Origin of the sequence: Micromonospora cabrerizensis (assembly GCF_022230955.1) — a bacterium.
GTDB lineage: Bacteria > Actinomycetota > Actinomycetes > Mycobacteriales > Micromonosporaceae > Micromonospora > Micromonospora cabrerizensis.
Window position 1 is genome coordinate 1 of sequence record NZ_JAKKFI010000042.1, and the last position, 54,199, is coordinate 54,199.

Sequence of the window (54,199 nt, forward strand, 5' to 3'; positions counted from 1 at the left end):
CCGGGGCCGGGGCCGGGGCCGGCCGAGCCGAGCCGGGGCGGGGCGGGGCGGGGCGGGGCGGGGCCGGGCAGGCAAGGGCAGGGGCAGGGGCGGCGTTGGGGGCAGGTCAGGAGAGGGTGGTCAGGGCGGCGCTCAGTTCGTCCGGTGAGTCGAACTGGTCCGCCGGCAACGCCTGCAACATCTGCAACATCGCCGTGCTGGCCCCGTTCTCCTGGCCCCAGCGGATCAGGTCCTCCCGGGAGACCGGGTAGTCGAGCCCGGCCAGGTACTCCTGCAACTGAACGCCGGTGACGGTCATGCCGTCCGGCTACCCGCTCGCTGTGGCCGTACACCGGCTCGGTTGGCACGCCCGGCGGCCCGGCGGCCGGCGTGTCGGCCCACGGCGCGCCCACGGTTTGCCGCAACGGCGGCGGGGTAGCCGCTGGCATGCTGGTTCAGCGGCTCGGCGCGCCGAGCGACTTCGACCCGTTGCTGGAGCGCGTTCGGGACGCCCGGGTGGTGATGATCGGAGAGTCCACCCACGGCAGTTACGACTACTACCGGCTGCGTGAGCAGCTCACCCGCCGGTTGATCGCGGAGTGCGGGTTCTCCTTCGTGGCGGTGGAGGGTGACTGGCCGGACTGCGACCGGGTGCACCGCTCGGTGACCGCCTCGCCGGGTGGCGCCCTCGAACCGCAGCTCGCATTGGAGCAGTTCGAGCGGTGGCCGACCTGGATGTGGGCCAACGCCGAGGTGGCCCGGTTCGCCAGTTGGCTGCGGGCCTGGAACGTGGAGCGGCCGGAGGATCAACGGGCCGGGTTCCACGGGCTCGACGTGTACAGCCTCTGGGAGTCGATGCAGGCGATCTTCGACTACCTGGGGGAGGAGGACCCGACGTCGCTGGAGGCGGCGCAGGACGCGTACCGCTGTTTCGAGCCGTACGGCAAGAGGGTCGAGGAGTATGGCGCGGCCAGCCGGTTCGTCTCCGCCCGTTGCGAGGAGGAGGTGGTCCGGCTGCTCGCCCGGACCCGCGAACACGCCCTCTCCGATGGTCCGGATCGCTTCTCGGCCTGGCAGAACGCGGAGGTGGTGGCCGGCGCGGAGCGGTACTACCGGGCGATGGTGGCCGGCGGGCCGGACTCGTGGAACATCCGCGACACCCACATGCAGGACACTCTGGACCGGCTGCTGGACCGGTACGGGCCGGACGCCCGGGGGGTCGTCTGGGCCCACAACACGCACGTCGGGGATGCCCGGGCCACCGACATGGCCGCCGACGGGATGGTCAACATCGGTCAGTTGGCCCGGGAACGGCACGGCGACGACGCGGTGGCCCTGATCGGCTTCGGCAGCTATCGGGGCACGGTGATCGCCGCTCCCCGCTGGGGTTCGCCCGCCGAGGCGATGGTGGTGCCTCCGGCGCGGGAAGGGTCGGTCGAGCGGCGGCTGCACGAGCTGATGCCGGAGCGGGCGGTCCTGATCTTCGGCGGGGACGACCAGCCGGGCTGGGTCACCGACACGGTGGACCACCGGGCGATCGGGGTCGTCTACGACCCGTCCTTCGAGTCCTGGGGCAACTACGTGCCGACGCGGCTCGGCGACCGGTACGACGCCTTCATCTGGTGCGACGAGACGACGGCCCTGCACCCGCTGCCGGTCCCGGCCGCCCCCGGCGAGATGGAAACGTACCCGGCCGGGGTCTGACCCGGCCCGGTCTCGCCGATCCTGGAGTTGTGGTGCCGGACCAAGGCCCCGGACCGGGGCAAGGCAGGCACCACAACTCCATGATCGACCGGGTGGGCGTCAGACCCTGGCGGGGGTACGGTCCTCCAGGTGCTCGCGGAGGCCCTCGCCCTCGATGTCCACGTTGGGCAGGGCGCGGTTGAGCCAGCGGGGGAGCCACCAGGCGCGGTCGCCGAGCAGGGACATGACCGCCGGCACGATGGTCATCCGGACCACGAACGCGTCGATGGCCACGCCGATGGCGAGCGCGAAGCCCATCGACTTGATGATCGGGTCGTCGAGGAACACGAAGCCGCCGAAGACGGACATCATGATCAGCGCGGCGGCGGTGACCACCCGGGCACCGTGGCCCATGCCGCTGATCGTGGCCTCACGTGCGGTGTCGCCGTGCACGAAGTCCTCCCGCATCCGGGAGACCAGGAACACCTCGTAGTCCATGGCCAGCCCGAACAGGATGCCGATCAGCAGGATGGGCAGGAAGCTGACCAGCGGTGCCGGCGTGTCCAGACCGACCAGGTCGGCGAGGTGGCCCTGCTGGAAGATCGCCACCGTGATGCCGAACGTGGCGGCCACCGTGAGCAGGAAGCCCAGCGCCGCCTTGAGCGGCACGAGCAGCGAGCGGAACACCAGCATCAGCAGCAGCACCGAGAGCCCGACGACCAGCAGCAGGTAGATCGGCAGCGCGTCGGACAGCTTCTCCGAGACGTCGATCCCAATCGCGGTGGCACCGGTGAGCAGCACCTCGGCGCCCTGGACCCCGCCGACCGCGTCGCGGACGTCGTGCACCAGGGTCTCGGTGGCCTCGTCGGTCGGGCCGGTCTTCGGCACCACGCCGAGCAGCGCGGTCCGGCCGTCCGGGCTCAGCTGAGGCGGCGCCACCGCGAGGACGTTCTCGGTGCGCTGGATCATCGCGGTCACCTGCGGCACCGCAGCAGCGGTCGCCTGCGCGTCGTCGCCCGCCACGACCACTGCCAGCCGGCCGGTGAAGCCCGGGCCGAAGCCCTCGGTGGTCAGGTCACTCGCCACCCGGGCCGGTGAGCCCACCGTCGCCGTGCTGGCGTCCGGCAGGGCCAGCCGCATGTCCGGCGTGGGCAGCGCGAGCAGGCCCAGGCCGAGCAGCGAGACCAGGATGACCGGCACCCGGAAGCGGATGACGAACCGCGCCCAGCGGAAGCCGAATCCGGAGCGGTCCTCGGCCGGCACCGTCTCTTCGCCCACCGGCTCGCTCGGTGCGGCGGCGTCGACCGTCGAGCGCAGGCGGCGCGGGAGAACCCGGTTGCCGGCGAAGCCGAGCAGTGCGGGCTGGAGGGTGATCGCCACGAGCACGGCGATGGTGACCGTGCCGGCGGCGGCGAGACCCATCACGGTGAGGAACGGGATGTTCACCACGGCCAGGCCGGCGAGGGCGATGACCACTGTGGCGCCCGCGAAGACCACGGCGGAGCCGGCGGTGCCCACCGCCCGGCCGACCGCCTCCTCCGGGGAGAGGCCTTCGAGCAGGTTCTGTCGATGCCGGGAGGTGATGAACAACGAGTAGTCGATACCGACGGCGAGGCCGAGCATCAGCGCCAGGATCGGCGCGGTGCTGGTCAACTCGATGACGCCGCTCAGCGCGAACAGGCCGGCCATGCCGACGCCCACGCCGATCAGCGCGTTGAGCATGGTCATTCCGGCGGCGACCAGTGAACCGAAGGTGATGATCAGGACGATCGCGGCGACCAGTACGCCGAGCGCCTCGGTGGAGCCGATCTCCGGCTCACCACCCAGCACCTCGCCACCCGGGGCGACCTGCCAGCCCTTGGCCTCGGCGGCAGCGCCGACCTCCTCGTACGCGGTGCGCTGCTCGTCGGTCACCTCGTCGCCGCCGCTGGCGAACTGGACCTGGACCAGCGCGTACCGGCCGTTGGGTGAGACCGCGCCGACCTGGAGCGGGTTGACCGCCCCGACCACGCCGGGCAGTGTCGAGGCCTCCTGGACCAGCTCCTGCACCACGGCCTGGCCCTCGGGGGTGGCCAGTTGGCCGTCGGCCGGTGCCTTGACCGCGATGGTGCCGGTCGCGCCGCTGGCCGCGGGGAACTGCGCGCTGAGCAGGTCGAGTGCGCGCTGGCTCTCGGTGCCGGGCATGGTGAAGTTGCTCGCCGTCGGGCCGCGCAGGGTCGCCGCGGCCAGGCCGGCGACGACGAGTACGACGAGCCAGAGCGCGACGACGAGCCGTCGCCGGCGCAACGCGCCCCGGCCGAGCCGGTAGAGCAGGGTGGCCATCAGGAGTCCTTGTCCTCGGTCGTGGGTGGTTGGGGCAGGGGTGCGTCGACGGGTTCGACGGCCCGCCGGACGAGGGTGAGCAGGGCGGAGCGCAGGTCGTCGTCGGTGATGTCGGCGAACTCGCCGCACGCCTCGGAGATTCCGGCGAGCAGCACCAGCGCGGCGATCCGCGCCGCGGGCCGCTCGGAGTGCCCGGCCAGCGCGTCCCGCAGCCGGTCGGAGATCTGCTGGATGTGTGCGAAGGCCGGCTGGCACAGCAGCTCCGGGAACTCGCCGCGTAGCACCGCGATCTCCCGCCGGAACCGGACCGCGAGGTCGACGAAGCCCTGTGCGGCGAACTCCTGCGCTGCCGCTCCGGTCAGGCCGGTGAGTCGGTCGTCGAGGTCCCGCAGCACGCCGATCGCCGGAGCCATCAGCTCGGCCAGCAGGGCTTCCTTGTTGGCGAAGTGGTAGAGCACGGTGGCCTTGGAGCAGCCGACCTCTCGGGCGATGTCCTGCAGGGAGGTGCCCCGGTAGCCGGTCACCGTGAACTGCCGCGCCGCTGCGGCGAGGATCTCGCCGTGCGTGTCGGACACCGCTCTGACCATGGTCGGCCCACCTCCCGTAAACCAGGATGCCTGACCGATCGGTCAGACCCTGACCGATCGGTCAGAGAGAAGCGGTGGCGTTCACCACACCTGGGTCGGGTTTATCCGGCGTGCTCGGCGTCGTACCTGGTCCGCGCCTCGGCGATGGCCCGGCGGTGCCGCTCGGCCCAGCTGGTGAGCGCCACCAGCGACTCGTAGAGCTCCAACGCCATCGGGGTCGCCTTGTACTCGACCTTGGGTGGGACGGTCGGATAGACCGTGCGGTGCAGCAGGCCGTCACGTTCCAGGTTGCGCAGGGTCAGTGTGAGCATCCGCCGGCTGATCCCCTCGACGTGCCGCTCCAACTCGGTGAAGCGCACCGGGCCGTGTGAGGCGGACACCAGGATGCTGATGCTCCACTTGCCGCCGACCCGGTCCAGCACCTCGCGGACGGTGCACGCGCGGGCCTGCCCCTCGGTGAACGGAACGTTCCCTGGCGCGCAGGTCACCTCGGCCTCCACCTGCGCGGACACATCGCTGTTCCTCTGGGACACAACAGTGCCTCCTTCCGCTCCGGCTCATGGTCACAGACGATGACCTCGGTAACAAACGGTGCACCAAGGAGGGTCCCATGGACCGTGTCGTCCCGTCCCGCTGGCCAGCGCTGCTGGTGCTCTGCGCCGGCAGCCTGATGATCATCCTGGACGGCAGCGTGGTCGCGGTGGCACTGCCCGCTGTGCAACGCGACCTGGGCTTCACCGCCGCCGGCCTGGCGTGGGTGGTCAACGCGTACCTGGTCGCGTTCGGTGGGCTGCTCCTGCTGGCCGGCCGCCTCGGCGACCTGCTCGGCCGGCGGCGGGTCTTCCTGGCCGGCGTCGCGCTGTTCACCCTGGCCTCGCTGGCCTGCGCGGTCGCCACCGGGCCGGCGTTGCTGGTCGCCGCGCGCTTCGGTCAGGGCGTCGGCGGTGCGCTGGCCATGGCGGTCAGCCTCGGCATGATCGTCCGGCTCTATCCCGAGGCGGCCGAGCGGGCCCGTGCGATCGCCGTGTTCAGCTTCACCGGCGCGGCCGGCGCGTCGATCGGTACGGTCGCCGGCGGGGTGCTCACCGAGGCTGCCGGCTGGCGCTCGATCTTCCTGGTCAACCTGCCGATCGGGGCGGTCATCCTGCTTGCCGCCGTCCGCCGCCTCCCCGCCGAACGGGGCATCGGCCTGCGATCCGGCCTCGACCTGCCCGGCGCGCTGCTTGCCACCGGCGGCCTGATGGTCGCCGTGCTGGGCATCGTGGGCACCGCCGAGCACGGCTGGACCAGCCCACGCACCCTCGGTACGGCGGTGCTCGCGGTGCTGCTGCTCGGCGCTTTCGCCGTACGCCAGCGGGTGGCGACCGTCCCGCTGCTGCCGGCCCGGGTGCTGCGCGTACCGGGCCTGGTCGCGGCGAACACGGTGCAGTTCCTCATGGTCGCCGCGTACTTCGGCTTCCAGTTCCTGCTGGCCGTGGAGCTGCAACTGGTGCTCGGGCTGGACGCGTCGGCCACCGGCTGGGCGTTCCTGCCCACCCCGGTGGTGATCGCGGTGGTGTCGCTCGGTGTCGCCGGTCGGCTGATCGCCCGCTGGGGCGCCCGGAGCGTGCTCCTGGCCGGGCTCGGTCTGGCGACCGTCGGCTTCCTGCTGCTCGCCCGGCTGCCCGCCGACGGTGGCTACGCCGCGGACATACTCCCCGCCATGCTCGTCTTCGGGGTGGCGGGTGGCCTGACGCTTCCCGCGGTCACCACCCTGGCGATGGCCGGCGCGACCGACACGGACGCCGGGCTCGCCTCCGGCCTCGCCAACACCACCCAGCAGGTCGGCGGGGCGGTCGGCCTGGCCGTGCTGGCCACCCTGGCCGCCGCTCGCAGCGACGGTCTGCGGGCTTCCGGCTGGGCCGAGACGGCCGCGCTCGCCGGCGGCTACCGGACCGCGTTCGCCGTGGCCGCCGGTCTGGTGGTCGCCGCGCTGCTGGTCGCGGTCATGACGCTGCCCCGACAGCCGGCCGGCGTGGTGCCCGACGCCGGTCCGTCGGGCCCGGTCCGGGCGGGGGCCGGAAATGATCCGCACCGAAGCGCCGCGTCCGGTTGACCGACGGCACTCAGGCCGGGAGGGTGGTCCGGTGAGCGAGGCTGACGAGACCCGGGACGGCGTGGCCCTGACCAACCTGGACCAGCCGTTGTCCGACCGCGACGACGCGACCAAGCGCGACCTGGTCGACTATCTCGACGCCGTCCACGACCAGATCCTCGCGCAACTGCGGGGTCGACCGCTGTCGGTGATCAGGGTCCGCCCCGGCCAGCCACCGTTCATGCAGAAGAACCTGCCCCGCTACACGCCGGACTGGGTCCGCCGGGTGCCGGTCTGGGCGGAGGCGTCGCACCGGGAGATCTCGTACGCCCTCTGCGACGACCGCCGCACGCTGCTCTGGTTCGCCAACCAGCGGGCGGTGGAATACCACCCGACGCTGGCCACCGCGGCGGACCCGCACCGCCCGACCCACCTGGTGCTCGACCTGGACCCGCCGGAGGGCGACGGGTTCCGCGCGGCGGTCGCCGCCGCCCTGCTGGTCCGCCAGGCGCTCGGCGACGCCGGTCTCGCCGGTGCGGTCAAGACCAGCGGGGCCAAGGGCGTGCACGTGTTCGTCCCGGTGGCCGGTGAACCCACGGCGGAGGAGTTGGCTGCCGCCACCCGGGCGCTCGCCGTCCGCGCCGAGCGGCTCGACCCGGCGCTGGCGACCACGGCGTACATCAAGGAGGACCGGGGTGGCCGGGTCTTCGTGGACGCCACCCGCGCGGGCGGGGCCACCGTGGCCGCCGCGTTCAGCCCTCGACTGCGACCCGGGATGCCGGTCTCCTTCCCGGTCGACTGGGCCGATCTGACCGAGGTGACTCCGGCCGACTTCACCATCCGGACGGTGCCGTCGCTGGTCGCCGACGGCGACCCCTGGGCCGCGCTGATGCCGGCCCCGCAGCCGCTCCCCGCCGACCTGGTCGCCGAGGGCCGGACCATCCCGGTGGCCCGGGTGCAGGCCATGCACGAGGGCAAGCGCCGGGCCCGCGCCCGCCGCGACGCCGGCTGACCTGGCCCGTAGGCCCCCGCTGACGCCCGGCGACCGGCCGGGCTCGTTGCCCCGGCTCGCGCCCGGCGATCGGCTGATTGTCGGTGGGTTGTGGCACGATTTCCCAGGTGAGCAGCAAACCCGACGCGACCCAGCGACTGGGCGACCTGGCGCGGCTGCGCCGGGTCCGCGACCGGATCGACCGGGAGTACGCGTCTCCGCTGGACGTCGAGGCGCTCGCCCGTGGCGCGCACATGTCGGCGGGGCACCTGAGTCGGGAGTTCCGGCTCGCCTATGGCGAATCGCCATACAGCTACCTCATGACGCGACGCATCGAGCGGGCCATGGCGTTGCTGCGTCGTGGCGACCTCAGCGTCACCGATGTCTGTTTCACGGTCGGCTGTTCGTCGCTGGGCACCTTCAGCACCCGCTTCACCGAGCTGGTGGGCGTGCCGCCCAGCGTCTACCGGCGTCAGGCGGCGCAGGCGACGGCGGGGATGCCGTCGTGCGTGGCCAAGCAGGTGACCAGACCGATCAGGAATCGAGAAGCGCGGGTCGCGGAGCCGCAACTAGCGTGACGGCCATGGACATCACCATTCATTCCAGCTTCCTTCCGCACACCGACCCGGACGCGTCCCTGGCCTTCTACCGCGACACCCTCGGCTTCGAGGTCCGCCTCGACGTCGGCTACGAGGGGATGCGCTGGATCACGGTCGGGCCGGTCGGCCAGCCGAGCACCGCCATCGTCCTGCACCCTCCGGCCGCCAACCCGGGCATCACCGACGCCGAGCGGCAGACGATCCTTGAGCTGATGGCCAAGGGCAGTTACTTCGGTGTCAACCTCGCCACCCCCGATCTGGACGCCACCTTCGCGAAGCTGGAAGCCAGCGACGCCGAGGTCGTCCAGGAACCGACCGAGCAGCCGTACGGCGTACGCGACTGCGCCTTCCGGGACCCCGCGGGCAATATGATCCGCATCCAGGAAGTGCGCTGAGTCGTCCAGCCCGACAGATGGAGACCCGATGAGCACGGCCAGCCAGCCGTCCGCGCCGCACGTTGCCGACAGCCACGACCTGATCCGGGTGCAGGGTGCGCGCGTCAACAACCTCAGGGACGTCAGCGTCGAGATTCCGAAGCGGCGGCTGACGGTGTTCACGGGGGTCTCCGGCTCCGGCAAGAGCTCGTTGGTGTTCGGCACCATCGCCGCCGAGTCGCAGCGGATGATCAACGAGACGTACAGCGCCTTCGTGCAGGGTTTCATGCCGACGTTGGCGCGTCCCGAGGTCGACCTGCTGGACGGCCTGACCACGGCGATCATCGTGGACCAGGAGCGGATGGGCGCCAACTCCCGGTCCACGGTCGGCACCGCCACCGACGCCAACGCGATGCTGCGCATCCTGTTCAGTCGGCTCGGGCAGCCGCAGATTGGCTCGCCCAACGCGTACTCCTTCAACGTCCCCTCGGTGAAGGCGACCGGGGCGATCACCGTCGATCGCGGGGCCGGCAAGACGAAGACCGAGAAGGCGACCTTCACCCGACTGGGCGGCATGTGCCCGCGCTGCGAGGGCATGGGCGCGGTCACCGACATCGACCTGTCGGCGTTGTACGACGACAGCCTCTCGCTCAACGAGGGTGCGATCACGATCCCGGGTTACAGCATGGAGGGCTGGTACGGCCGGATCTTCCGGGGCTGCGGCTACTTCGATCCGGACAAGCCGATCGGCAAGTACACCAAGCGGGAACAGCACGACCTGCTCCACCGGGAGCCGACCAAGATCAAAATCGACGGCATCAACCTGACGTACGCGGGCCTGATCCCGTCGATCCAGAAGTCCTTCCTCTCCAAGGACATCGACGCGTTGCAGCCGCACATCCGTGCCTTCGTGGAGCGGGCGGTGACCTTCACGACCTGCCCCGACTGTGCCGGCACGCGGCTCAGCAAGGAGGCCCTGTCGTCGAAGATCAAGGGCAAGAACATCGCCGACGCCTGCGCGATGCAGATCAGTGACCTGGCCGCCTGGGTACGCGGGATCAGGGAGCCGTCGGTGACCCCGCTGCTGGCGGGGCTGCAACACCTCCTCGACTCCTTCGAGGAGATCGGCCTGGGTTACCTCTCGCTCGACCGGCCGTCGGGCACCCTCTCCGGTGGCGAGGCGCAGCGCACCAAGATGATCCGCCACCTGGGGTCCTCGCTCACCGACGTCACGTACGTCTTCGACGAGCCGACGATCGGGCTGCACCCGCACGACATCCAGCGGATGAACGAGCTGCTGCTCCAACTGCGCGACAAGGGCAACACCGTGCTGGTCGTCGAGCACAAGCCGGAGGCCATCGCCATCGCCGACCACGTCGTCGATCTCGGTCCCGGCGCTGGCACGGATGGCGGGACCGTCTGCTACGAGGGCACCCTGGAGGGCCTGCGCGCCAGCGGCACCATCACCGGTCGCCACCTCGACGACCGGGCGACCCTCAAGGAGACGGTCCGCACGCCCACGGGCAAGCTGGAGATCCGTGGCGCGACGGCCAACAACCTGCGCGACGTCGACGTCGACGTGCCGCTCGGCGTGCTCGTCGTCGTGACCGGCGTCGCCGGCTCCGGCAAGAGTTCCCTGGTGCACGCGTCGATTCCCGCCGGGGCGGGCGTGGTGTCGATCGACCAGGGCGCGATCCGTGGCTCACGGCGGAGCAACCCGGCCACGTACACCGGTCTGTTGGACCCGATCCGTAAGGCGTTCGCGAAGGCCAACGGTGTGAAGCCGGCGCTGTTCAGCGCCAACTCCGAGGGTGCCTGCCCGAGCTGCAACGGTGCCGGTGTCATCTACACCGACCTGGGGATGATGGCCGGTGTCGCCGCCCCCTGCGAGGACTGCGAGGGCAAGCGGTTCCAGGCGTCGGTGCTGGAATACCGTTTCGGCGGTCGCGACATCAGCGAGGTGCTGGCGATGTCGGTGACCGAGGCCGAGAAGTTCTTCGGCGCAGGCGAGGCGCGTACGCCCGCCGCGCACGCCATCCTCGACCGGCTCGCCGACGTCGGGCTCGGCTACCTCAGCCTGGGGCAGCCGCTCACCACCCTGTCCGGCGGCGAGCGGCAGCGCCTCAAGCTGGCCACCCACATGGCCGAGAAGGGCGGCGTCTACGTCCTCGACGAGCCGACCACCGGCCTGCACCTGGCCGACGTCGAGCAGTTGCTCGGCCTGCTCGACCGCCTGGTCGACTCCGGCAAGTCGGTGATCGTCATCGAACACCACCAGGCCGTCATGGCACACGCCGACTGGATCATCGACCTCGGTCCCGGCGCCGGCCACGATGGTGGCCGGATCGTCTTCGAGGGCACCCCGACCGACCTCGTCGCCGGCCGCTCCACCCTCACCGGCGAGCACCTGGCGGCGTACGTCGGCAGGTGAGCACCGGCCGCCTGCGGTCAGCCCGGCCGCGCGGCCTGCGGTCGGACCGGCTGCGTGGCCTGCGGTAGGACCCGCCACGTGGCCTGCGGTCGGACCGGCTGCGCAGCCTGCGGTCGGACCCGCCACGTGGCCTGCGGTCGGTCCGGCTACGTGGCCTGCGGTCGGTCCGGCTGCTTGGCCGGCGGTCGGGCGGGCCGTGCCTTCGTGGCGGCGAGGATTCCGCAGGCAGTGGTGATCAGCCCGAGGACGATCGTGCTCGGGTTGACGTACCCCGGCACCGACGAGGTGACATACGTGCCGCCACCGCTGAGGCGGCACTCGAAGCGGACCGGGAGATAGCTGACGTCGTACCCGATGACCTGGCTTGCCCGTTGCGGCCCGGCCTCGCGACAGGGTTCGATCGGGAAGGAGCCGGCACCGCCGTCCTCCGCCCGCAGCACCGCGTAGCCGACGTGGAGCAGGCCCCACGCGTACACGGCGATTGTCCCCGCGCCGGCGAGGAGTGCTGCGGCCCGCAGCCAACCCTCGCGTCTCGCGAGCACCGCGGAGAGCCCGCGAACGGCGAGGACCGTCGCGGTGACCGCCCCGCCCAGCGCGGCGAGCAGCAACACGAGAAACAGCATGAGCGACATTGTTGATCTCGTGTGGTGGCAGACGCAAAACCGGGCGCGGGGAGCCAACAAGCTCCTGCGCCCGGCGTGAGATCAGATTTCTGGTGCCCCCGGCAGGATTCGAACCTGCGCCCCCGCCTCCGGAGGGCGGTGCTCTATCCCCTGAGCTACGGGGGCTCAGCGACTGGAGAAGACTAGCAAACCTCCTCCGTGTACGCCGAATCGGTATCGGGTGAGCCGATCGTGTCGGCGACCGGCCCACCCGGCGCTCAGGCCGCGATCGCCCGCCCGCAACTGGGCAGTGGATGCAGGACGATCCGTCGAGGGAGCCGCCGCGGCCACTCGTTACGTGGCCAGGAGCCGTCCACGATCAGGTGCACGGTGCGCTGCTCCTCGCCGCTGAGCCGCAACACGAAGTCACGGGGGAGCGGCGGGTCGACCGTCGGCGTAGTGATCATGAAGCGCACCCGGCCGCGGGACGAGACCGCGGAGATCACGTCCGCTGCCGGCATCGTGCCGCGCAGCCGGACCCGGCCGATCCAGTAGACCTCCGCGAGGTGCTCCTGGGCGGCCCGGGTGATCGCCGGGTACTCGCTGCGGACCCAGCGCTCCACCGCGCTGACGCAGAGCCCACAGGCGCGCTCGCGCGGCTCGCGCGGACCCAACCCCCAGGCTCGCAGGTACGCCCCGACCGCGCCAGCGTCCAACGGCAGGTCGAAGCGCCGCTGGATGAGCGTGGTGAGGCTCTGCCTCGTCCACAGCTCCTCGTCCAGGCCGAACTCGTCGGGGTGGACGCCCCGCAGCATGTCGATCAGTTCGAGTTCTTGTTCGCGGCTGAGCATTCCCGGCTCGCCCTGCCGCTGTCCGCGACGGACGGCTGCCACCGCCCCGTCACCACCGATGGTGTGGCGTCGGCACCAACTGGTGACCGAGCGCCGTGCGTCTCTGAGTGCAACCCCCACGTCTTGGGCAACGAGCCCGAATCGCAACTGGTCACGATATGTGCGGAGAAAACTCTCTAAGCAACGTAATCGCCCGTGCCTCGCGATTGCCCCACAAGCGACAAGCGCGGACATAAGCGCCTCAACCCGACAGGCCGCCGCCTTGATCGACTCGGGTTCCTGAAAGTCGGGGTGTCCTGCTCGGGTCGAAAGCGCGCCTTCCTGAAACCCGAGTCGATCATCCGCGAGGCGGGGTGGCTCAAGGCCGAGGGCTGGGCGGAACTGGTGGCCGGGAAGGGCGCAAGCGACGGACGCTCGCCTTGATCGACTCGGGTTCCTGAAAGTCGGGGTGTCCCGGTCGCGTTGAGACCCCGGTTTCCTTGAACCCGAGTTGATCATGCCGGGACGGCCCGGGGGGTTCCTTGAACTCGAGTTGATCATGCCGGGACGGCCCGGGTTGGCCGGCCCGCCGTCCGTCTGGCCGGGGGTGACCGGGTGGCCGGGGCTGCGGATGCCGCGCGGGGTCGGGGCTGGGGTGGCATGAGACAGGCCCGCGCCCCGCCACGGCGGAGTGCGGGCCTGTTGTGCCCTTCGGTCGGTCAGCCCTTGGCCTGCGCCTGGAGCTGCCGGAGGTTGTTCAGCTCGGTCTGTTGGGTGGCCTTCATCGTGCGGGCCACCCGCAGCACCTCGGCGTTGTCGGTCTCGCCGAGGGCCGCGTCGATCATGTGGATGCCGCCGAGGTGGTGGGCGTACATCAGGGTCAGGAACTGCCGATCGACCTCGATGCCCTTGGCGTCGCGCAGGGCGGCCATCTGCTGCGGGTTGGCCATCCCCGGCATCAGCCCGTTCTTGACCGTGGCGCCGTCGGACATCCACGACATCGGCGGCTGTGACCCGGTGGGGCTCAGGTCCCATTCACGCAGCCAGGTCTGCATGGCGCCGATCTCGCCCTGCTGGCCGGTGGCGATGTCGACGGCGATCTGCCGCACCTCGGGGAGGGTGGCCGACCGGTACGCGACCAGGCTCATCTCCACCGCCTGCGCGTGGTGGGTCGTCATGTCCCGGGCGAAGCCCGCCTCGACGGAGGCGTCACCGGGTCGGGTGAGCCGTGGGGTGAGCAGACCGCCCGCGTACCCGAGGAGCAACCCCACCACCACCATGACGGCGAGCGCCAGCACGCCGTAGCGCGACGCCGGGGCCCGGCCGTCCTCGTCCGGGACGGCCGGGATGTCGTCGTACTCGTTGTCGGTGGTGGCGGGGGCAGTCATCGCGTTCCTTACTGGGTGGGGGGCTGCTGCTGCTGCGGGAGCTCACGCGGCGTGGTGCCGGTGGCGGTGATGCCCGTGTTGCACAGCGCCGTCGGGCCCTCGACGGAGGCGTTCACCCGCAGGTCCTTGATGAACTCGTCGATCCGCGAGTCGTCGGCGTTGTCGACCTTGAGCTGGTAGCCCCAGGCCTGCAGGGAGATCGGCTTGTCCAGGCCCTCGTACGGGCTCATCAGCGTCTTCTCGACGCCGCGTACCTTGCCGGCGAGCTTGTCGACCTGGTCCTGGGGCAGGCCGGGCCGGTAGGTGATCCACACGGCGCCGTGCTCCAGGCTGTGCACCGCGTGCTCGCTGGCGATCGGGGCGTCGTAGACGTCGCCCATGCAGTTCTGCCAGGCGGCGTTGTGTGCCCCACCCACCGGCGGCGAGTATTTCCAGGTCAGCGGGCCCGACTTGTGCGACTCGTAGTCGAGGCTCGTCTTGTCGGTCTTGCGGATGTTGACGATGCCCTCGATGGCGTTGGCCCGCTTGTCCCACGGCTTGGAGCCCTGGAACGACGCCCAGGCGCCGTATCCGATGATGCCGGCCGCGAGCACGCCCACCGCGACGAAGAGCGCGATGGGGCCCCAGGCGCGGCCCTGGCTCACCTTGACCGGGGTGACCGGCTTGCGAGGGCCCTTGCCACCTGCCCGGGGGGAGCCCGCCGGCTTGCCCGTCGGCTTGCCGGAACCGGCCTTTGCGCCGGCTGCGGGCCGGCCGGCGGCCGGCTTCTTGCCGGTGCTGACCACGGTCGGGCGGCGCTCAGGGCCACCCGGGGTGCTGATGCTCATCGTGCCTCGTCAAGTCGGTCGGTCAGGGGAGTGGCGGGCCGGTAGGACGCGCAGGGGAGCCGCCGAGTGCCCGAGTCTACCCCCGATAACATGGTTGGGTGACTCCTGCAGAACTAGCCTCGGTCGTCCTTGCCGCCGCCCACGCCGTCTTCGAGCAGCGTGGGCTCGACCGCGGCGCGCTGCCGGGGAGCACGGTGGTGGAGCGACCGCGCAGCCCCGAGCACGGCGACTACGCGTCGACGCTCGCTCTGCAGTTGAGCAAGAAGGTGGGCGTCCCGCCCCGGGAGCTGGCGGCGGCCCTGGCCGACGAGCTGAGCCGGGCAGCGGGTGTCAAATCGGTCGAGATCGCCGGGCCGGGCTTCCTGAACATCCGGCTCGACGCGGCGGCGGCCGGTCAGCTCGCCCGGGTGATCGTGGAGGCCGGCGCGGAGTACGGCCGCAGCGAGCGGCTGGCCGGCGAGAAGATCAACCTGGAGTTCGTCTCGGCCAACCCGACCGGGCCGGTGCACATCGGCGGGGTCCGCTGGGCGGCCGTCGGTGACGCGTTGAGCCGGTTGCTGCGGGCCACCGGCGCCGACGTCGGCACGGAGTACTACTTCAACGACGCGGGTTCGCAGATCGACCGGTTCGCCAGGTCGCTGCTCGCCGCCGCCAAGGGTGAGCCGGCGCCGGAGGACGGCTACGGCGGGGCGTACATCGCGGAGATCGCCAGCGAGGTGCAGGCCCGCCGGCCGGAGGTGCGCACGCTCGACGACGCCGCCGCCCAGGAGGTCTTCCGGGTCGAGGGCGTCGCGCTGATGTTCGACGAGATCCGCTCCTCGCTGCGTGACTTCGGGGTGGAGTTCGACACCTACTTCAACGAGAAGGACCTGCACGACCGGGGTGAGCTGGACCTCGCACTGAACCGGCTGCGTCAGCAGGGGCACCTCTACGAGTCCGAGGGCGCGACCTGGCTGCGCACCACCGACTTCGGTGACGACAAGGACCGGGTGCTGCGCAAGTCCAACGGCGAGTGGACGTACTTCGCCGCGGACTGCGCCTACTACCTGGACAAGCGCGAGCGCGGCTTCGAGCGGGTCGTGATCATGCTGGGCGCCGACCACCACGGCTACATCGGCCGGATGAAGGCGATGGCGGCCTGCTTCGGCGACGACCCGGAGCGCAACCTGGAGATCCTCATCGGGCAGCTGGTCAACCTGCTGCGCGACGGCGCCCCGATGCGGATGAGCAAGCGGGCCGGCACCGTGATCACGTTGGAGGACCTGGTCGAGGCGATCGGCGTCGACGCCTCCCGGTACGCGTTGGCCCGCTACTCCAGCGACTCCCCGATCGACATCGACATCGAGTTGTGGACCCGGGCGACCCGCGACAACCCGGTCTACTACGTGCAGTACGTGGCGGCCCGGACCGCGGGCGTGGCCCGCAACGCCGCCGAGGTGGGGCTGGTCCCGGGCGACGGGGACGCGTTCCGTCCCGAGCTGCTCGACCACGAGAAGGAGAACGAGCTACTCAAGGCGCTCGCCGAGTTTCCCGCGGTGGTGGCCACGGCCGCCGAGCTGCGCGAGCCGCACCGGGTGGCCCGCTACCTGGAGGAGAGCGTCGCCGCCTCCTACCACCGGTTCTACGACAACTGCCGGGTGCTGCCGTTGGGCGACGAGGAGGTCACCGACCTGCACCGCGCCCGGTTGTGGCTCAACAACGCCACCCGCACGGTGATCGCCAACGGCCTGCACCTGCTCGGCGTCTCCGCTCCCGAGAGGATGTGACATGCGGGCTCATGAGGCTGGTGCGCTGCACGCGGACATCAGCAAGCAGGGACCGGCCTGGCTGCGTACCCCGGAGGACGTCAACGCCCTGATGCCGGCCCTGTGGCCGCGCAGCGTGACGCGGGAGGCCGACGGCGCGGTCGCCGTCGCGGGCCTGAGCGTCCGCGACATCGCGGCCGAGTTCGGCACCCCGGTGTACGTCCTGGACGAAGCCGACCTGCGCTCGCGCTGCCGCGACTTCCGGGCGGCCTTCCCGACCGAGGACGTCTTCTACGCGGGCAAGGCGTTCCTCTGCCGGGCGGTGGTCCGGATGATCGCCGAGGAGGGCCTGCACCTGGACGTCTGCACCGGGGGTGAGCTGGCCACCGCGTTGTCGGCCGGAATGCCGCCGGAGCGGATCGGCTTCCACGGCAACAACAAGTCGGTCGCCGAGCTGTCCCGGGCGCTGGACGCCGGGGTGGGCCGGATCATCGTCGACTCGTTCACCGAGATCGACCGGCTCACGGCGCTGGCCCGCGAGCGGGGGGTCCGGCCGCGGGTGCTGGTGCGGGTCACGGTCGGCGTCGAGGCGCACACCCACGAGTTCATCGCCACCGCCCACGAGGACCAGAAGTTCGGCTTCTCGCTGGCCGGTGGTGCCGCCGCGAACGCCGCGTTCAAGATCCTCGACGAGGGCGTGCTGGAGCTGCGCGGTCTGCACTCGCACATCGGCTCGCAGATCTTCGACGCCAGCGGCTTCGAGGTCTCGGCCCGCCGGGTGCTCGCCCTCCAGGCGCAGATCCGTGACGCGCGCGGGGTGGAGCTGCCCGAGCTGGACCTCGGCGGCGGCTTCGGCATCGCGTACACCTCCCAGGACGACCCGGCGACACCGCAGGACCTGGCCAAGCGCCTCCGCAAGATCGTCGACTCGGAGTGCGCGGCGGAGAACCTGGCCGTGCCGCACCTGTCGATCGAGCCGGGGCGGGCCATCGTCGGGCCGGCCGTGTTCACCCTCTACGAGGTCGGCACGGTCAAGGACCTCGACGGCCTGCGGACGTACGTCAGCGTCGACGGCGGGATGAGCGACAACATCCGTACCGCCCTCTACGACGCGTCCTACTCGGCGACTCTGGCCTCGCGGGCCTCCACCGCGCAGCCGTTGCTCGCCCGCGTGGTGGGAAAGCACTGTGAGTCCGGGGACATCGTGGTGAAGGATGAATTCCTGCCCGCCGACGTGCAGCCCGGAGATCTTGTCGCGGTGCCCGGCACCGGTGCCTACTGCCGGAGCATGGCCAGCAACTACAACCACGTGCCCCGGCCCCCGGTGGTCGCGGTACGCGACGGCCAGGCGCGCCTGATCGTCCGGCGGGAAACCGAAGAGGACCTGCTCGCATTGGATGTTGGATGACGTCACCTGTGCGCTTGGCGCTGCTCGGCTGCGGCACTGTCGGCCAGGAGGTGGTCCGCCTGCTGCACGAGCAGTCGGCCGACCTGGCCGCGCGGATCGGCGCTCCGCTGGAGATCGCCGGCATCGCCGTCCGTCGGCTCGGTCGTGACCGGGGTGACCTGCCGGTCGACGACGACCTGTTCACCACCGACGCGCTCGGCCTGATCAAGCGCGACGACGTGGACGTGGTGATCGAGGTGGTCGGCGGCATCGAGCCGGCCCGAGGCTGGCTGGTCGAGGCGCTGCGCGCCGGCAAGAGCGTGGTCACCGCCAACAAGGCGCTGCTCGCCGAGGACGGCGTCGCTCTGCACGAGGCGGCGGCCGAGGGCGGCGGCGACCTCTACTACGAGGCGTCCGTGGCCGGGGCCATCCCGCTGCTGCGCCCCCTGCGGGAGTCGCTGCACGGTGACCGGATCAACCGGGTCACCGGCATCGTCAACGGCACCACCAACTTCATCCTCTCCGCCATGGACGCGACCGGCGCCGGCTTCGCCGAGGCCCTGGAAGAGGCCACCGCCCTGGGGTACGCGGAGGCCGACCCGACCGCCGACGTCGAGGGCTTCGACGCGGCGGCGAAGGCGGCCATCCTCGCCTCGCTGGCGTTCCACACCCGGGTCGGCGCCGCCGACGTACACCGCGAGGGCATCACCGAGGTGACCGCGGCGGACATGGCCAGCGCCCAGGCGATGGGCTGCACGATCAAGCTGCTCTGCATCGCCGCGCGGGGCGTCGACGCCACCGGTCGGGAGACCGTCAGCGTCCGCGTGCACCCGGCGATGATCCCGCGCAGCCATCCTCTGGCCAGCGTCGGTGACGCGTTCAACGCGGTCTTCGTCGAGGCGGACGCGGCCGGGCAGCTGATGTTCTACGGCCGGGGCGCCGGGGGTGCGCCGACCGCGAGCGCCGTGCTCGGTGACGTGGTCGCGGTGTCCCGCAACCGGCTCGCCGGGGTGCGCGCGGCCAGCGAGAGCGCGTACGCGGACCTGGCGGTCCGGCCGATGGGCGAGGCGTTGACCCGCTACCACGTCAGCCTCGACGTGGCCGACCGCCCGGGTGTGCTGGCCTCGGTGGCGAGTGTGTTCGCCCGGCACGACGTGTCGATCGCGACCGTGCGGCAGGGCTCGGCGGGCGGGCCCCCGGGCCGGGACGGCGATGCCGAGCTGGTCATCGTCACGCACGTCGCACCGGACGCCGCGCTCGCCGCGACCGTCGGCGAGCTGCGCGGCCTGGACATCGTCCGGTCGGTGACCAGCGTGCTGCGGGTCGAGGGCGGTGCCTGAGTCGTTGGACCATCGACGGGACGACTCGCGCGTCCCGTCAGGTGGGTAAGCCGGGGTGTGCCATCGACGGGTCGGGCAGGCTGGTCCAAGGTGGCCCTGATGCCGGGTCGGCCCGGCGGTAGAGGCGAGGAGAACGACATGTGGCGGGGTCTGATCGAGGCGTACCGGGATCGGCTGCCGGTCACCGCGGCCACGCCGGTCGTCACGCTGCACGAGGGGAACACCCCGCTGTTGCCGGCGCCGGTGCTGTCCGCCCGCATCGGCTGCGACGTGCACCTCAAGGTCGAGGGCGCCAACCCGACCGGCTCGTTCAAGGACCGGGGGATGACCCTCGCGGTGTCCAAGGCGGTCGAGGCCGGCAACAAGGCCATCATCTGCGCGTCCACCGGCAACACCAGTGCCTCCGCCGCGGCGTACGCGGCCCGCGCCGGGTTGACCTGCGCGGTGCTGGTGCCGCAGGGCAAGATCGCGTTGGGCAAGCTGGCCCAGGCGTTGGTGCACGGCGCGAAGCTCCTCCAGGTGAGCGGCAACTTCGACGACTGCCTGTCGCTGGCCGCGAAGCTGGCCCAGGACCACCCGGTCGCGCTGGTCAACTCGGTCAACATCGATCGGCTGCACGGTCAGAAGACCGCCGCCTTCGAGATCGTCGAGGCGCTCGGTGACGCGCCCGACATCCACTGCCTGCCGGTCGGCAACGCCGGCAACATCTCCGCCTACTGGATGGGCTACGCGGAGGAGCGGGACGCCGGCACCACCACCCGCACGCCGAAGATGTACGGCTTCCAGGCCGCCGGGGCGGCCCCGATCGTGACCGGCCAGGTCGTGCCGGAGCCGTCGACGATCGCCACGGCGATCCGGATCGGCAACCCGGCGAGCTGGACCAAGGCGCTGGACGCCCGGGACACCTCCGGTGGCCTGATCGCCGCGGTGACCGACAGGGAGATCCTCTCCGCGTACCGGCTGCTCGCCCGCGAGGTGGGGGTCTTCGTCGAGCTGGGCAGCGCGGCCAGCGTGGCCGGCCTGCTCCAGCAGGCCGCGGCGGGCAAGGTGCCGCCCGGGTCGACGGTGGTCTGCACGGTGACCGGCCACGGTCTGAAGGACCCGGAGTGGGCGATCTCCACCGCGCCGGCGCCGCTGACCATCGCGAACGACCCGATGGCCGCGGCCCGCGCTCTCGACCTGGCCTGAGGGCGCCACCGCCCGCTGGTGACGGGCGGGGGCCGGCCGGTCCTCGGGACGGGCGTGGGGGTGGCGGGGGTTCTGGTGATCGTGTCCGGCACACTTTCACGTATCCCCGCCCGCATTCTCGTTCAGGAGTGAACCAGGCCGATGTCGCTGCTCGCCAGATTCAGCCTCGCCAACCGAGGGCTGATTGCCCTCATCGCGGTGGTGACCACGGTGTTCGGAGCGTTCGCCGTGCCGTCGCTGAAGCAGCAACTGCTGCCGTCGCTCGAGTTCCCGGCCGCGTTCATCGTGGCCCCCTACCCCGGTGCCGGCCCCGAGATCGTCGAGTCGCAGGTCACCGAGCCGATCGAGAACGCCCTCCAGGGCATCCCGGGGCTGGACAAGGTCACCTCCACGTCCCGCGAGGGCTCGGCCACCGTCCAGGTGATGTACGAGTTCGGCACCGACCTCGACGACGTGGTCAACAAGATGCAGACCGCGCTGAGCCGGATCGACGCCCAGCTGCCGGAGGGCGTCGACCCGCAGGTCATCGCGGGTAGCACCGACGACCTGCCGGCGGTGGTGCTGGCCGCGGCCGGCACCGCGGACGAGCGGGCGCTCGCCGAGAAGCTGCGCGCGACGGTGGTGCCCGAGCTTGAGGGCATCGAGGGAGTACGCACGGTCGAGGTGACCGGCACCCGCGACGACGTCGTGGTGGTCACCCCGGACCCGGCGAAGCTGGCTGCGGCCCAGGTCCAGCCGACGGCCATCGGCACCGCACTGAAGACCAACGGCGTGGCGGTTCCGGCCGGCGCGGTGACCGACGGGGCGCTGGCCCTCCCGGTGCAGGTCGGCACGCCGATCGCCACCCTGGAGGACCTGCGTGGCATCGTGGTCGCGGCGGGTGCCGCGCCCGTTCGCCTCGCCGACGTGGCGACGGTCGAGCAGCAGCTCGCCCCGGCCAGTGCGATCACCCGGACCAACGGCAAGGACAGCCTCGGCATCGCGGTCACCGCCGCGCCCGACGGCAACGCCGTGCAGATCTCGCACGAGATCCGCGACCGGCTCGCCGACCTGAAGGACGCCTCCGGCGCGGAGCTGACCGTGGTCTTCGACCAGGCGCCGTTCGTCGAGAAGTCGATCGAGTCGTTGACCACCGAGGGCCTGCTGGGCCTGGTGATGGCGGTCATCGTCATCCTGGTCTTCCTGCTGTCGGTGCGCTCGACGGTGGTCACCGCGGTCTCCATCCCGCTCTCGGTGCTGGTGGCGCTGATCGCACTGTGGATCGGCGACTACTCGCTCAACCTGCTCACCCTCGGCGCGCTGACCATCGCGGTGGGCCGGGTGGTGGACGACTCGATCGTGGTCCTGGAGAACATCAAACGACATCTGGAGTACGGCGAGGAGAAGCGGCACGCCATCATCACCGGCGTCCGCGAGGTGGCCGGCGCGGTGACCGCGTCCACCCTCACCACGGTGGCGGTGTTCGCGCCGATCGCGCTGGTCGGCGGCTTCGTGGGCCAGCTCTTCGCGCCGTTCGCGATCACCGTGACGGTGGCCCTGCTCGCCTCGCTGCTGGTCTCGTTGACCGTGATCCCGGTGCTCGCGTACTGGTTCCTCAAGCCGCGCGGCGGCACCGCGGACGACGAGGCGGTGCGGCGTGACGCGGAGGAGAAGGAGCTGCGCAGCCCGTTGCAGCGCGCGTACCTGCCGGTGATCGGGTTCGCCACCCGCAAGCGGTCGACCCGCTGGATCACCGTCGGGCTGGGTCTGCTGGTGCTCTTCGGCACCTTCGGCCTGGCGCAGAAGTTGGAGACCAACTTCCTGGACGACTCCGGCCAGGACACCCTGAACATGAGCCAGGAGCTGCCGGCCGGCAGTGGCCTGGTGGCCACCGACGCGGCGGCCAAGCAGGTCGAGTCGGTGCTGTCGCGCACCAAGGGCGTCGAGACGTACCAGGTGACCGCGGGCGCTGGGGACAACCCGTGGGCGGGCGGCGGCGGCAACAACGTCGCGAGCTGGTCGCTGGCGCTCGACGGTGACACCGACGCCAAGCAGATGCGCGAGGTGCTGCGCAAGGAGTTCGACAAGCTCGGCAGCGGCGTGGGCGAGATCAGCTTCGGTGGCGGGCAGGAGGCGTCGACCAGCCAGCTGGAGGTGATCGTCCAGGCCAGCGACCCGGAGGTGCTGACCCGGGCCGCCGAGGAGGCGCGGGCGGCGATGGCCGGCGTGCCGGACGTCGAGGACGTGTCCACCAGCCTGGCCGAGCGGGTGCCGAGGGTCGACGTGACCGTCGACCGGGTCGCCGCTGGTCGGGCGGGGCTCACCGAGGCCGCCGTGGGGCAGTTGGTGTCGCAGGCGTTCCGGGGGGCGCCGTTGGGCCAGGTCGCGCTCGACGGTCAGCAGCAGAACGTCGTGCTGCGGCTGGGGACGCAGCCTCCGATGACGGTGGAGGAGCTGCGGGCTCTGCCGGTGGGTGCGGTCAAGCTGGACGACATCGCGGACGTCACGCAGGGCGAGGGGCCGCAGCAGGTCACCCGGATCGACGGTGAGCGCAGCGTGTCGGTGACCGGCGCGGCGACCGGATCCAACCTGGGCGCGACCAGCACGGAGTTGCAGGAGCGGCTGGACGCCATCAACGTGCCGGGTGCCAGCTTCACCATCGGTGGCGTCAGCGCGGATCAGGCGGACGCCTTCGGTGACCTGGGTCTGGCGGTGCTGGCCGCGATCGCGATCGTCTTCCTGATCATGGTGGCCACGTTCCGCAGCCTCACCCAGTCGCTGATCCTGCTGATCTCCATCCCGTTCGCGTCGACCGGCGCGATCGGCCTGCTGCTGATCACCGGGACGCCGCTCGGCGTGCCGGCGCTGATCGGTGTGCTGATGCTGGTCGGCATCGTGGTGACCAACGCGATCGTGCTGCTCGATCTGATCAACCAGTACCGTGCGCAGGGCATGGGGGTTCGGGAGGCGGTGGTCGAGGGTGGCCGGCGCCGGTTGCGCCCCATCCTGATGACCGCGGTGGCGACCATCTTCGCGTTGCTGCCGATGGCGCTCGGGTTGACCGGCGAGGGCGGCTTCATCTCCCAGCCGCTGGCGGTCGTGGTGATCGGTGGTCTGCTCAGCTCGACGCTGCTCACGTTGATCCTGGTGCCGACGCTGTACACGATGGTGGAGCACACCAAGGAGTCGCTGCGGGATCGGCGTCGTCGGCGGCGCTCCGGCGAGCCGGCGGTGGCCGGGTCGGAGCCCGACGAGTCGGCTGCCCCGAACCAGGTCGCGGTGCCGAGCGCCGCGCCCGTCCCGGCGCAGGCCGGGGGTGCGCAGCCGGCCGGGCGTCCCGCCCCGTCGGGCGCGCTGGTGGAGGGCACGGACCAGTTCGAGGTGCTGCGGCTGCCCCGTAGCCGTACCTCGCCGCTGCCTCCGTCGGAGCCGACCGAGTAGGTCGGACCGCATCTGGAACGCCCCCGGCAGGGTTCTGCCGGGGGCGTTTCCCGTTGACCGGGCGAAACACTCCGATCCGACCCGCTCTGCACTGCGTGTCGCTTCTTGCATACCCCAGGTAGGCGAGTGGTCCGACCGGGAACGATCGTGCTCGGTCACGACGTGGGAGCGCGCCGGCGGCTGGTCGCGTTGCGCGGCCTGACCGACATGATCAACGGGCTTCGGTCGCGCGGCTACACATTCGTCACCGTCTCCGCGCTGTTGGGAGCAGGTGTAGCGCCCATACCGAACAGGTAGGGTCGCGCTCCGTGGCGTCCACCCTCTCGGTCCTGACCGGCAATCGGAGCTTCCGCAACCTCTTCCTCGCCGAGTTGGTGGTCTTCGGCGCCGACTGGTTCGTCATGGTGCCCCTGCTGGTGCTGCTGCCCCACCTGACCGGCAGCGGGGTCTGGGGAGCGCTGGTGCTGGCCGTGGACACCGGCATCGTGGCGCTGCTGCTGCCGTACACGGGCACGATCGCCGACCGCTTCGACCGGCGGAAGATCATGATCGCGGCGAACGTGGCCGCGCTCGCGGGCGTGTTGCTGCTGCTCGGGGTTCGGGGCGCGAGTACGGCGTGGTTGGCGCTGGTCGCGATCGGCGTGGTGGCGGTCGCCAAGGCGTTCTACTCACCGGCCGCCCAGGCCGCGCTGCCCAACGTGCTGGAACCGCACGAGCTGGCGGCCGGCAACGCCGTGGCCGGCTCCGCCTGGGGCACCATGACCGTGGTCGGTGCCTCGCTCGGCGGTGTCCTCAGCACCGTCGCCGGCCCGTACGTCTGCTTCTGGGTGGCGGCGGTGGGCCTGGCGCTGGCCGCGGGCCTGGCGACCCGGATCCGCCGCCCTCTGCAGGCGCCCCGGGACACCACCCGACCGGCCCAGCGGACCTGGGCGGCGGTCCGCGAGGCGCTCGGCTACATCGGGCACCGACCTCGGGTGCTCGCCCTGGTCACGGTCAAGTCGGCGGTCGGCCTGGGCAACGGCGTGCTGACCGTGTTCCCGTTGCTGGCCGGCGTGTACGGCGTCGGCCCGCTCGGTGCCGGTCTGCTCTTCGCGGTGCGGGGGGCCGGGGCGCTGGTGGGGCCGATCCTGATGCGTCGGGTGCTGACCAACCGAGCCTGGCTGCTGCCCGCGCTCGCGCTGTCCATGTCGCTCTACGGCCTGTCCTATCTGGGCGCATCGGTGGTCCGGTGGTTTCCGTTGGTGTTGCTGCTGGTCTTCGTGGCGCACTTCGCGGGCGGCAGCAACTGGGTGATATCGAACTTCGCCCTCCAGGGTGAAGTCCCCGACCACCTGCGGGGGCGTGTCTTCGCCACCGACATGATGCTCGCCACGCTGGCGATCTCGGTGAGCCAACTGGCGGTGGCCATGGTGGTGGACGTGGTGGACGAACGGGTCGTGCTCGCCGGCTGCGGGCTGATCACCGTCGTGTACGCGGTGGGCTGGCGGATCGCCACCCGTCGACTCTCGCTCACCGACGCGGCTGCCGAGCCGGTCGGCTGAGGCGGGCGGTCCCAGGCTGCGGACGGGGGACCGGACCGTCGCTGTCGGGCCCGAGGGCCTGCTTCATAAGAACTGGCCGGCCTGCGGCGCGCCCGGACGACGACCGGCGGCGTTGCGGTTTCGTTCGGATACAACACCGGTATCCGAACGAAACCGCGCCTTGCCGGATCGCCGCCCGGACTCCGCCTCGGCTCGACCGCCCTTATGAAGCAGGCCCTAGCATGAGCGCGTGCCGACGAACTTCACCGCCGGGCCGGTTCGCGTCCGGGTCCCCGCGACCAGCGCCAACCTGGGCCCTGGCTTCGACGCGTTGGGTCTCGCCCTCGGGCTCTACGACGACCTGGCCGCCGAGGTCTCGTCGGGTGGCGTCCGGGTGACGGTGACCGGGCAGGGTGCCGGGGAGCTGCCCGACGATGACCGGCACCTCGTGGTGCGGGCCATGCGCGCCGCCTTCGACCTGCTCGGCGCCCATCCCGAGGGGTTGAGCGTGGAGTGCGTCAACCGGATCCCCCAGGCGCGGGGGCTCGGGTCGTCGTCCGCCGCGATCGTCGCCGGGGTGTTGCTGGCCCGCGCCCTGGTCACCGACGGGGAGCACCGGCTGGACCAGGCAGGTGTGCTCCGGTTGGCCGCCGAGATCGAGGGCCATCCGGACAACGTCGCGCCCTGCCTGCTCGGCGGCTTCACGGTGGCCTGGTCCGAGCCGGCCGGCGCCCGGGCGGTGTCCCTGCCGGTCGCCGACGGGGTGCGGCCCGTTGTTTTCGTGCCGGCGGAACGCGGACTGACCGCCACCGCCCGGGCCGCGTTGCCGGCCACCGTGCCGCACGGCGACGCCGCGTTGACCGCCGGGCGGGCCGCTCTGCTGGTGCACGCGCTCACCGCCGACCCGACCCTGCTGCTGCCGGCCACCGTCGACCGGCTCCACCAGGGTTACCGCGCAGCCGGGATGCCGGCGACATCTGCCCTGGTCAACGCGTTGCGAGCGGCGGGTGTGGCGGCTGTGGTCAGTGGGGCGGGGCCGACTGTGCTGGCGCTCAGCGAGCCTCCGGCCAGCTTCCCAGCGGGAACAGACTGGCAGATCTGGCAGTTACCGATAGACGTCAGCGGCGCGCGGGTTGCCCGGGGTAGACTTGGACACGCCGAGCGGGACCCTGTTGCCGCAGGTCGGAAGAGTTGATTACGCTCTAGACCTAGCACAGCCGCGAAGCACGCGATCTCCTGCGGGGCGGCGCACCCCCGAAGCTCTCGGCGGTCAGCCCGTCTACCCCTGCCAAAGGCCCACGCCGCACCGCAGTTTCCACAGGTCGCCGCAGACGGCGAGACCTGCTCACCGACGTTGGTGAGTCGGGATACCGACCGGCTGCTGTGTCACAGACTCCCGCGACGCGTCCTTGCGAGGCGGGTGCACCGAGGCCGCCCGGCCACCTGAGCTCCGACTCCGGGCAGCCCCGGCCTTATCGAGGGAAGGAATCCATTGAGCGACACCACCGACGTGACGTCGGATGTTTCCAACGTCGCTGGCGATGCCACCGCCGCCGCTCCCGCCCGTCGTCGGCGTAGCGGCACCGGTCTGTCGGCGATGCTGCTGCCAGAGCTGCAGAGCCTGGCTGCGTCGCTCGGCATCTCCGGCACGGCTCGCATGCGCAAGGGCGAGCTGATCGCCGCGATTTCCGAGCGGCAGGGCGGCAACGCCGCCGGGACCCCTCGACCACGGGCCGAGGTCGCGGCCGCGGCCGCTCCGACCCGTGAGGGGGTGCGCGCCGAGGTGCGGGAGACCGCCGACCGGCCGGCGGCCGAGGGGCGCAGCGCCGAGCAGGCGCCCGCCGAGCCGGCCGCCGAGACCGAAGGTCGCACTCGCACCCGGCGGAGCCGGACCGCAGCAGCGGAAACCCGTCCGACCGAGGCGCGTCCCGCTGAGGCGCGTCCGACCGAGGCCCGCACCGAAGAGGCGCGTACCGAAGAGGCTGGCGCCGGCGAGCGGACCGACCGCGGCGAGAATCGCCGGGACCGGGCTGAGCGTCCGGAGCGTGCCGACCGGGGCGAGCGTGCCGAGCGGAGCGACCGGGGCGAGCGTGCCGAGCGGAGCGACCGGGGCGAGCGTGCCGACCGGGGCGAGCGTTCCGAGCGTTCCGACCGGGGCGAGCGCAACGACCGGGGCGAGCGTGCCGAGCGGGGCGAGCGCAACGACCGGGGCGACCGTGCCGACCGGGGCGAGCGCAACGACCGCGCGGAGCGTTCCGAGCGGGGCGAGCGTGCCGAGCGCAACGATCGTCCGGAGCGCAACGAGCGCGCCGACCGCAACGACCGCGGTGACCGCAACGACCGTGGTCAGCGTGTCGAGCGGGTCGAGCGGGACAGCGACGACGACGACGGCGAGGGTGGCGGCCGGCGCGGCCGGCGCAGCCGTTTCCGGGACCGTCGTCGCGGGCGTGGTGAGCGCACCGAGACCGGTGCCGACACCGGTGGGCGCGAGCCGCAGGTCAGCGAGGACGACGTTCTCGTCCCGGTGGCCGGCATCATCGACGTGCTCGACAACTACGCGTTCGTGCGGACCACCGGCTACCTGGCCGGCCCGAACGACGTCTACGTCTCGATGTCCCAGATCAAGAAGTACGGCCTGCGCCGCGGTGACGCGATCACCGGTGCGGTGCGGGCGGCCCGCGAGGGCGGCAACAGCGGTGACCAGCGGCGCGACAAGTACAACCCGCTGATGCGGCTGGACACGATCAACGGGATGGAGCCCGAGGAGGCCCGGCGTCGACCGGAGTTCTACAAGCTCACCCCGCTCTACCCCCAGGAGCGCCTGCGCCTGGAGACCGAGCCGCACATCCTGACCACTCGGGTCATCGACCTGGTCATGCCGATCGGCAAGGGCCAGCGGGCACTCATCCAGTCGCCGCCCAAGGCGGGTAAGACGATGGTGCTGCAGGCGATCGCGAACGCGATCACCCGCAACAACCCGGAGTGCCACCTGATGGTGGTGCTGGTGGACGAGCGGCCTGAAGAGGTCACCGACATGCAGCGGTCGATCAAGGGCGAGGTCATCGCGGCCACGTTCGACCGTCCGCCGCAGGACCACACCACGGTGGCCGAGCTGGCCATCGAGCGGGCCAAGCGTCTGGTCGAGCTTGGACACGACGTGGTCGTGCTGCTCGACTCGGTGACCCGGCTCGGTCGGTCGTACAACCTGGCTGCTCCGGCCAGTGGCCGGATCATGTCGGGTGGTATCGACTCCACCGCCCTGTACCCGCCGAAGCGCTTCCTCGGCGCGGCCCGCAACATCGAGAACGGCGGGTCGTTGACCATCATCGCCACGGCGCTGGTGGAGACCGGTTCCATGGCGGACACGGTCATCTTCGAGGAGTTCAAGGGCACCGGTAACGCGGAGCTGAAGCTGGACCGGAAGATCGCCGACAAGCGGACCTTCCCGGCCATCGACATCAACCCGTCCGGTACGCGTAAGGAAGAGGTCCTGCTCGCACCCGAAGAGCTGGCCATCATCCACAAGCTCCGGAAGGTGCTGCACTCGCTGGACTCGCAGGCGGCGATGGATCTCCTGCTGGACCGGCTCAAGCAGTCCCGCACCAACATCGAGTTCCTGATGCAGATCGCGAAGTCGACGCCGGGGGAGTAACCATCCCCGGGTGAGACGAGGGGGCACGACCACACCGGTCGTGCCCCTTCGTCATGTCCCCGGGACCGCAGTTGGTGGAATTTTCCTTCGGTTCAGTCGACAGGTATTGAAACTTCTATTCATAGCCGGGTTGACTGTCGTCCATGCGTACCCGCAGACGATCCGCCCGCCGCACCGGCGTCCTGCTGCTGACGCCGCTGCTCGCCCTGGCCCTGTCGCCACCGGCCACTGCCGCACCCACCAGCGCACCGCCCGCCGTCGCCGCACCCTCCGTGGCCTCGCCCACCATCGCGGAGGACGCGCCTCCCGCGTCCTCCCGCCCGGCCGGCTCGGTCAGCCTGGCCGCCGCCCCGACAGCCGCGACCGCCGGCGCTGGTGGTCTGGAGCCGGCCGGCGGGCTGGAGACCACGAAGGCCACCCGGCCGGTCGCCCCGGGCGTGCAACTGACGTCCTTCGACCGGTACGACGCCGAGGGCTGGCTGCGCGCCGACGCGCTCACCACCGACCTCGCCGGCGGCTCCACCGTCGACTACGTCAACTCCGGCGCGGTCAGCCGGGCCGAGCCGCTGCGGAAGGCGGTGGACCAGTCGCACGCGGTGGCCGCGGTCAACGGCGACTTCTTCGACATCAACAACTCCGGTGCCGCCCAGGGCGTCGGCATCCGGGACGGCGAGCTGATCCAGTCGGGGGTCAGCGGTCACCGCAACGCGGTGGCGGTCACCACGAACGGGCTCGGCCGGGTGATCGAGGTGAACTTCGACGGCAGCGCCACCCTGCCCACCGGGCCGGTCCCGCTGACCCAGTTCAACAACCTGGTGCAGGCCGACGGCATCGGTGCCTTCACCGAGCTGTGGGGGACGTACTCCCGGGAGCGTGCCGTGGAGGGCGCGGCCCGGGTGGTCGAGGTGACCGTCACCGGCGGTCGGGTGGCCGCGGTGGGCAGTGTGGCCGGTAGCGGCCCGATCGTCGCAGGCAGCACCGTGCTGCTCGGCCGCGACCTCGGCGCGGACGCGCTGGCCGGCCTGCGCCCCGGTGACCCGGTGGCGGTGGCCTGGCGACCGAAACCCTCCGACGGCAGCGCCCTGCACGCGGCGATCGGAGGCAGCAACGTCCTGGTCCGCGACGGCGTCGTGCAGAGCATCGCCGATCCGACCCTCGCTCCCCGCACCGCGGTCGGGTTCAGTGCCGACGGGCAAAAAATGATCATGCTGACGGTGGACGGCCGCCAGGTCGACAGCCGCGGCGTGACGCAGACCGAGATGGGCCGGATGATGGCCGAGCTGGGTGCCCACCACGCGCTCAACCTGGACGGCGGCGGATCGTCCACGCTGCTGGCCCGCGAACCGGGCGCGCCCGCCGTGCAACTGGAGAACGGCCCCTCCGACGGCAGCGAACGGGCCGTGCCCAACGGCCTGGCCATCTACGCGCCGAAGGGCAGCGGGCGACTCACCGGCTACTGGGTCGAGACGGCCAGCGATCCCACCGCCGCCCCGGGCGTCTCACCGGTGCGGGGTGGGCGGCCCGACCGGGTCTTCCCGGGGCTCACCCGGACCCTCACCGCATCCGGCTACGACGAGACGTACGGCCCGGCGGCCGGCGCCCCCACCTGGCGGGCGACCCCGGCGGCACGCGGCCGGGTCGACCGTGACGGCGTGTTCCACGCCGGCGCGCCGGGGGCCAGCACGGTCACCGCCGCACGGGGCCGGGTCGCGGGCTCGCTGAACCTCACCGTGCTCGGCCCGCTGGCCCGGATCGGCACCACCGCGCCGCGGGTCGGACTGACCGGACGGGACGGTAACGCCCTGGTCGGCGTGGTCGGTTACGACGCCGAAGGCAACACCGCGCCGATCGAGCCGGCCGACCTCACCCTCGACTACGACCGGGACCTGCTGCGGATCACCCCCACCGGGGACGGCAACCTGTCCGTCGCCGCGCTGCGGGACACCGGCTCGGCCCTGGTGACCGTTCACGTCGGACGCACGAGCGCGGTCCTGCCGGTCACCGTCGGGCTGACCGACGTGCCGGTCGCCGGCTTCGACGACGCCGCGTCCTGGCGCTTCAGCCAGGCCCGCGCCAGCGGGTCGGTCGCGCCGGCGCCGGGCCACACCGGCACCGGCCTGCGCATGTCGTACGACTTCGGCCAGTCCACCGGCACGCGGGCCGCGTACGCCGACCCGCCCGCCTGGATCGAGGTGCCCGGTCAGCCGCAGGCCTTCGGGATGTGGATCCACGGCAACGGCACCGGGGAGTGGCCCAGCCTGCACCTGCACGACGCCCAGGACACCCAGCACGTGCTGCGTGGCCCGCTGATCACCTGGACCGGCTGGCGGTACGTGGAGTTCGCGGTGCCGGCCGGGGTGCAGTACCCGGTGCGGGTACGCCGCTTCTACGTGGCCGAGACCAACGCCGCGGCGCAGTACACCAGCGAGGTGATCATCGACGACCTGGTGGCGAAGGTGCCCCCGACGGTCGACGTGCCGGAGGTGGCCCCGCGTACCGATCGGGTGGTGGTCCGCGACGGCACGGTGGACGGCGCGCCGTGGCGGTTCGCGGTGCTCTCCGACGCCCAGTTCGTCGCGGCCGACCCGGACAGCGACCTGGTCGCCCAGGCCCGGCGGACGTTGCGCGAGGTGCGGGCGGCCCGGCCGGACTTCCTGCTGATCAACGGCGACTTCGTGGACACCGCCTACCCGGCCGACTTCGCGCTGGCCCGGCGGATCCTCGACGAGGAGCTGGGCGACGCCCTGCCCTGGTACTACGTGCCCGGCAACCACGAGATCATGGGTGCCCCGATCAGCAACTTCGCGGCCGCGTTCGGTGCCACCTCCCGGGTGTTCGACCACAACGGCACCCGGTTCGTCACCCTGAACTCGTCCACCGGGACGCTGCGCGGCGGCGGCTTCGACCAGGTGCGGATGCTCCGCGAGACGCTGGACGCGGCGGCCACCGACCGGCGTGTGGGTTCCGTCGTCGTCCTGCACCACCACCCGCCGCGCGACCCCAGCCCGGCGCAGGCCAGCCAGCTCGGCGAGCGCAAGGAGGCCGCGCTGCTGGAGCAGTGGCTGGCCGACTTCCAGCACCGCACCGGCAAGGGCGCGCTGTTCGTCGGCGGGCACGTCGGCACCTTCCACGCCGACCGGGTCGACGGGGTGCCGTACGTGATCAACGGCAACGCGGGCAAGACGCCGTCGACCCCCGCCGACCAGGGCGGCTTCACCGGCTGGACGGAGTTCGGCGTGGACCCGGTGACCCCGGCCGAAGCGGACCGGGCCCGCCGTGACCCGCTCGCCGAGGGCCCGAGGTGGGTGGACGCGGAGTTCCACGCGCACACCGACCGGCTCACGGTGGCCGCCCCGTCCAGCGTCGCGGTCGGCGCCCCCGCGGCGGTCACCGCCACGGTGACCCAGCCCGGCGGGCGTACGGTCCCGGTGGCCGCCCCGGTCAGCGCCGACTGGTCGGCCTCGCCCGGGGTGCACGTCGGCTCGGCGGCCGGGGTGCGCCCGTGGCACACCGCCCGATTCGACCCGGCCACCGGAACGCTGACGGCACTGCGGCCCGGCGCACCGATCCGACTGACGGTCGAGGTCAACGGCGCCCGCGCCGAGGCCACCATCACCGTCACCGGGTGAACCGTCCGGACGGGCCCCCACGCGCGGGGCCCGTCCGGACACACCTCAGAAGTCGCCGTCGGCCACCTGGAAGACGGTCAGGCCGAGGGCCCGCCACATCTGGACCACCTGGACACGGTCGTCGAAGACGCCGGCCACCCGGTAACGGTCCCGGATCTCCCGGTCGTAGATCTCCCGCTTCACGATCGAGTCCTTCCGGGAGTCGCCGACGGCACGCAGGTGCAGGCCGAGGTAGGGGACCCGGACGTGGCGGGCCAGCCACGCCTCGGTGGCCGCGCGGGCGGAGGCGTCCCTCCCGGAGCAGAACACCACCCCGTACCCGGCCGCGTGCATCGCCCGGACCGCCGCGATCACCGCCGTGTTCGGCTCGTCCTCGCCCACCCGGGTCATGTCGTACGGGCTGCGGGACACGGCCAGCGCGACGGTGCCGTCGATGTCCACCAGGACGATCTCCGGTGGCTCGGCCGACGGTGGGTGCACCGCGGCGGGGCGTCCGGTGCGGGCCTGCGGCACCGGCAACGGCAGGGTCCGCCCCTCCAGGTACCGCTCGTGCAGTCGACGGATCGCCTCGGCCCCGACCTGTTCGGCCTCCGGGCGGGCGGCGTCGCGGCGCAGGCACTCGTCCAGCGGCACGTCGGTGAAGTCGTGCACCTCGAAGTCCGCGCCGTGACGGGCGGCCAGCTCCGCCCAGTCACGCAGCGTCCGCGAGCGCAGGTTGGTGTCGTCCACGCAGACGTCCGCCCGGGCCCGCAGCAACGCCTCGACCTGGGCCCGCTGCACGACGGTCACCTGGGCCTCGGCCCACTGCGTGAAGAGCCGCTCGCCGTGCAGCATCCGGCGCAGGTCGTCCCGGTTGACCCGGACGACGGACGGCTGGAGCGTGCGGGCGAACGTCGTCTTGCCCGAGGCGGGCAGTCCCCGGGTGGCGATCAGGCGGGTCATCGGCGTCGCACCTCCGGCTCGGCGGGCGTACCCCCGGCGGGGTACCCGGCGGCGGCCCGCCGGGTCGGCGAATGCCCCGTCGGGCGGCGGGAATGCGGATGGGGAGACACGTGTTGACGATGCCGGACGAGGTGTGTGGCCCGACTACCGGGTCGGCTCAGGCCCATGGCACACTGGTCAATCGGCCACCGGTTCCGGTTCACGCCCGAGCCCGTCGTGTACGGCGCGACGAGCGATGACGGCGACCCGGCGACCACCAACGAGAGGACCGAGGCGATGAAGGCAAACATCCACCCGGAGTACGTGACCACCGAGGTCAGCTGCTCCTGTGGCAACACGTTCACGACCCGCAGCACCGCCAAGGGCGGGGCGATCCACGCCGAGACCTGCAGCGCCTGCCACCCGTTCTACACCGGTAAGCAGCGCGTTCTCGACACCGCCGGCCGGGTCGCGAAGTTCCAGCAGAAGTACGCCAAGGTTCAGGCCAAGAAGGCCAAGTAGTTCCACGTTCGGCGCCCGCGTCCGGTTTTCGACCGGACGCGGGCGCCGTCCGCGTTTTCCCCCGTTTCCGCCCGGCCGCCGGCCTCCCGGCTCTCCCGGCGCGCACCGTCGAAGGAGCATCCGCAGCATGAGCAGCGAGCGTCTGGCCGGCCTCCTCGACGAGTACGCGGAGCTGGAGAAGCGGCTGGCCGACCCAGCCATCCACGCCGACCAGGCGACCGCGCGCAGGGTCGGCCGCCGGTACGCCGAGCTGGTGCCGCTGCACAAGGCCGCCGACGAGCTGGAACAGGCCCGTGCCGACCTGGTGGCGGCCCGCGAGCTGGCCGCCGAGGACCCGTCCTTCGCCAGCGAGGCCGAGTCGATCGCCGCGACCCTGCCGGCGCTGGAGGAACGCCTCGCCGAGCTGCTCATCCCGCGCGACCCGCACGACGCCAAGGACGTGATCGTCGAGATCAAGGCCGGCGAGGGTGGTGAGGAGTCGGCGCTGTTCGCCGGCGATCTGCTGCGGATGTACACCCGCTACGCCGAGCGGCACGGCTGGGTCACCGAGGTGATCGACGCGCAGGACTCCGACCTCGGCGGGGTCAAGGACGTCTCGCTCGCCATCAAGACCAAGGGTGTGCCGGAGGGCGGGAGCGGCGTCTGGTCGCGGCTCAAGTGGGAGGGTGGCGTGCACCGCGTGCAGCGGGTCCCGGTCACCGAGTCGCAGGGCCGGATCCACACCTCCGCCGCCGGGGTGCTGGTGCTGCCGGAGGCCGAGGACGTCGACGTCACCATCGACGCGAACGACCTGCGTATCGACGTGTTCCGCTCGTCCGGCCCGGGTGGCCAGTCGGTCAACACCACCGACTCGGCGGTGCGGATCACCCACCTGCCGACCGGCATCGTCGTCTCCTGCCAGAACGAGAAGTCCCAGTTGCAGAACCGGGAGCAGGCGATGCGGATCATGCGGGCCCGGCTGCTGGCCGCCGCCCAGGAACAGGCCGACGCCGCTGCCTCGGACGCCCGGAAGGCCCAGGTGCGCACCGTGGACCGCTCGGAGCGGATCCGCACCTACAACTACCCGCAGAACCGGATCACCGATCACCGGATCGGCTACACGGCGTACAACCTGGACCTGGCGCTCGCCGGCGAGCTGGACGGGGTGCTGGACGCCCTCACCGAGGCCGACCGCGCCGCCCGACTGGCCGGCGACACCGAACTGACCCGCCGCTGAACGCCGCGCCCCGGGTCAGCTTGCGCGGGGGCGGGACTTGGCGCGCAGCATCTCCCGGTCGGCCAGCTCGAAGGCGACGCTGAGCGCGTCGCGCAACCCGCTGCCGCCGGAGACCTCCGCGAAGCCGATGCTCACCCCGACCGGCGTGCCCGGGACCAGCGACTCCCAGTCTTCGAGCCGGACGGCGGCCTCGATCCGGCGGGCCACCTCGGCGGCCTCGGCCATGCCGGTGTCCGGCAGCACCACGACGAACTCGTCACCGCCGTAGCGGGCCACGAAGTCGCCCCGGCGCATCACCCGGTTGATCACCCCGGCGATGCGTTGGAGCACCAGGTCGCCGGAGTGGTGCCCGTGCCGGGTGTTGACCGCCTTGAAGCCGTCCAGGTCGCAGACGCCGATCACCACCCGCTCGCCCCTAGTGACCACGGCGGTGATGTACCGCTCCAGCCGCCGTCGGTTGGGCAGCCCGGTGAGCGGGTCGGTCAACGCCTCGCCCTCGAACCGCGCCGCCTCGCGGCGCATCTCCTCGTGGTCGATGCGGGCGGCGATGCCGTCGATGTAGACGTCCCGCAGCCGGTCGTTGCGTTGGGCGGCGAGCCGGAACGCCAACCGGTCGGCCCGGTGCGCCGCCAGGTGGTCTCCGGCACGGGTCAGCGCGATGCTGCGCAGGCGGGCCGGCTCGGCCGCCCCGAGCGTCTCGTTGGACACCTGGACGGTGTCCAACCGGGTGACCGCCTCGATCGGCCGTCCGGCGGCAACGGCGAGGCACACCTGCCCGAGCTGTCGCATGTCGCGGGCGCGGGCACTGTCGCCGCCGTGGCTGATCAACCGGGCCGGCTCGGCGTCCCCGGCTGTCTCCACCTGGTCGCCGAGCGCGGCCTGCCGGGCCGCCGCGTAGCCGTACGCGGCGAGGCTGCTCGGGCGGAGCTGGCCGGCCCGACCGGTGCGCACGAAGCGGGCCAGGTCGGCGGCCACGTCCCGGAGCACCCGCAGGCAGCCGTCGCTGTCGCCGTTGTGGTCCAGTGCCACCGCGTTGCGCAGCCGGATGCCCGGCGCGGCGAACGTCTCCTCGGGGATGCCGGCGGTCAGCCCGAGCTGCCGGGCCCGCTCGATGGCGCCGAGGGCGTAACCGTGGAAGCTGAGGTAGCTGTAGGCCATCGCCAGGTCGTGCCAGCCCCAGGCGGTGTCCCGGTCCGGGTCCTCCACCGCGCCCAGGGCGCGGGCGGCTCGGACGAGGTGCATGACGCAGCGGTCCAGTGCGCCCTGGTGGTGGGCGGCGAGCGCGGCCAGCGCGTTGAGGTGCCCGTGCAGGTACGGCTCGGCGAGGTCGCGGACCGCCGCCGACGCCTCCTCGATGGCCCGGGTGAACTCCGCCGTCCGACCGAGATTGATCAGCGCGGAGAGGCGCTGCACCAGCGCGTCCGCTCGGGCGGCCGGGTCGGTCGTGGTGCGGATCACACGTTCCAGCAGGACGTACGACTCCGCGGAACGGCTGGCCTCCTGCAGTGCCCGGGCGTGCGTGAGGACATCAACCTGGTCATCGACCCGGTCGAGCCAGCCCACCCGCCAACCTCCTGCCGTGCGCCTGGGCGCACCTGTTCGTCACGTCGCCCGCGACGCTTCATGATTATGTCGTGAGTACTCTGCCGCAACACCCCCCCGAAGGGACAGGCCCCCTCCGTCCGTCCGCCGCGGTCGCCCGATCGGCCCGTGTGCTCGCCGCCGCGGGGGTTGGTTCGGCCCGGGTGGAGGCCGAGGTGCTGGCGGCGTACGTGCTCGGGGTGCCCCGGGGTCGGTTGGCGCTCGCCGACGACCTCAGCGACGACCAGCTCGGGCGGCTCGACGAGCTGACGCGTCGTCGCGCCGGGCGGGAGCCGTTGCAGCACCTGACCGGTCGGGCCGGGTTCCGGCACCTGGAGCTGCTGGTCGGCCCGGGTGTCTTCGTGCCCCGGCCGGAGACCGAGTTGCTGGCCGGGTGGGGCGTCGAGCAGGCCCAGGGCCGGCGCGACCCGGTGGTGGTCGACCTGTGCAGCGGCTCGGGCGCGATCGCCCTGGCGGTGGCCCAGGAGCTGCCGGGGGCGCGGGTGATCGCGGTGGAGCGGTCCCCGGCGGCGCTGGCCTGGTTGCGGCGCAACGCGGCGGAGCGGGCCGCGGCGGGGGACCGGCCGATCGAGGTGGTGGAGGCCGACGTGACCGCGCCGGATCTGCTGGCGGATCTGGTGGGCCGGGTGGACGTGCTGCTCTGCAACCCGCCGTACGTGCCGGACGACGTCGTGGTCCCGCCGGAGGTGGCCGGGCACGACCCGGCGGAGGCGGTCTTCGGCGGCGCGGACGGTCTGGCGGTGATCCGGCCGGTCGTCGGCCGGGCGGCGGCGCTGCTGCGCCCCGGCGGCGCGTTCGGGGTCGAGCACGACGACACGCACGGCGCGGCGGTGCCCGGGCTGCTCGCCGGGCAGGGCGGGTTCGACGCTGTCACGGAGCATCGGGACCTCGCCGGACGCCCCCGCTTCGCCACCGCGTCCCGACGGGCGGACGGCCAGCACGCCCCGATCGGGGCGGCGTGGCAGACTGACTCCCCGTGATGCTCTACGACTGCCGGTCGCCCGCCGATCGGGACCGCGGCATCGCTGCGGCGATCGAGGCGGTCAAGAACGGCGAGCTGGTCGTCCTTCCGACGGACACCGTGTACGGGATCGGCGCGGACGCGTTCACCCCGTACGCGGTCAAGGCGCTGCTCGATGCCAAGGGCCGGGGTCGGCAGATGCCGCCGCCGGTGCTGATCGGCTCGCGGCACACCCTGGACGGGTTGGTGTTCTCGCTGCCCACCGCCGCACGGGATCTCGTGGAGGCGTTCTGGCCGGGTGCCCTGACGATCGTCATCGAGCACTCGCCGAGCCTCCAGTGGGATCTGGGCGACAAGACGGGCACGGTGGCGGTGCGGATGCCACTGCACCCGGTGGCGCTGGAGGTGCTGCGTGAGACCGGCCCGATGGCGGTCTCGTCGGCCAACAAGACCGGCCAGCCCGCGGCGGTGACCGCCGAGGAGGCGCGTGACCAGCTCAGCTACTCGGTGCGGGCCTACCTGGAGGCCGGGCCCTGCCCGGACCCGGTGCCCAGCACGATCGTGGACCTGACCGGTGAGGTGCCGCAGCTGCTGCGGGCGGGGGCGATCCCGTTGGAGAAGCTGCGCGACGTCGTACCGGACCTCATCGACGGTCGGGCGGTCTGAGTGCCCCCGTTCACGGTTCTGCACGTCTGCATGGGCAACATCTGTCGCTCGCCGATGGCGGAGCGGCTGCTCGCCCTGGCGGTGCGGGAGCGGTTGACGCGGCGTGCGGAGGAGCCGGCCCTGGCCGAGGAGCTGGTGCACAGCCACAGCGCCGGGACGGGTGGTTGGCACGCGGGCGAGGAGATGAACCCGCCGGCGGCGCGGCAGGTGACCGGCCGGGGCGGGGACGTCGAGGGGTTCGCCGCCCGCAAGCTGCGCTCGGACCACATCGACGCCGCCGACCTGGTCCTGACCGCCACGGCAGACCAGCAGGAGTACGTGGTGGCGCTTCGCCCGGACGCGGCGGCTCGCACGTTCGTGCTGGGTGAGTTCGGCCGCCTGCTGGCCGCGGTGGACGCCACCGTGCTGCCGCCGGGTGATGCCAGCCCGGAGGCCGTGTACGCCCGGGGTGTGGCTCTGGTGGCGGCGGCCCACGACGCCCGGTTGGGCGCCTCGGCGTTGCCCACCGATGATCTGGACGACCCGTGGGGTCGTGGTGACCAGTGCTTCAGCCGGGTCGCCGACGAGATCGAGGAGACGGTGCACCCGCTGGCGGGCGCGCTGCTGCCCTGAGCCCTGGTGCGAGTTTCCTCCGGGTTTGGGGAAAAGCAGGGGCGAAAGGGGCATTCCGGGTCATCCTGAACGGGTCCTAGCGTGACCGGCTCCTGCGGGGAGAGCTGATGATCCGGGCCCATCTCGACAAACTGCTGACCGTGGTGATCGCCGGAGTGCTGGCCGGGTTGGTGCTGGCCGCAGCCGCCCTGCCGGCGGCCCTGGCGTTCGGGATCGGCTTCAGCAACCTGTCCACGCCGTACTCGGAGCTGCCGAACACACTCCGGACGCCACCGACCGCCCAACGCTCCAACCTCTACGCCAACGACGGCACCACCCTGATCACCTCCTTCTACCAGGAGGACCGGGTGGACGTGCCGCTGCACGAGGTGGCACCGGTGATGCGCCAGGCGATCGTGGCCGCCGAGGACGTCCGGTTCTACCAGCACAGCGGCGTGGACCTGCGCGGCGTGGCGCGCGCGTTCACCGTCAACAAGCGGGACGGGCGGACCCGGCAGGGCGCCTCCACGCTGACCATGCAGTACGTCCGCAACGTGCTCAGCAGCGACCCCCGGCTGACCGAGGCGCAGCGGGTGGCCGCCACCGAGGTCACCACGGTGCGCAAGCTCCAGGAGATGCGGTACGCGCTCGCGCTCGAACGGGAGCTCGACAAGGAGCAGATCCTCACCCGCTACCTCAACATCGCCTACTTCGGCGCCGGGGCGTACGGCATCGCGGCGGCCAGCAAGCGTTACTTCTCCCGGTCTCCGGCCGACCTGACCCTGGCCCAGGCGGCTCTGCTGGCCGGTCTGGTCCGCTCGCCGGACAGCGACGACCCGATCAACGGTGACGCGGACAGCGCGCTGGCCCGACGCTCGTACGTGTTGGAGCGGCTGGTGGAGTCGGGGCAGGTGCCGGCGGACGTGGCGGCGGCGGCCCGGGCCGAACCGTTGCAGCTGGAGCCCAGCGAGACCCCGAACGACTGCACCGGGGTGCCCGAGGCGCACAGCGACTGGGGCTTCTTCTGCGACTGGTTCACCCGCTGGTGGAGCAGCCACTCCGCGTTCGGCGCGACGGCCGACGAGCGGCAGCGCACGCTGCGCCGGGGCGGGTTCTCCATCGTGTCGTCGTTGGACCCGGCGGTGCAGCGGGCCACCACCGAGCAGGTGCTGAAGATCTATCGACCGACGGACGCCGAGGCGGTGCCGACCGCCGTGGTGCAGCCGGGCACCGGGCGGGTGCTGGCGATGTCGGTGAACCGTGCCTACAGCGTGAAGGACAACCCGGTCGGGCAGAAGAACCGCCCCAACACGGTCAACCAGCTCGTCGCCGGCGGTGGGGCGATCGAGGGGTACCAGGGTGGCTCGACGTTCAAGCTCTTCACCATGCTGGCCGCGCTGGAGTCCGGCCTTCCGCTGTCGACCGACTTCGTGGCGCCGACCCAGTTGCTCACCCGCTTCCCGGTCACCGGGGAGGCGAGCTGCGACGGTCACTGGTGCCCGACGAACGCCAGCCCCTCGGCGATGGACGGCCCCCGCACCATGTGGAGCGCGTTCGGCCGCTCGGTGAACACGTACTTCGCCTGGCTCACCGAGAAGGTGGGCGCCGACCGGGTGGTGGAGATGGCCGAGCGGCTCGGCATCGTGCTGCGGGCCGACTCCGACGCCAATCTGGCCCGCTACGGCGCGAAGAACTGGGGCCCGTTCACCCTGGGCGTGGCCGCGACGACACCGCTGGACCTGGCCACCGCATACGCCACGGTGGCGGCCGAGGGCACCTGGTGCGCACCGCTGCCGGTGGTCTCGATCACCGACTCGGGCGGCCGGCCGGTCGACGCCGCCAAGCCGGACTGCCGGCAGGTGCTCGACCCCGACGTGGCCCGGGCGGCCACCGATGCGGCGCGCTGCCCGGTCGGCGACCAGTCGATGTACGGGCGCTGCGACGGTGCCACCGCACCCGGGCTGCGCGCGAAGCTCGGCCGACCCGTGGCGGGTAAGACCGGCAGCTCGGAGCGGTACGAGACGGAGACCGTCGTGGCGTTCACGCCGCAGTTGGCGGTCGCCTCGATGGCGGCGAACCCGGACGATCCCCGGGACGCGGTCGGTCAGGCGGTGCAGGCCCGGATGGTGGACGCGGTCGGCGAGGTGCTCAGCGTCGCCCTGCGCGACCAGCCGGTACGCGACTTCGTCCCGCCCAGCGAACGAACCGCCCTCCAGCTCACCGGAGCCCGCACCGGCAACTGAGACCGGCGTGGGTCAGCGGGTCTGTTCGGCGTTGCGCGCGATGTTGCGGGCCATGCCGCCGAAGACCACCGCGTGGAAGGGTGCCACCGATCCCCAGTAGGCGTGGCCGCTCAGCCCGCGCGGCAGGAAGACGGCGCGTTGCTGGTAGCGGCTGCGGCCGTCGTCGGCCGGCAGCACCCGCATCTCCAGCCAGGCCCGGCCGGGCAGCCGCATCTCGGCGCGCAGCCGGAGCAACTCGCCCGGGACGATCTCCTCGACCCGCCAGAAGTCCAGCGCCTCGCCGACCTGGAGGCGGTGCGGGTCGCGCCGGCCCCGCCGCAGCCCGACCCCGCCGACCAGCCGGTCCAGCCAGCCCCGGACCGACCAGGCGAGCGGGAACGAGTACCAGCCGTGTTCGCCGCCGACGCCCTCCACGACCCGCCACAGCGCTGCCGGTGGGGCGTCCACCGACCTCTCGCGTACGTCGGTGTAGACGGTGCCGCCGGACCACTCCGGGTCGGTGGGCAACGGCTCGGCGGGCGCGTCCGGGCCGCTCGCGGTGGACCAGCGGGTCTCCACCTGGGCGTCGCGCACCTTGGCCAGCGCCAGCGCCACCGCCTCGTCGAAGCCGGTCAGCCCGCCGGGTGGGTCCGGCACGTACCGGGCGATGTCGTGCTCGTGCGCGACCGCCTCGTGGATCAGGCTCTCCACCAGGGGGCGGGCGATGGCATTCGGCACGGGGGTGATCAGGCCGACCCAGTGCGACGAGAGCGACGGGGTGAGCGGGCGGACCGGCACGATGATCCGTCGGCGCAGCCCGGCCACCCGGGCGTAGCGCTGCATCATGTCGAGGAAGGTCAGCACGTCCGGCCCGCCGATGTCGAAGCCCCGGTTGACCTCCGGCGGAAGCGCGATGCAGCCGGCCAGGTAGCGCAGCACGTCGCGGACCGCGATCGGTTGGATCCGGTTGCGGACCCAGCGGGGGGTGATCATGGCGGGTAGCCGCTCGGTCAGGTACCGCAGCATCTCGAACGACGCCGAGCCGGAGCCGATGATCACCGCGGCCCGCAACACGGCCGTGGGCACCCCGCTGGCCAGCAGGATCCGGCCCACCTCGGCCCGGGACCGCAGGTGCGGGGACGGGACCTCCGCGTCGGACGCCGGCTCCGGCCCGCCCAGGTAGACGATCCGGCGTACGCCGGCAGCGCGGGCCGCCTCCGCGAAGTTGGTCGCCGCCGTCCGGTCGGCCTCCTCGAAGTCGGACCGGCCCAGCGAGTGCACCAGGAAGTAGGCGACGTCCACGTCGGCGAACGCTGCGGGCAGCGTCTCCGGTCGGCTCAGGTCCCCCTCGACGATCTCGGCGGCCGAGGCCCAGGGCACATCCCGCAGCCGCACCGCCTTGCGGGCGAGGCAGCGGACGGTGTGCCCGTCGGCCAGCAGCAGCGGCGCCAGCCGCCCGCCGATGTATCCGGTAGCTCCCGTGACGAGGCATCTCACAGGTCCCAGTGTGCGGCCCCCTAGACTCGTACGCTGTGGAGACCGAGACGAGCACCTTCTGGGGGCCGGATTTCGCGCAGCTCAGGGCCACCGACCCGGAGATCGCCGGGGTGGTCCTCGGCGAGCTGGACCGGCTGCGGGGCGGCCTTCAGCTCATCGCGAGCGAAAACCTGACCTCGCCGGCGGTGCTGGCCGCGCTCGGCTCGACCCTGACCAACAAGTACGCCGAGGGTTACCCGGGCCGGCGCTACTACGGCGGCTGCGCCGAGGTGGACCGTGCCGAGGAGATCGGCATCGCCCGGGCCAAGGAGCTCTTCGGGGCCGAGCACGCCAACCTCCAGCCGCACTCCGGTGCGAACGCCAACCTGGCCGCGTACGCCGCGCTGGTGCAACCGGGTGACACGGTGCTGGCGATGGACCTGCCGCACGGCGGGCACCTCACCCACGGCAGCCGGGTGAACTTCTCCGGCAAGTGGTTCCACCCGGTCGGCTACCCCGTCCGGCCGGACACCGAGCAGATCGACTACGACGAGGTACGCGACCTGGCGCGGGCGCACCGCCCCAAGCTGATCATCTGTGGCGCCACCGCGTACCCCCGGCTGATCGACTTCGCCCGGTTCCGGGAGATCGCCGACGAGGTCGGCGCGTACCTGATGGTGGACGCCGCGCACTTCATCGGCCTGGTCGCCGGCCGGGCCATCCCGTCCCCGGTGCCGTACGCCGACGTCGTCTGCGCCACCACCCACAAGGTGCTGCGCGGCCCGCGCGGCGGCATGATCCTGTGCCGCGAGTCGCTGGCCCAGCGCATCGACAAGGCGGTCTTCCCGTTCACCCAGGGTGGCCCGCTGATGCACGCCGTCGCGGCCAAGGCGGTCGCGCTGCGCGAGGCCGCCCAACCGGAGTTCCAGACGTACGCCAGGCAGGTGGTCACCAACGCCCAGGCGCTCGCCGCCGGGCTGACCGACGAGGGCATGCGCCCGGTGTCCGGCGGCACCGACACCCACCTGGCCCTGATCGACCTGCGGGAGCTGGGCGTGACCGGCGCCGAGGCCGAGCGACGCTGCGACGCCGCCTCGATCACCCTGAACAAGAACGCCATCCCGTACGACCCGCAGCCGCCGATGGTGGCCTCCGGCATCCGGGTGGGCACGCCGAGCGTCACCACCCAGGGCATGCGGGAGGGGGAGATGCGGCAGGTGGCCACACTGATCGCCCGTGCGGTACGCACCGATCCCGGTGCACCGGGCGGCGCCGACGAGCTGACCCGGCTCGGCACCGAGGTGGCCGAGCTGGTCGCGACGTTTCCGGCGTACCCCCGTGGCTGAGCCCGTGGTGGTCGAGCCCGACGCCGACCGGCGGTGGCGGCTGCGGCACCTGCCGGTGCTGCTGGCCGCGTCGGCGGCGTTGGCCGCGGTCGCCGCGGTGGTGGGTGGGGTGACCGGGGGCGCGACGTCGGCGCTCGGCGCGGCGGCCGGCGTGGGCGTCACGGTGCTCAGCTACACGCTGACCACGGTGGTGCTGGCCCGGGCCGACCAGGTCAACCCGCAGCTGCTGCTGCCGCTCGGGCTGGGCCTGTACGTGCTGAAGTTCAGCCTCCTGGGCGTGGTGATGGTGGCGGTGGCGTCGACCGGATGGCGGGGGTTGATCCCGCTCTGCCTCGGCATCGTCGCCGGGGTGGCAGTGTGGACGGCGGTGCACATCTGGTGGCTGACCACGGTGCACGCCCGTCGGCCACAGGGCTGACCTGCCCGTAGGCCGGTCGTCCCAACCAGCGGACGCGCCGCAATGTGTCGGCCTCCGGTCATTTTCCGACGGGCGGAAGGGGAGTAGCGTGCCCACAGACGACGGCGCCCACGAGAAGCCCACACAACGTTGGTTGTGCGGGGGGTGAGGCACAGCCTCGTCTTCCCGGCTGATATCGTTCGCCCCGTCATGGCTGGTGACCAAACCCCCCGTCCCGCCGGTGAACCGGACGACACTCCGTCCGGCGCCGGTCAGGGTTGGACCGCGCTCAGCTACCTCATCGGAGGCATGCTCGTGTGGGGTTTCATCGGCTGGCTGATTGACCAGTGGCTCGACACCGGCGGCGTTGCCACCGGGATCGGCGTCGTGCTCGGTATGGCCGGGGGAATCATCCTCGTCATCCGCCGGCTCGGCACGCCTACTTAGGAAGGGACGCGGTGTTCGGACAGGCGAACGTTCTGGCAGCGGGCCAGGCGGCATTCCCACCCACGGTGGAGGACTTCTACCTGCCCAGCATCCTGCCCTGGGGTGCGCACGACTCGTACTGGTTCACCAAGATCACGGCGATGGTCTGGATCGCGGTCGGCGTCCTGATCATCTTCTTCCTGGCGACCTACCGGAACCCGCAGCTGGTGCCGACCAAGAAGCAGTGGTTCGCCGAGTCGATCTACGGCTTCGTGCGCAACAACATCGCGGTCGACATGATCGGCCACGCGGGTGTGCGGTTCGCGCCCTACTTCACCACGCTCTTCTGCTTCGTGCTGCTGACGAACGCGTTCGCGATCATTCCGCTCTTCCAGATCTCGCCGAACTCGCACATCGCCTTCCCGGCGTTCCTCGCGATCATCAGCTACGTGCTGTTCAACTACATCGGCATCAAGAAGCACGGCTTCGTCAAATACTTCAAGAACTCGCTGATCCCGCCGGCACCCTGGTACATCCTGCCGCTGCTGATCCCGATCGAGCTCTTCTCGACCTTCATCGTCCGGCCGTTCTCGCTGGCCGTCCGTCTCTTCGCGAACATGTTCGCCGGTCACATGCTCCTGCTGGTCTTCACGCTCGGCGGCTTCGCCATTCTGAGCTCCAACGCCTGGTTGGCGCCGATCTCGGTGCTCTCGTGGGTGATGACCATCGCGCTCACCTTCCTGGAGTTCCTGGTGATCTGCCTGCAGGCCTACGTCTTCACCGTCCTCACCGCCAGCTACGTGCAGGGCGCGCTCGCCGAAGAGCACTGATCCACCCGCACCATCCGTTGTCGTCCCGCGTGAGAGTCACGCGTGATAACCAGGAGGAACCACACCAATGGACGCTAGCGTTCTCGCCGAGGTCACCGGTAGCACCGCTGCCATCGGCTACGGTCTCGCCGCCATCGGCCCGGGCATCGGCGTCGGCCTGGTCTTCGCCGCCTACATCCAGTCGACCGCCCGCCAGCCGGAGTCGTCGCGGATGACCCTGCCGTACGTCTGGATCGGCTTCGCCGTCATCGAGGCGCTGGCGCTGCTCGGCATCGCCTTCGGCTTCATCTGGGCCGGCTCCGCCGCCTGATCCAGCCCCTCTGACCGGGAGGTCTTCCATGTACTTCCTCGCCGCCGAGGGTGGTGAGTCGACCCACAACCCGATCATCCCGCTCTGGCAGGAGATCGTGGTTGGGTCCGTCGCCTTCGCCGTGCTCTGCTTCGTGCTGATGAAGTTCGTCTTCCCCCGCATGGAGCAGACGTTCCAGGCTCGGGTCGACGCGATCGAGGGCGGCATCAAGCGCGCCGAGGCCGCCCAGGCCGAGGCGAACCAGCTGCTCGAGCAGTACCGTGCCCAGCTCGCCGAGGCTCGGACCGACGCCGCCAAGATCCGTGACGACGCGCGGGCCGACGCCGAGGGCATCCGGCAGGACATCCTCGCCAAGGCGCGCGAGGAGTCCGACCGGGTCATCCAGGCGGGCAAGGACGCGCTCGCCGCCGAGCGGGCCACCATCGTGCGCGAGCTGCGCACGGAGGTCGGCACGATCGCGGTGGACCTCGCCAGCAAGATCGTTGGCGAGTCGCTGGCCGACGAGGCACGACGCAAGGGCACCGTCGACCGGTTCCTGAGCGGTCTCGAGAGCACGGGGGCCCGCTGATGCAGGCCGCCAGCCGGGAGTCGTACAAGGTCGCGGCCGAGCGCCTCGACGCGTACGTCCGCGGCGCGGAGCCGTCGGCGGTGGCCTCCACCGCCGACGCCATCCTCTCCGTGGCGACCCTGCTGCGGCGTGAGCCGCGGCTGCGCCGGGCGCTGTCCGAGCCGGCCCGTTCCGGTGACGACCGCGGCGCTCTGCTCGGCGACATGCTGGGCGGACGGATCGGCGCGGACGCGCTCGACCTGCTCGTGGTCCTGGTGTCCGGCCGTTGGTCGGCACCGTCGGAGCTGCTCGACGGCGCCGAGCGGCTGGGCGTGGAGGCGCTGCTCGCCAGCGCCGACAAGGCCGGCGAGCTGGGCGAGGTCGAGGACGAGCTGTTCCGCTTCGGTCAGGTCGTGGCCGGTCAGTCGGCGCTGAGCAACGTGCTCGCCGACCCGGTCGCCCCGGTCGAGCAGCGGGCCACTCTGGCCCGTGAGCTGCTGGCCGACAAGGCCCGCCCGGTCACCGTCCGCCTCGTCGAGGCGGCGCTCGGCGGGTTCGGGGGACGTTCCTTCAACGGGGCGCTCACCCGACTGGTCGAGCTCGCCGCCGACCGGCGTGACCGGCAGGTGGCGTACGTGACCGTCGCGGCCCCGTTGAGTGACGAGGACGAGCGTCGGCTGGGTGCGAGCCTCACCGCGATATACGGTCGAGAGGTCTCCGTCAAGCAGACGGTCGAGCCCGCCGTCCTGGGTGGCGTGAGCGTCCGGGTCGGCTCCGACCTGTACGACGGCACCATCCTGCGCCGCCTCAACGAGACCCGCAACACGCTCGCGAAGCGCTGAACGGCTCGCCGCTCCAGCGGCTGAGCGGCCTCGCCGCCCAGCATCGGGGCGGCGCCGCCGCCCAGCGCCCGGATTGACAGACGCCATTCGGACCGGTTGGTACTAGGTATCCCGGGCCCCTGAATTTTAAGGAAGCAGAGGATGGCCGAGCTGACCATCTCGACGGAGGAGATCCGCGGCGCCCTGGAGCGCTACGTCTCCTCCTACTCGTCCGACGTCTCCCGCGAGGAGGTCGGCACCGTCGCCGACACCGGCGACGGTATCGCCCACGTCGAGGGCCTGCCCTCGACCAAGACCAACGAGCTCCTCGAGTTCGAGGACGGCACGCTTGGCGTGGCGCTGAACCTCGACGTCCGGGAGATCGGCGTCGTCGTTCTCGGTGACTCCGCCAAGCTGGCGGAGGGGCAGCGCGTCAAGCGCACCGACCGGGTGCTCTCCGTACCGGTCGGCGACGCCTTCCTCGGCCGCGTGGTCGACGCGCTCGGCCAGCCGATCGACGGGCTCGGTGACATCGCCAACGAGGGCTTCCGCGAGCTGGAGCTGCAGGCTCCGAACGTGATGGCCCGGCAGTCGGTGTTCGAGCCGCTGCAGACCGGTATCAAGGCCATCGACGCGATGACCCCGATCGGTCGGGGTCAGCGGCAGCTCATCATCGGTGACCGGAAGACCGGCAAGACCACGGTCGCCCTGGACGCCATCCTCAACCAGCGGGACAACTGGCGCTCCGGCGACCCGAAGAAGCAGGTTCGCTGCATCTACGTCGCCATCGGCCAGAAGGGCTCCACGATCGCCTCGATCAAGGGCCAGCTGGAAGAGGCGGGCGCGATGGAATACACCACCATCGTCGCCTCCCCGGCGTCGGACCCGGCCGGCTTCAAGTACATCGCCCCGTACACCGGCTCGTCCATCGGGCAGCACTGGATGTACGGCGGCAAGCACGTCCTGATCGTCTTCGACGACCTGAGCAAGCAGGCCGAGGCGTACCGGGCCGTGTCGCTGCTGCTGCGTCGTCCGCCGGGCCGTGAGGCGTACCCGGGTGACGTCTTCTACCTGCACTCCCGCCTGCTGGAGCGCTGCGCGAAGCTCTCCGACGAGCTGGGCGGCGGCTCGATGACCGGTCTGCCGATCATCGAGACGAAGGCCAACGACATCTCGGCCTTCATCCCGACCAACGTCATCTCGATCACCGACGGGCAGATCTTCCTGGAGACGGACCTGTTCAACCAGGGCGTCCGGCCGGCGATCAACGTCGGCACCTCGGTCTCCCGGGTCGGTGGCGCCGCGCAGGTCAAGCCGATGAAGAAGGTCGCCGGTTCGCTGCGGCTGAACCTGGCCCAGTACCGCGAGCTGGAGGCGTTCGCCGCCTTCGCCTCCGACCTGGACCGGGCCTCCCAGAACCAGCTGAACCGTGGGTCCCGCCTCGTTGAGCTGCTCAAGCAGCCCAACTACTCGCCGTTCCCGGTGCAGGAGCAGGTCGTCTCGGTCTGGTCCGGCGTCGAGGGCAAGCTGGACGACATCCCGGTCGGCGAGGTGCGGCGCTTCGAGTCGGAGTTCCTCCAGTACCTGCGGCACAAGCACGAGGGTGTGCTGGCCGGCATCGCCGACAACCAGTGGAACGACGACATCATCGGCTCCCTGGACAGCGCGATCGCCGAGTTCAAGCAGGTCTTCCTCAACAAGGAGGACGAGCGTCGGGTCAACGACGCTCCGGCCGCACCGCTTGAGGGCGACGAGAACCGCGAGACGGTGACCCGCTTCCGCGACAGCGCGACCGACCGCCCGGCCGAGAGCTGATCCCGTGGCGGCCCAGGTACGCGTTCTTCGTCAACGGATCCGCTCGGCGAAGTCGATGAAGAAGATCACCAAGGCGATGGAGCTCGTGGCGACGAGCCGGATCGCCAAGGCCCAGGCCCGGGTGCAGGCGTCCCTGCCGTACGCCCAGGCCATCACCGGTGTGCTCACGGCGCTGGCGTCCAACGCACGGATCGACCACCCGCTGCTCACCCCGCGCGAGCGGGTGCGGCGGGCGGGCGTCCTGTTGGTCACCAGTGACCGTGGCCTGGCCGGCGGTTACAGCTCCAACGCGATCAGGATGGCCGAGTCGCTGATCGCGCGACTGAAGGCGGACGGCAAGGAGCCGGTGCTCTACGTCATCGGACGTAAGGGCGTCGGGTTCTACCGGTTCCGCGGCCGGCCGATCGAGGCGAACTGGACCGGGTTCAGCGAGCAGCCGTCGTTCGAGGACGCCCGCGCCGTCGGTGAGACGCTGATCAAGGCGTTCACGGCCGGTGCGGACGACGCCGACGGCAGCGCCGGTGCGGACGGGGTGCTCGGCGTCGACGAGTTGCACATCGTCTACACCGAGTTCCACTCGCTGATGACGCAGAACCCGGTTACCAAGGTCATCGGTCCGATGCAGGTGGAGGACCGGCCGCGCTCCGAGGGGCTGCTGCCGGCGTACGAGTTCGAGCCGGAGGCGGAGGCGCTGCTCGACGCGCTCCTGCCGAGGTACATCAACACGCGGATCTACGCGGCGTTGATCGAGTCGGCGGCGAGCGAGTCGGCGGCACGGCGACGGGCCATGAAGTCCGCCACCGACAACGCCGAAGACATGATCGAGAAGTACACGCGCGAGATGAACTCGGCCCGGCAGGCCGGTATTACCCAGGAGATCAGCGAGATCGTCGGCGGCGCCAACGCGCTTGCCGCGTCGGGAAGTGAAGTGTGATGACTGCACCAGTAGAGACCAAGAAGACCACCGGTCGCGTGGTCCGGGTCATCGGCCCGGTCGTCGACGCCGAGTTCCCGCGCGACGCCATGCCGGCCCTGTTCAACGCCCTGCACGTCACCGTGACCCTGTCCGGCGGTGAGAAGACGCTGACCCTGGAGGTCGCCCAGCACCTGGGTGACAACCTGGTCCGCGCCATCTCGATGCAGCCGACGGACGGCCTGGTCCGCGGCGCGGAGGTGCGTGACCTCGGCGAGCCGATCACGGTGCCGGTGGGCGACGCGGTCAAGGGTCACGTGTTCAACGCGATCGGCGAGGTGCTCAACCTCAAGGAGGGCGAGACCTTCGAGGCCGACGACCGGTGGGGCATCCACCGCAAGGCCCCGGCGTTCGCCGACCTGGAGCCGAAGACGGAGATGCTGGAGACCGGCATCAAGGTCATCGACCTGCTCGCCCCGTACGTCAAGGGCGGCAAGATCGGCCTGTTCGGCGGCGCGGGCGTGGGCAAGACGGTGCTCATCCAGGAGATGATCACCCGAGTGGCCCGCAACTTCGGTGGCACCTCGGTCTTCGCCGGCGTGGGTGAGCGCACCCGTGAGGGCAACGACCTCATCGCCGAGATGACCGAGTCCGGCGTCATCGACAAGACCGCGCTGGTCTACGGCCAGATGGACGAGCCGCCGGGCACCCGGCTGCGGGTGGCGCTCTCCGCGCTGACCATGGCGGAGTACTTCCGGGACGTGAAGAAGCAGGAGGTGCTGCTCTTCATCGACAACATCTTCCGCTTCACCCAGGCCGGTTCGGAGGTGTCCACCCTGCTCGGCCGTATGCCGAGCGCCGTGGGTTACCAGCCGACCCTGGCCGACGAGATGGGCGAGCTCCAGGAGCGGATCACCTCCGTCCGGGGCCAGGCCATCACGTCGATGCAGGCGATCTACGTGCCGGCGGACGACTACACCGACCCCGCCCCGGCCACCACGTTCGCCCACCTGGACGCGACCACCAACCTGGAGCGGTCGATCTCCGACAAGGGCATCTACCCGGCCGTGGACCCGCTGGCGTCCTCGTCCCGGATCCTCGCCCCGGAGTTCGTCGGCCCGGAGCACTTCCAGGTCGCCACCGAGGTCAAGCGGATCCTGCAGCGCTACAAGGACCTGCAGGACATCATCGCCATCCTCGGTATCGAGGAGCTCTCCGAGGAAGACAAGATCACCGTGGCTCGGGCCCGGCGGATCGAGCGTTTCCTCTCGCAGAACACGTACGCCGCGGAGCAGTTCACCGGTGTTCCGGGCTCGACGGTCCCGATCAAGGAGACCATCGAGGCGTTCCGGAAGATCAGCGAGGGTGAGTACGATCACTTCCCCGAGCAGGCCTTCTTCATGTGCGGCGGTCTCGAGGACCTCGAGGCCAAGGCCGCGGAGCTGATGAAGGACTGACCAGCTCGATCGGATCCGCAACAAAAGACTGCCCCGGCAATGCCGGGGCAGTCTTTTGTTCATGTTCGCGTCCTATCATCGTCGCGGTCCGTTACTCGTGGTCGGCAGTGTCGAGCCACCCGAGATACGGTCGTTCCGCGCGCTTATGTGAAAGAGCGTTGAGCTTTGCAACCTTTCGGCGACGTGCGCCCGTCTTCCTCACGTGGGGCGTAACGAACGGAGAACTCGTGGGTAAGGCCGGCAAGAGTGGCCGCAAGTCGTCCGTCTGGCGGGGTGTGCCGCGCTGGGCCAGGATCTGCACGGTCTTCGGCACCGTGTTGACCGTGCTCAGCGGTGCCGTGCTGGTCGGCACCGAGGTGCTCATGGCCCGCTACGAGGGGGCGGTCGGCAAGGCGGACCTGTTCGGTGACCAGGCGGCCGGTGCCCAGGCGAAGAAGAGCGAGATCAAGGGCCCGCTCAACATCCTGCTGGTCGGCATCGACCCGCGTACGGCGACGGCGGCGCCGCTGGCCGACTCGATCATGGTGCTGCACGTGCCGGCGTCGATGGACCGGGCCTACCTCTTCTCTCTGCCGCGCGACCTCTACGTGCACATCCCGGCGTTCAAGAAGGCCGACTTCCCGGGTGAGTCCACGAAGATCAACGCTGCCATGTCGTTCGGCAGCCGGGTGCCGGGTGCGAACCCCGATGCCGCCCGGGGCTTCGAGCTGCTGGCCACCACGGTGCAGAACGTGACGGGCATCAAGCGGTTCGATGCCGGCGCGATCATCAACTTCACCGGCTTCCAGAAGATCGTCGACGCCATGGGCGGCGTCAACATGTACATCGAGCGCGACGTGAAGTCCGAGCACAAGCAGCCGGACGGGAAGGCCCGGCCGGGCAACACGCGCGGCGAGGGCTACGTCGGCCCGCAGGCGGTCTACAAGAAGGGCAACCAGCACCTGAGTGGCTGGCAGGCGCTGGACTACGTTCGGCAGCGCTACCCGAAGAACGGCGTTCCGGACTCCGACTACGGCCGCCAGCGCCACCAGCAGCAGTTCGTCAAGGCCATGGTCGGCCAGGCGTTCAGCGCCGACGTGGTGTCCAACCCGATCAAGTTGGACAAGGTGCTCCGCGCCGCCGGCCAGTCACTGATCTTCAACGGTCGGGGCAACAGCGTGGTTGACTTCGGGCTCGCCCTGAAGGACATCCGCCCCAACACCATCCAGATGATCAAACTGCCCGGTGGTGGCAAGTACGACGGAAAGAAGTACCTGGGTGAGCAGTTCCAGGAGGGGGTCCCGGATTTCTTCGCCGCGCTGAAGAGCGAGCAACTCGACCCGTTCCTGCTGGAGCACCCCGACTTCATGAACAAGACCAAGTAGCCGGGGCGCGGTTCTCCCCACCCGCGTGGGGCGCGCGTCGGCGTCAGGCTAGACTTTCGGCAATCCGTAGCCGCAGCAAGGAGACAGCGTGGCACAGCAGCTTCACGTCGAGCTCGTCGCCGTCGAGGAGAAGGTCTGGTCGGGTGACGCCGAGATGGTCGTCGCCCGTACGACCGAGGGCGAGCTGGGTGTTCTGCCGGGGCACGCGCCGCTGCTCGGCCAGCTCGCCGAGCCCGGTCAGGTGCGCATCAAGCTCGCCGGCGGTGAGCAGGTCACCTACGAGGTGGCCGGCGGCTTCCTCTCGGTGAGCGCCGACGGTGTCACCGTGCTGGCCGAGAGCGCAACCCCGGTTTCCGCACCGAGCCGCTGAGTCACACCGGGGATGGAGATCGTCGAGGGATTCGGGATCGGCGTAGTCGTCATCCTCGCCGCGCTCTTCATTCTCTTCGTCCGGCGGGCTCTGGTCACCCGTAGCGGTGGCATCATCCGCCTCAGTGTCCGGGTCTCCACCATGCTCGACGGCCGTGGCTGGTCGCCCGGCTTCGGTCGGTTCGCCGACGACGAGCTTCGCTGGTACCGGATGTTCAGCTTCGCCATCCGCCCCAAGCGGGTGCTGTCGCGCAAGGGGCTGGCGGTGGAGCGCCGCCGATTGCCCGAAGGTCAGGAGCGGCTCTCGATGCCGGCCGACTGGGTGATCCTCCGCTGTACCAGTCACCACGCACCGGTGGAGATCGCCATGGCGCGATCGACCGTGACCGGTTTCCTCTCGTGGCTCGAGGCCGCCCCTCCGGGGGCGGTCTCGCCGCGTCTTGCCTCTCAGGACTGGCCGGCAGCCTGAGGCTGCTCCGGGCTGCCTGAGGCCGCTTGTGGTTTGTCCTGGGGGCCTGCTGGTCTTCTGTGGTCGCCGTTGGGGTTTCCGGGAAAGACTGGCTGGTCGCCTGTGGTCGTCTGTGGTCGCCGTTGGGGTTTCCGGGGAGCCCGCCCGGCTCCGGGCGGTCAGGCTTGATCCCTGCGCCGGGCGGGCTCCCCGGAAACCCGTCGTGGGCACCCTGCGTCATTCTGGCGCGGCTTTTCGTCACCTGCCGTTACCAGTGAGGTCGGGTTTCGCCTCTTCGGGTGGTCTGGCGGGGTGATCGACTCGGTTTTCATGATGTCGGGGTGTCCTGCTGGTCTGGATACCGCGTTTTCCTTGAACCCGAGTGGATCGCGTCGCCCGCGCTCGCCGGCG

Annotated in this window: 45 protein-coding genes and 1 tRNA gene; 34 read left to right on the forward strand and 12 right to left on the reverse strand. The window is 71.4% G+C overall.

The genetic code is table 11. From position 1 onward, the window contains the following. Window positions 1–106: 106 nt before the first annotated feature. Window positions 107–298 (reverse strand): DUF2795 domain-containing protein, encoded by a 192-nt coding sequence (locus LADH09A_RS04120; protein WP_238643385.1) that lies wholly within the window; start codon window positions 296–298, stop codon window positions 107–109. Between the two features lie 128 nt (window positions 299–426). On the opposite strand from LADH09A_RS04120, the gene LADH09A_RS04125 reads away from it, so the two are divergent. Next, a complete protein-coding gene (locus LADH09A_RS04125) occupies window positions 427–1,683 on the forward strand; it encodes an erythromycin esterase family protein (RefSeq protein WP_238643386.1) in 1,257 nt (418 codons plus the stop codon). 99 nt (window positions 1,684–1,782) lie between these two features. Here the strand turns inward: LADH09A_RS04125 and LADH09A_RS04130 are convergent, their stop codons facing one another. The 3 genes from LADH09A_RS04130 to LADH09A_RS04140 all read right to left on the reverse strand — a co-directional run bounded on the left by LADH09A_RS04130 (window position 1,783) and on the right by LADH09A_RS04140 (window position 5,059). Next, window positions 1,783–3,984: an MMPL family transporter gene (locus tag LADH09A_RS04130; RefSeq protein ID WP_238643387.1), complete on the reverse strand. Its 2,202-nt coding sequence runs from the start codon at window positions 3,982–3,984 to the stop codon at window positions 1,783–1,785. Next, window positions 3,984–4,571 (reverse strand): TetR/AcrR family transcriptional regulator, encoded by a 588-nt coding sequence (locus LADH09A_RS04135; RefSeq protein WP_238643388.1) that lies wholly within the window; start codon window positions 4,569–4,571, stop codon window positions 3,984–3,986. Before LADH09A_RS04135 ends, LADH09A_RS04130 begins: the two co-directional genes overlap by 1 nt. A 101-nt stretch (window positions 4,572–4,672) precedes the next feature. Further along, window positions 4,673–5,059 carry a winged helix-turn-helix transcriptional regulator gene (locus LADH09A_RS04140; RefSeq protein WP_238643421.1) on the reverse strand — a complete coding sequence of 129 codons (387 nt, stop codon included), beginning with the start codon at window positions 5,057–5,059 and terminating at the stop codon, window positions 4,673–4,675. Window positions 5,060–5,181: 122 nt separating this feature from the next. On the opposite strand from LADH09A_RS04140, the gene LADH09A_RS04145 reads away from it, so the two are divergent. The 5 genes from LADH09A_RS04145 to LADH09A_RS04165 all read left to right on the forward strand — a co-directional run bounded on the left by LADH09A_RS04145 (window position 5,182) and on the right by LADH09A_RS04165 (window position 11,040). Next, entirely contained in the window at window positions 5,182–6,666 is a 1,485-nt protein-coding gene (locus LADH09A_RS04145) for an MFS transporter (protein WP_238643389.1), read from the forward strand. Window positions 6,667–6,697: 31 nt separating this feature from the next. Beyond that, window positions 6,698–7,657, forward strand: coding sequence for a DNA polymerase domain-containing protein (locus tag LADH09A_RS04150; RefSeq protein ID WP_238643390.1), 960 nt, complete (start codon window positions 6,698–6,700; stop codon window positions 7,655–7,657). 107 nt (window positions 7,658–7,764) lie between these two features. Beyond that, window positions 7,765–8,214, forward strand: coding sequence for a helix-turn-helix transcriptional regulator (locus tag LADH09A_RS04155; RefSeq protein WP_238643391.1), 450 nt, complete (start codon window positions 7,765–7,767; stop codon window positions 8,212–8,214). A 5-nt stretch (window positions 8,215–8,219) separates the two neighbouring features. Beyond that, on the forward strand, window positions 8,220–8,630 hold the full coding sequence (locus LADH09A_RS04160) for a VOC family protein (RefSeq protein ID WP_238643392.1): 411 nt from the start codon (window positions 8,220–8,222) through the stop codon (window positions 8,628–8,630). Window positions 8,631–8,658: 28 nt separating this feature from the next. Next, window positions 8,659–11,040 carry an ATP-binding cassette domain-containing protein gene (locus LADH09A_RS04165; protein ID WP_238643393.1) on the forward strand — a complete coding sequence of 794 codons (2,382 nt, stop codon included), beginning with the start codon at window positions 8,659–8,661 and terminating at the stop codon, window positions 11,038–11,040. A 146-nt stretch (window positions 11,041–11,186) separates the two neighbouring features. Here LADH09A_RS04165 and LADH09A_RS04170 read toward each other — a convergent pair whose 3' ends face one another. The 5 genes from LADH09A_RS04170 to LADH09A_RS04190 form a co-directional block, all read right to left on the reverse strand. Further along, on the reverse strand, window positions 11,187–11,663 hold the full coding sequence (locus LADH09A_RS04170) for a hypothetical protein (protein ID WP_238643394.1): 477 nt from the start codon (window positions 11,661–11,663) through the stop codon (window positions 11,187–11,189). Between the two features lie 90 nt (window positions 11,664–11,753). Next, a tRNA-Arg gene (locus tag LADH09A_RS04175) sits at window positions 11,754–11,828 on the reverse strand. A 92-nt stretch (window positions 11,829–11,920) separates the two neighbouring features. Beyond that, on the reverse strand, window positions 11,921–12,613 hold the full coding sequence (locus LADH09A_RS04180; RefSeq protein WP_238643395.1) for a winged helix-turn-helix domain-containing protein: 693 nt from the start codon (window positions 12,611–12,613) through the stop codon (window positions 11,921–11,923). Window positions 12,614–13,191: 578 nt separating this feature from the next. Further along, on the reverse strand, window positions 13,192–13,860 hold the full coding sequence (locus LADH09A_RS04185) for a DUF305 domain-containing protein (RefSeq protein WP_238643396.1): 669 nt from the start codon (window positions 13,858–13,860) through the stop codon (window positions 13,192–13,194). A gap of 8 nt (window positions 13,861–13,868) precedes the next feature. Continuing rightward, a complete protein-coding gene (locus tag LADH09A_RS04190) occupies window positions 13,869–14,687 on the reverse strand; it encodes a thioredoxin-like domain-containing protein (RefSeq protein ID WP_238643397.1) in 819 nt (272 codons plus the stop codon). Between the two features lie 98 nt (window positions 14,688–14,785). Between LADH09A_RS04190 and argS the strand changes: the two genes are divergently transcribed. The 9 genes from argS to LADH09A_RS04235 all read left to right on the forward strand — a co-directional run bounded on the left by argS (window position 14,786) and on the right by LADH09A_RS04235 (window position 32,568). Continuing rightward, window positions 14,786–16,453 (forward strand): arginine--tRNA ligase, encoded by a 1,668-nt coding sequence (gene argS, locus LADH09A_RS04195; protein WP_238643398.1) that lies wholly within the window; start codon window positions 14,786–14,788, stop codon window positions 16,451–16,453. Between the two features lies 1 nt (window position 16,454). Then, window positions 16,455–17,840, forward strand: a complete 1,386-nt coding sequence (lysA, locus tag LADH09A_RS04200; RefSeq protein WP_238643399.1) for a diaminopimelate decarboxylase — start codon at window positions 16,455–16,457, stop codon at window positions 17,838–17,840. Window positions 17,841–17,848: 8 nt separating this feature from the next. Next, entirely contained in the window at window positions 17,849–19,159 is a 1,311-nt protein-coding gene (locus LADH09A_RS04205; RefSeq protein ID WP_238643422.1) for a homoserine dehydrogenase, read from the forward strand. A gap of 138 nt (window positions 19,160–19,297) precedes the next feature. Then, on the forward strand, window positions 19,298–20,347 hold the full coding sequence (thrC, locus tag LADH09A_RS04210) for a threonine synthase (RefSeq protein ID WP_238643423.1): 1,050 nt from the start codon (window positions 19,298–19,300) through the stop codon (window positions 20,345–20,347). A 141-nt stretch (window positions 20,348–20,488) separates the two neighbouring features. Further along, window positions 20,489–23,767: an efflux RND transporter permease subunit gene (locus tag LADH09A_RS04215; RefSeq protein ID WP_238643400.1), complete on the forward strand. Its 3,279-nt coding sequence runs from the start codon at window positions 20,489–20,491 to the stop codon at window positions 23,765–23,767. A gap of 308 nt (window positions 23,768–24,075) precedes the next feature. Next, window positions 24,076–25,308 (forward strand): MFS transporter, encoded by a 1,233-nt coding sequence (locus LADH09A_RS04220; protein ID WP_238643401.1) that lies wholly within the window; start codon window positions 24,076–24,078, stop codon window positions 25,306–25,308. 229 nt (window positions 25,309–25,537) lie between these two features. Beyond that, the gene (gene thrB / locus LADH09A_RS04225) at window positions 25,538–26,482 is read left to right on the forward strand and encodes a homoserine kinase (RefSeq protein WP_238643402.1); all 945 of its coding nucleotides are present in this window, start codon (window positions 25,538–25,540) and stop codon (window positions 26,480–26,482) included. A 297-nt stretch (window positions 26,483–26,779) separates the two neighbouring features. Then, window positions 26,780–28,939: a transcription termination factor Rho gene (rho, locus tag LADH09A_RS04230; protein WP_238643403.1), complete on the forward strand. Its 2,160-nt coding sequence runs from the start codon at window positions 26,780–26,782 to the stop codon at window positions 28,937–28,939. Window positions 28,940–29,082: 143 nt separating this feature from the next. Beyond that, the gene (locus LADH09A_RS04235; protein ID WP_238643404.1) at window positions 29,083–32,568 is read left to right on the forward strand and encodes a phosphodiester glycosidase family protein; all 3,486 of its coding nucleotides are present in this window, start codon (window positions 29,083–29,085) and stop codon (window positions 32,566–32,568) included. Between the two features lie 45 nt (window positions 32,569–32,613). Here the strand turns inward: LADH09A_RS04235 and LADH09A_RS04240 are convergent, their stop codons facing one another. Further along, window positions 32,614–33,510 (reverse strand): phosphatase domain-containing protein, encoded by an 897-nt coding sequence (locus LADH09A_RS04240; RefSeq protein ID WP_238643405.1) that lies wholly within the window; start codon window positions 33,508–33,510, stop codon window positions 32,614–32,616. A 276-nt stretch (window positions 33,511–33,786) separates the two neighbouring features. Between LADH09A_RS04240 and rpmE the strand changes: the two genes are divergently transcribed. Both rpmE and prfA read left to right on the forward strand, forming a co-directional pair. Then, window positions 33,787–34,011: a 50S ribosomal protein L31 gene (rpmE, locus tag LADH09A_RS04245; RefSeq protein ID WP_030333150.1), complete on the forward strand. Its 225-nt coding sequence runs from the start codon at window positions 33,787–33,789 to the stop codon at window positions 34,009–34,011. Window positions 34,012–34,138: 127 nt separating this feature from the next. Beyond that, window positions 34,139–35,227 carry a peptide chain release factor 1 gene (gene prfA, locus LADH09A_RS04250; protein ID WP_238643406.1) on the forward strand — a complete coding sequence of 363 codons (1,089 nt, stop codon included), beginning with the start codon at window positions 34,139–34,141 and terminating at the stop codon, window positions 35,225–35,227. Between the two features lie 15 nt (window positions 35,228–35,242). On the opposite strand, the gene LADH09A_RS04255 is transcribed toward prfA, so the two are convergent. After that, window positions 35,243–36,790 (reverse strand): GGDEF domain-containing protein, encoded by a 1,548-nt coding sequence (locus LADH09A_RS04255; RefSeq protein ID WP_238643407.1) that lies wholly within the window; start codon window positions 36,788–36,790, stop codon window positions 35,243–35,245. A 71-nt stretch (window positions 36,791–36,861) separates the two neighbouring features. Between LADH09A_RS04255 and prmC the strand changes: the two genes are divergently transcribed. From prmC to LADH09A_RS04275, 4 genes are all read left to right on the forward strand, one after another. Further along, complete coding sequence (gene prmC / locus LADH09A_RS04260) at window positions 36,862–37,809, forward strand: peptide chain release factor N(5)-glutamine methyltransferase (RefSeq protein ID WP_238643408.1); 948 nt, start codon at window positions 36,862–36,864, stop codon at window positions 37,807–37,809. After that, window positions 37,809–38,456, forward strand: coding sequence for an L-threonylcarbamoyladenylate synthase (locus LADH09A_RS04265; protein WP_179783548.1), 648 nt, complete (start codon window positions 37,809–37,811; stop codon window positions 38,454–38,456). The genes prmC and LADH09A_RS04265 overlap by 1 nt, the downstream gene beginning before the upstream one ends. Continuing rightward, window positions 38,457–39,068, forward strand: a complete 612-nt coding sequence (locus LADH09A_RS04270; protein ID WP_238643409.1) for an arsenate reductase/protein-tyrosine-phosphatase family protein — start codon at window positions 38,457–38,459, stop codon at window positions 39,066–39,068. A 107-nt stretch (window positions 39,069–39,175) separates the two neighbouring features. Continuing rightward, window positions 39,176–41,290: a transglycosylase domain-containing protein gene (locus LADH09A_RS04275; protein WP_238643410.1), complete on the forward strand. Its 2,115-nt coding sequence runs from the start codon at window positions 39,176–39,178 to the stop codon at window positions 41,288–41,290. 12 nt (window positions 41,291–41,302) lie between these two features. On the opposite strand, the gene LADH09A_RS04280 is transcribed toward LADH09A_RS04275, so the two are convergent. Then, window positions 41,303–42,766, reverse strand: a complete 1,464-nt coding sequence (locus LADH09A_RS04280; RefSeq protein WP_238643411.1) for an SDR family oxidoreductase — start codon at window positions 42,764–42,766, stop codon at window positions 41,303–41,305. A gap of 35 nt (window positions 42,767–42,801) precedes the next feature. Between LADH09A_RS04280 and glyA the strand changes: the two genes are divergently transcribed. The 13 genes from glyA to LADH09A_RS04345 all read left to right on the forward strand — a co-directional run bounded on the left by glyA (window position 42,802) and on the right by LADH09A_RS04345 (window position 53,809). Then, a complete protein-coding gene (glyA, locus tag LADH09A_RS04285; protein ID WP_308194470.1) occupies window positions 42,802–44,091 on the forward strand; it encodes a serine hydroxymethyltransferase in 1,290 nt (429 codons plus the stop codon). Then, entirely contained in the window at window positions 44,084–44,509 is a 426-nt protein-coding gene (locus LADH09A_RS04290; protein ID WP_238643412.1) for a hypothetical protein, read from the forward strand. Before glyA ends, LADH09A_RS04290 begins: the two co-directional genes overlap by 8 nt. Window positions 44,510–44,698: 189 nt before the next feature. Then, window positions 44,699–44,935, forward strand: a complete 237-nt coding sequence (locus tag LADH09A_RS04295) for an AtpZ/AtpI family protein (protein ID WP_238643413.1) — start codon at window positions 44,699–44,701, stop codon at window positions 44,933–44,935. Window positions 44,936–44,946: 11 nt separating this feature from the next. Further along, window positions 44,947–45,744, forward strand: a complete 798-nt coding sequence (gene atpB, locus LADH09A_RS04300; RefSeq protein ID WP_238643414.1) for a F0F1 ATP synthase subunit A — start codon at window positions 44,947–44,949, stop codon at window positions 45,742–45,744. 67 nt (window positions 45,745–45,811) lie between these two features. After that, complete coding sequence (locus tag LADH09A_RS04305; protein WP_130404096.1) at window positions 45,812–46,054, forward strand: ATP synthase subunit C-like protein; 243 nt, start codon at window positions 45,812–45,814, stop codon at window positions 46,052–46,054. A gap of 28 nt (window positions 46,055–46,082) precedes the next feature. Further along, window positions 46,083–46,622: a F0F1 ATP synthase subunit B gene (locus tag LADH09A_RS04310; RefSeq protein ID WP_179780741.1), complete on the forward strand. Its 540-nt coding sequence runs from the start codon at window positions 46,083–46,085 to the stop codon at window positions 46,620–46,622. Beyond that, a complete protein-coding gene (locus tag LADH09A_RS04315) occupies window positions 46,622–47,443 on the forward strand; it encodes a F0F1 ATP synthase subunit delta (RefSeq protein ID WP_238643415.1) in 822 nt (273 codons plus the stop codon). Before LADH09A_RS04310 ends, LADH09A_RS04315 begins: the two co-directional genes overlap by 1 nt. 141 nt (window positions 47,444–47,584) lie before the next feature. Beyond that, complete coding sequence (atpA, locus tag LADH09A_RS04320) at window positions 47,585–49,237, forward strand: F0F1 ATP synthase subunit alpha (protein WP_238643416.1); 1,653 nt, start codon at window positions 47,585–47,587, stop codon at window positions 49,235–49,237. A 4-nt stretch (window positions 49,238–49,241) separates the two neighbouring features. Further along, window positions 49,242–50,171, forward strand: coding sequence for a F0F1 ATP synthase subunit gamma (locus tag LADH09A_RS04325; RefSeq protein ID WP_238643417.1), 930 nt, complete (start codon window positions 49,242–49,244; stop codon window positions 50,169–50,171). Further along, window positions 50,171–51,607, forward strand: coding sequence for a F0F1 ATP synthase subunit beta (gene atpD / locus LADH09A_RS04330; RefSeq protein ID WP_238643418.1), 1,437 nt, complete (start codon window positions 50,171–50,173; stop codon window positions 51,605–51,607). The genes LADH09A_RS04325 and atpD overlap by 1 nt, the downstream gene beginning before the upstream one ends. Window positions 51,608–51,834: 227 nt before the next feature. Next, window positions 51,835–52,971 carry an LCP family protein gene (locus LADH09A_RS04335; RefSeq protein WP_238643419.1) on the forward strand — a complete coding sequence of 379 codons (1,137 nt, stop codon included), beginning with the start codon at window positions 51,835–51,837 and terminating at the stop codon, window positions 52,969–52,971. 88 nt (window positions 52,972–53,059) lie between these two features. Then, window positions 53,060–53,341 carry a F0F1 ATP synthase subunit epsilon gene (locus tag LADH09A_RS04340; protein ID WP_099848180.1) on the forward strand — a complete coding sequence of 94 codons (282 nt, stop codon included), beginning with the start codon at window positions 53,060–53,062 and terminating at the stop codon, window positions 53,339–53,341. 12 nt (window positions 53,342–53,353) lie between these two features. Continuing rightward, on the forward strand, window positions 53,354–53,809 hold the full coding sequence (locus LADH09A_RS04345; RefSeq protein ID WP_238643420.1) for a DUF2550 domain-containing protein: 456 nt from the start codon (window positions 53,354–53,356) through the stop codon (window positions 53,807–53,809). Window positions 53,810–54,199 lie beyond the last annotated feature (390 nt).

Bases quoted from the DNA above. Each gene is read 5' to 3' on its own strand.
- LADH09A_RS04185 (WP_238643396.1), bottom strand. From the start codon at position 13,860: ATGACTGCCCCCGCCACCACCGACAACGAGTACGACGACATCCCGGCC.
- LADH09A_RS04305 (WP_130404096.1), top strand. From the start codon at position 45,812: ATGGACGCTAGCGTTCTCGCCGAGGTCACCGGTAGCACCGCTGCCATC.
- LADH09A_RS04265 (WP_179783548.1), top strand. From the start codon at position 37,809: ATGCTCTACGACTGCCGGTCGCCCGCCGATCGGGACCGCGGCATCGCT.
- thrC (WP_238643423.1), top strand. From the start codon at position 19,298: ATGTGGCGGGGTCTGATCGAGGCGTACCGGGATCGGCTGCCGGTCACC.
- LADH09A_RS04145 (WP_238643389.1), top strand. From the start codon at position 5,182: ATGGACCGTGTCGTCCCGTCCCGCTGGCCAGCGCTGCTGGTGCTCTGC.
- LADH09A_RS04135 (WP_238643388.1), bottom strand. From the start codon at position 4,571: ATGGTCAGAGCGGTGTCCGACACGCACGGCGAGATCCTCGCCGCAGCG.
- lysA (WP_238643399.1), top strand. From the start codon at position 16,455: ATGCGGGCTCATGAGGCTGGTGCGCTGCACGCGGACATCAGCAAGCAG.
- LADH09A_RS04310 (WP_179780741.1), top strand. From the start codon at position 46,083: ATGTACTTCCTCGCCGCCGAGGGTGGTGAGTCGACCCACAACCCGATC.
- prfA (WP_238643406.1), top strand. From the start codon at position 34,139: ATGAGCAGCGAGCGTCTGGCCGGCCTCCTCGACGAGTACGCGGAGCTG.
- LADH09A_RS04215 (WP_238643400.1), top strand. From the start codon at position 20,489: ATGTCGCTGCTCGCCAGATTCAGCCTCGCCAACCGAGGGCTGATTGCC.
- rpmE (WP_030333150.1), top strand. From the start codon at position 33,787: ATGAAGGCAAACATCCACCCGGAGTACGTGACCACCGAGGTCAGCTGC.
- LADH09A_RS04295 (WP_238643413.1), top strand. From the start codon at position 44,699: ATGGCTGGTGACCAAACCCCCCGTCCCGCCGGTGAACCGGACGACACT.
- LADH09A_RS04125 (WP_238643386.1), top strand. From the start codon at position 427: ATGCTGGTTCAGCGGCTCGGCGCGCCGAGCGACTTCGACCCGTTGCTG.
- LADH09A_RS04170 (WP_238643394.1), bottom strand. From the start codon at position 11,663: ATGCTGTTTCTCGTGTTGCTGCTCGCCGCGCTGGGCGGGGCGGTCACC.
- LADH09A_RS04130 (WP_238643387.1), bottom strand. From the start codon at position 3,984: ATGGCCACCCTGCTCTACCGGCTCGGCCGGGGCGCGTTGCGCCGGCGA.
- atpD (WP_238643418.1), top strand. From the start codon at position 50,171: ATGACTGCACCAGTAGAGACCAAGAAGACCACCGGTCGCGTGGTCCGG.
- LADH09A_RS04160 (WP_238643392.1), top strand. From the start codon at position 8,220: ATGGACATCACCATTCATTCCAGCTTCCTTCCGCACACCGACCCGGAC.
- LADH09A_RS04275 (WP_238643410.1), top strand. From the start codon at position 39,176: ATGATCCGGGCCCATCTCGACAAACTGCTGACCGTGGTGATCGCCGGA.
- LADH09A_RS04165 (WP_238643393.1), top strand. From the start codon at position 8,659: ATGAGCACGGCCAGCCAGCCGTCCGCGCCGCACGTTGCCGACAGCCAC.
- LADH09A_RS04240 (WP_238643405.1), bottom strand. From the start codon at position 33,510: ATGACCCGCCTGATCGCCACCCGGGGACTGCCCGCCTCGGGCAAGACG.
- LADH09A_RS04315 (WP_238643415.1), top strand. From the start codon at position 46,622: ATGCAGGCCGCCAGCCGGGAGTCGTACAAGGTCGCGGCCGAGCGCCTC.
- atpA (WP_238643416.1), top strand. From the start codon at position 47,585: ATGGCCGAGCTGACCATCTCGACGGAGGAGATCCGCGGCGCCCTGGAG.
- LADH09A_RS04345 (WP_238643420.1), top strand. From the start codon at position 53,354: ATGGAGATCGTCGAGGGATTCGGGATCGGCGTAGTCGTCATCCTCGCC.
- LADH09A_RS04190 (WP_238643397.1), bottom strand. From the start codon at position 14,687: ATGAGCATCAGCACCCCGGGTGGCCCTGAGCGCCGCCCGACCGTGGTC.
- LADH09A_RS04120 (WP_238643385.1), bottom strand. From the start codon at position 298: ATGACCGTCACCGGCGTTCAGTTGCAGGAGTACCTGGCCGGGCTCGAC.
- LADH09A_RS04235 (WP_238643404.1), top strand. From the start codon at position 29,083: ATGCGTACCCGCAGACGATCCGCCCGCCGCACCGGCGTCCTGCTGCTG.